We start from the raw sequence: 57,245 nt of genomic DNA on the forward strand, positions 1-57,245 counted from the left end.
GGCCGGACTTCCGGGAAGGCGGCGACCGTGAACCGTTCCAGCACGTCCCGTACGGCCGTGGCGGTGGTGATCACCGCCGCTCTCCTCTCCACCGGCGGGTGCGGACTGGGCGGCGCCGATCCCGGCGGGGGCGGACAGGCCGCCAGAACGGGCCGGGTCGCCGGGGAGATCACCTTCCGCACCCTCCAGCTGAAGCCCACGTTCACCGCCTACGTGCAGGGCGTGATCGACGCCTTCGAGGAGAAGTACCCCGAGGCGACGGTGAAGTGGGAGGACGTACCCGGCGACGGCTACAACGAGAAGCTCGTCGCCGACGCCCGCGCCGGGACCCTCCCGGACGTCGTCAACCTCTCCACCGACTCCTTCCAGCTCCTCGCCGGCCGGGGCGTGCTCGCCGACGTCGCCGCGCTGGACGGGGCCGCGGCGGCCGCGTACGTACCGGGTGCCTGGGAGCAGTTCAAGCTGCCCGGCCGGGGCGACAGCGTGTACGCGTACCCCTGGTACGTGACCCCGGAGATCCTCACGTACAACAGGGACCTCTTCGCGGAGGCCGGGCTCGACCCGGACCGTCCGCCCACCACCGTCGAGCAGTTCTTCGACTGCGCCGAGCAGATCGCCGCCCGGTCCGGCGGCCGGTACGCGGCCTTCATGGCCGACCCCAAGGGCCGCCTGCCCGGCGACTGGCAGAAGATGGGCGTCCCGATCCTCAACGGCGAACGGGACCGCTTCACCTTCGGCACGGACCGGGCGGTCGCCTGGGTGGAACGGATGAAGGACCTGTACGACAAGGGCGCCATGCCGAAGGAGTCCCTCCTCAAGGCGGACGACATCAACCAGCTGTACGGCAGCGGCAAGCTCGTCTTCGGCCCCGGATCACCCGGATTCGTCAAGGACGTCAAGCGCAACGCCCCGCAGGTCTACGCCAGGACGCAGGTCGCGGGCGCGGTCACCGGCACGCTCGGCCACATCGGCATCTACGCCCAGTCGCTCGGCATCAGGAAGGACACCGGACACCCCGACGCCGCGGCCGAGTTCGCGAAGTGGGTCACCAACGGCCCCAACCAGGTGGAGTTCTCCCGGAAGGCCACCATCTACCCGTCCCACGCCCAGGGGCTCGCCGACCCGTTCTTCTCGGACCGGGGAGACGGCAAGGACGCCGAGACCCTCGCCCGCGCGGTCGGCGCCGAGCAGCTCAGGACGGCCGCACTGGACGCCAACACCCCCGTGGAGTGGACCAGCCAGGTCGGGGACGCCGTCGTACGGGAGGTGCAGAAGGCCATCACGGGCGAGCAGGACGCCCGTACGGCGGTGCGGAAGGCACAGGACGCGGCGAACCGGCTCCTCGCCGACGCGGCCCGCGGGTGACGGGCCGCACCGCGGGCCGGCGGGCCGCGGAGGCCGAGTCGGGGCTGGTCCACCGCAGGTGGTGGACGCCCTACCTGTTCCTCGCCCCCGGCCTGGCGATGGTGGCGGTGTTCGGCCTCTGGCCGTTCGTCAACACCGTCGTCCTGTCCTTCACCGACGCCCGCATCCTGCGCGGCGGCTCCTTCGTCGGGCTCGACAACTACCGCCGGGCCTTCGCCGACCCCGACTTCTGGGTGGCGGCGGGCAACAGCGTGCTGTACCTCGTGGTCGTCGTCCCGTGCCTGGTCCTGCTGCCGCTGGCCCTGGCCGTCCTCGTCCGGCCCGGCCTGCCGGGCATCGGCTTCTTCCGGTCCGCCTTCTACACCCCCGTGATCGCGTCGGCCGTGGTCGTCGGGCTGATCTGGCAGTGGGTGCTGCGCAGCGACGGCCTCGTCAACACCGTCTTCCTGAAGCTGCGCCTCGTCTCCGAGCCGGTCCCGTTCCTGACGGACAGCACCATGCTCCTGGTGTCCGCCATGATCGTGACCGTGTGGAAGGGCCTCGGCTACTACATGGTCTTCTACCTGGCGGCCCTCGGGAACGTGCCCGCCTCCCTCCACGAGGCGGCCGCGCTCGACGGGGCGGGCGCCGTCCGGCGCTTCTTCAGCATCACCGTCCCCCAGGTCAAGCCGATGATGCTGCTCGTCGGAACGCTCTCCGCGATCTCCGCGCTGCGCGTGTTCACCGAGATCTACGTCCTCGGAGGGGAGAGCGGCGGGCCCGGCGGCGGCGCGCGCACCCTGCCCTTCCTGATCCGGCAGGTCGGGCTCGGCTTCGCCGGGGAGACCGGCTACGCCTCCGCCCTCTCCCTCCTGCTGTTCCTGCTGACGCTGGTCTTCAGCCTGCTGGGCCGCCGGCTGACCAGGGGGGACGAGACGTGAGCGCGCCGCGACGCCGTCTGCTCGGCCCCGCCGCCCGCTACGCCGCCCTCGTGCTGATGCTCGTCGTGATGCTGGGGCCCCTCGTGTGGCAGTTCCTCACCTCGGTCCGCGGCCGCACCGAGAACGTGTACGACGGCGTGCTGCCCGCCCGGCCCACCTTCGACAACTACCTGCGGGTCGCCGAGTCCTTCCCGCTGCTGCAGTACGTCGGCAACACCCTCGTGGTCGCCGTCCTCGCGGTGGTCTCGAACCTGCTCTGCGCGGCGATGGGCGGCTACGCCCTGTCCAGGGCCGGCTGGAAGGGCCGCGAGGCCGTGTTCACCGTCCTCGTGGCGACCCTGATGTTCCCCTTCGAGTCGGTGATGATCTCGATGTTCCTCACCGTACGCGAACTGGGCCTGGTGGACACCCTGGTCGGGGTCTGGCTGCCCGGCGCCGTCTCCGTGCTCAACGTCATGATCATGCGGGCCGCGTTCCTCGCCGTCCCCCGGGAGATCGAGGAGGCCGCCGTCCTGGACGGAGCGGGGGAGTGGACCCGCTTCACCCGGGTGTTCCTGCCGTCGGTCAAGGGCGCGCTGGCCGTCGTGTGCATCACCAGCTTCATGGGCGCCTGGGACGACTTCCTCTGGCCCCTGCTCGTGCTGACCGACAGCGACCACTACACGCTCCAGCTCGGCCTGAAGACCCTCGCCGGCACCACCACGGTCAACGACCAGCGGATCGTCGCCGCCGGGGCGATGGCCGCGCTGCTGCCGATGGTGCTCCTCTTCTTCGCCCTCCAGCGTTACTTCTTCAAGGGCGTCGGCGAGGGCGCCGTCAAGCTCTGAACCGGCCCGCAGCCCGCCCGCACGCCGTACCGACCCACCGACCGACCACCCTCCCGGGAGCCGCCGTCATGCACGACGACCGCAGCATCACCGAACACCGCCTCCGCCGGGTCCTGCACGAACGCATCGCCCCGGCCGTGCACTCCCAACCCGTCCCGCTGACCGTCGAACGCTGGGACGCCCCCGGCGAGCCCGTGCCCGTCGCCGAGGGCCTGGCCGCGCCCTACGGTCCCTGCGCGGTCGGCGACGCGTGGGGTCCGGCCTGGGGCACCACCTGGTTCAAGGTCACCGGCACCGTGCCCGCCGCATGGGCCGGACGGACGGTGGAGGCCGTCCTGGACCTCGGCTTCGACCGGATGATGCCCGGGTTCCAGTGCGAGGGCCTGGTCCACCGGGCCGACGGCGGCGAGGTCAAGGCGCTCAACCCGTACAGCGACTGGGTCCGCGTCGCCGACCGCGCGACCGGCGGCGAACGCATCGAGTGGTACGTGGAGGCCGCGTCGAACCCGGTCCTCGTCGACCACCGCCCCAGCTTCGAGGGCGACCGGCTGACCAGCGGGGACCTGCCCCTCTACCGGCTCGCCCGGATGGACCTCACCGTCTTCGAGCCGGAGGTCTGGGAGCTGGCCCGGGACCTGGAGGTGCTCCACGACCTCATGACGCAGCTCGACACCGCCGACGCGCGCCGGCACGAGATCCTGCACGCCCTCGGCTCGGCCCTCGACGCGGTCGACCTCGGCGACGTCCCCGGCTCCGCCGCGGCGGCCCGGGCCTGCCTCACCCGGGTGCTCGAGGCCCCCGCCAACGCCTCCGCCCACCGGATCAGCGCCGTCGGCCACGCCCACATCGACTCCGCCTGGCTGTGGCCCCTGCGGGAGACGGTCCGCAAGGTCGCGCGCACCACGTCCAACGTGCTCGACCTGATGGACGAACACCCCGAGTTCGTCTTCGCCATGTCCCAGGCCCAGCAGCTGGACTGGATCAAGGAGAACCGGCCCGAGCTCTTCGAACGGATCAAGAAGCGGGTCGCGGAGGGCCGGTTCGTGCCGGTCGGCGGCATGTGGGTCGAGTCCGACACCAACATGGTCGGCGGCGAGGCCATGGTCCGCCAGTTCCTCTACGGCAAGAAGTTCTTCCTCGACGAGTTCGGCGTCGAGACCCGCAACGTCTGGCTGCCCGACTCCTTCGGGTACACCGCCGCGCTGCCGCAGATCGTACGGCTGTCCGGCTCCCGGTGGTTCCTCACCCAGAAGATCTGCTGGTCGCAGGTGAACGCCTTCCCCCACCACACCTTCTGGTGGGAGGGCATCGACGGCACCCGGGTCTTCACGCACTTCCCGCCGGTCGACACCTACAACTCCGACCTCGGCGGCGCCCAGCTGGCCCACGCGGCCCGCAACTACCGCGAGAAGGGCCGGGGTTCCCGCTCGCTGGTGCCCTTCGGCTGGGGCGACGGCGGCGGCGGGCCCACCCGCGAACACCTTGCCCGGGCCCGGCGCCAGCGCGACCTCGAGGGCTCCCCGAGGGTCGAGATCGAGCGGCCGGACGCCTTCTTCGAGAAGGCCCACGCCGAGTACGCGGACGCGCCCGTCTGGGCCGGCGAGCTCTACCTCGAGCTCCACCGCGGCACCTACACCTCGCAGGCCCGGACCAAGCAGGGCAACCGGCGCAGCGAGTCCCTGCTGCGGGAGGCCGAGCTGTGGGCGGCGACCGCCGCCGTACGGGTGAGCGGGTACGCGTACCCGTACGCGGACCTGGAGCGGATCTGGAAGACGGTGCTGCTCCACCAGTTCCACGACATCCTGCCGGGCTCCTCCATCGCCTGGGTGCACCGCGAGGCGCGCGAGACCTACGGGCGGGTGCGCGAGGAGCTGGAGGGGATCACCCTCGGCGCCCAGCGGGCGCTGGCCGGGGAGGGTGCCGAGGAACTGGTCTTCAACTGCGCCCCGCACACCCGCCGCGGCGTCCCGGCCGGGGCGGCGGACCGCCCCGCCGAGCCCGCGGAACCGGTCACGCTGGAGGAACGGCACGGCGGCGGCCACGTCCTGGCCAACGGTCTGCTGCTCGTCGAGGTCGACGGCCGCGGCCTGCTGGTCTCCGTCCACGACCTGGAGGCCCGCCGGGAGACCCTCGCCCCCGGGACGGCGGCCAACCTGCTCCAGGTCCACCCCGACTTCCCGAACATGTGGGACGCCTGGGACGTCGACGCGTTCTACCGCAACAGCGTCACCGACCTCGTCGGTGCCGACGCCCTGGAGGTCACCGAGAGCGGCCCGCACGCGGCCACCGTACGCGTGACCCGCTCCTTCGGGGCCTCCCGCGTGGTCCAGAGCATCACCCTGCGCGCCGGGTCCCGGACCGTCGAGCTCGGCGCGGACGTGGACTGGCACGAGACCGAGAAGTTCCTCAAGGCGGCCTTCCCGCTGGACGTGAAGGCCGACCGGACCGCCTCCGAGACGCAGTTCGGCCACGTCCACCGGGCCACCCACACCAACACCTCGTGGGAGGCGGCCAAGTTCGAGATCTGCGCCCACCGCTGGATCCACGCGGAGGAGCCGGGCTGGGGGGTGGCCCTGCTCAACGACTCCACCTACGGCCACGACGTCACCCGCGACGTACGGCCCGACGGCGGCCAGACGACCACCGTACGGCTCTCCCTCCTGCGGGCTCCCCGCTACCCCGACCCGGAGACCGACCAGGGGACCCACCGCCTGCGCTACGCCCTCCTGCCGGGCGCGGGCATCGGGGACGCGGTCCGGGAGGGCCACGCCTTCAACCTGCCCGAGCGGGTGGTGACCGGCTCCGGCCCGGTCGCCCCGCTGCTCACGGTGGACGACGACGTGGTGGTGGTCGAGGCGGTCAAGCTCGCCGAGGACCGCAGCGGCGACGTGGTCGTCCGGCTCTACGAGTCGCGCGGCGGACGGGCGGCCGCGGTCCTCACCGCCGGTTTCCCGGTCGCGGAGGCGGTGGAGAGCGACCTGCTGGAACGTCCCCTCGCGGGCGCGGCCGTCGCTCCCGCGGCGGCGGACGGCACGGTCGCCCTGACCCTGCGGCCCTTCCAGATCGTCACGGTCCGGCTGCGCCGGGGGTGAGCCGCCGGCCCCGGGACGGGCGTGAACTGCGCCACACGGCCGTCCCGGAGCGCCGTGAACCCGGGGGTACGGGCGCCTCCCGGGTTATGCACTTAGTTGCAAAACCCGCCCCTCCTCGCTAGAACAGGTTCATCACCCCCGCGCGAGGAGGCGCCTCCCATGAGTTCCCAGAGCCGGTACCCGCACCTGCTGAGCCCCCTGGACCTCGGTTTCACCACCCTGCCGAACCGCGTGATCATGGGATCGATGCACACCGGCCTCGAAGAGCACGAGGGCGGCTTCGAGCGCCTCGCCGCCTTCTACGCCGAGCGCGCCCGCGGCGGCGCCGGCCTCATCGTCACCGGCGGCATAGCCCCCAACGACGCGGGCCGCCCCTTCGAGGGCGGCTCCCGCCTCACCACCGAGGAGGAGGCCGCCGAGCACCGTGTGATCACCGACGCCGTGCACGCCGAGGGCGGGAAGATCGCGATGCAGATCCTCCACTTCGGCCGCTACGCGTACCACAAGGACCTCGTCGCCCCCAGCGCGCTCCAGGCCCCCATCAGCCCCTTCGTCCCGAACGAGCTCACCGATGCCGAGGTCGAGCAGACGGTGGAGGACTTCGTCCGCGCCGCGCGCCTCGCCAAGCTCGCCGGCTACGACGGCGTCGAGATCATGGGCTCCGAGGGCTACCTGATCAACGAGTTCATCGCCGCCGCGACGAACAGGCGCACCGACCGCTGGGGCGGCTCCTACGAGAACCGCGTCCGCTTCCCGCTGGAGATCGTCCGCCGCACCCGCGAGGCCGTCGGCGAGGACTTCATCCTCGTCTACCGCCTCTCCATGCTCGACCTGATCCCCGGCGGCTCCACCCTCGACGAGGTGGTCCACCTGGCCAAGGAGATCGAGGCGGCCGGCGCCACCATCATCAACACCGGCATCGGCTGGCACGAGGCCCGCATCCCCACCATCGCCACCTCCGTGCCCCGCGGCGCCTACACCTGGGTCACCAAGCGGCTCATGGGCGCGGTCTCCGTCCCGCTCGTCACCAGCAACCGCATCAACACCCCCGAGAAGGCCGAGGAGATCCTCGCCGACGGCCGCGCCGACCTCGTCTCCCTCGCCCGGCCCTTCCTCGCCGACGCCGACTTCGTCGCCAAGGCCGAAGCCGGCCGCCCCGAGACCATCAACACCTGCATCGGCTGCAACCAGGCCTGCCTCGACCACACCTTCAGCGGCAAGATCACCACCTGCCTGGTCAACCCGCGCGCCTGCCACGAGACCGAGCTCGTGCTCTCGCCCACCAAGCTGAAGAAGCGCGTCGCGGTCGTCGGCGCCGGCCCGGCCGGCCTCGCCTGCGCGGTCTCCGCCGCCGAACGCGGCCACGCCGTCACCCTCTTCGAGGCCTCCGGCCACATCGGCGGCCAGCTCGACGTCGCCCGCCGCATCCCGGGCAAGGAGGAGTTCGAGGAGACCATCCGCTACTTCGGCACCCAGCTCACCGCGCACGACGTCGACGTCCGGCTGGACACCCGCGCCGACGTGGAGACCCTCCGGGACTACGACGAGGTCGTCGTCGCCACCGGTGTCACCCCCCGCACCCCCGACATCGAGGGCGTGGACCACCCGAGCGTCGTCAGCTACCTCGACGTCCTGCGCGACGGCGCCCCCGTCGGCGAGCGCGTCGCCGTGCTCGGCGCCGGCGGCATCGGCTTCGACGTCGCCGAATACCTCACCGACAGCGGCGAGGGCGCCGCCCAGGACCCGGAGGTCTACTTCCGCCACTGGGGCGTGGACACCGCCTACACCGGCCCCGGTGGGCTCACCGCCCCCGAGCGCCCCGCGCCGCCGCGCAGCGTCCACCTGCTCCAGCGCAAGACCACCAAGGTCGGCGCCGGCCTCGGCACCACCACCGGCTGGATCCACCGCGCCGAGCTCAAGCACCGCGGGGTCGTCTCCGTCGCCGGGGCCTCGTACGACTGCATCGACGACGAGGGCCTGCACATCACCGTCGGCGGCGAGCAGCGCCTCGTCCCGGCCGACACGGTCGTCCTGTGCACCGGTCAGGAGCCGCGCCGCGACCTGTACGAGGCCCTGCGCGCGGCGGGCGTCGAGGCCCACCTGATCGGCGGCGCCGACGTCGCGGCCGAGCTCGACGCCAAGCGGGCCATCCGCCAGGGCACGGAACTGGCGGCCCGCCTCTGACCGAAAGGGGATTGTGGCGGTCCGGCCGGGCCGCCACAATCGCCCGGTGACGTTCTCTCCCGCAGACGCAGACAAGATCCTCACCGACAACTTCGCCCCCTGGGTGCTCGCCCTCGGGCTGACCGTCCAGGAGACCGGCGAACGGCACGCCGTCCTGCGGCTGCCCTGGTCCGACGAGCTCGCGCGGGACGGCGGCGGCCTCTCCGGGCAGGCCATGATGGCCGCCGCCGACACCGCCACCGTCATCGCGATCTCCGCGGCGCGCGGGACGTACGGGCCGATGACCACGGTCCAGCAGTCGACCAGCTTCCAGCGGCCGGTGATCGGCGCCGACTTGCTCGTCCACGTCCGGGTCACCAAGCTCGGCAAGCGCATGGCCTTCGCCGACATCACGCTGACCCCCGAGGGCGCCGCCGAACCGGCCGCCACCGCCTCCACGGTCTACGCCCTGCTCGGCTGAGCGCGCCCGGCGCGGCCCGCCCCCGGCCGCCCGCCGGGCCGGGGCAGGACGGTCGGCGCGCGGGCCCGGCCCGGTTCTGGGATCATGGACCCCGGGGAGCCGCACCGAGGAGCCGCCATGTCCGGACAGTTCGAGGCGAGTGTCGAGATCGACCGGCCGGTCGAGCAGGTCTTCGCCTATCTCGCCGACGGGCGCAACGACCCCGAGTTCAGCCCGCGCGTCCAGCAGATCACCCGGACCCCCGAAGGGCCCACGGCCCTCGGCACGGTCTTCCGCAGCACGGTGAAGGACGCGGGGATGAAGACCGCACGCGAGTTCCGCGTCGTCGGCTTCGACCCGCCCCACCTGATGCGCTGGACGGAGCAGAGCCGCAACCTCGTCACGGCCGAGGGCGGCTACGACCTCGTCGCCCTGCCCGGCGGCCGCACCCGCGTCCGGATCTTCAACACCCTGAGCGGCCACGGGTTCGGCAAGCTCCTCGTCGGGCTCGCGGTGGCCGCCGCGCGCAAGGACGCCCCCGACTTCGGCCGCCGGATCAAGGCGGCCGCGGAGGCGTCCCTCACCTGAGGCCGGGGCCGGGGCGCGTCGGCGCGCTCCGCCCGCGGCGCGCGCCGACCGTCACCCGAGGTCCGGCCGGGCCGTCAGAAGCGTCCCGGAGCGGAGGGGAAGGGCAGCCGCCGCTCGGGCGCCGGGGTGCGCTTCCCGGCCGTGGCCGGCGGGTTCTGGCAGGTCACGTCCTGGGCCGGCAGCCTGCCCGAGACCAGGTAGGCGTCGACCGCCGCGTTTGCGCAGGAGGACGGGTCGAAGAGGTACACGCCGTGGCCCTCACCGCCCGCCGCCAGCACCATCCGCGAGCCCTTCAACGCGCGGTGCAGGCCCTGACCGCTGGTCAGCGGGGTCTGCGAGTCCCACTCGTTCTGCACCGTCAGGACCCCGGCGGCCTTGCGCATGGGCGTCGCCGCCTCGACCGGGCGGTCCCAGAAGGCGCACGGCTTGACGTTGGACGCGAAGTCCCCGTACAGCGGGTACCTCACCTTGTCCTTCGCCGCGTCCCGCTCGTACTGCTCGGTGTAGCGCGGCCAGGCGCCGGTGTCTCCGCAGACCACCGCCCAGAACACGGCGGTGCCGTTGTCGCCCGCGGGCTCGGCCGCGGCCGAGGAGCCGCCCCGGAGCAGCCGCACCAGCTCCGCCCGGTCCGTACCCGGCGTCGCCGGGGCGCCGTCGGCGGCCGCCTTGAGCGCCGCGACGAGGGGGGACGCCTGCGAGGGGTAGAAGAACACGCCGCGCGCGGCCCGGACCATGTCGCCGGTGACCTTCTGGCCCTCGAAGTCGATCGGCTCGCGGTCGGCGCGCGCCACCAGGCCCCAGAAGGTGTCGGACACGGCCTTCGGGGTCTCGCCCAGGCCGAACTCGCCCGACCGCTCGGCCGCCCACCGCGTCCACCGTGCGAAGGCGGGCTCCGCCTCCGTGGCCCACACCTGGATCATGCCGCGCCAGATCCGCTGCGGGTCGACACCGCTGTCGAGGACGAACCGGTCGGTGCGCTCGGGGTACATCTGCGAGTACACCGCGCCGAGGTAGGTGCCGTAGGAGTAGCCCAGGTACGAGAGCTTCTTCTCGCCGAGCACGGCGCGGACGGTGTCCATGTCGCGAGCCGTGTTGCGGGTGGTGATGTGGGGGAGCACCGCACCGGACTTCTCACGGCACTTGTCGGCGACGGTACGCGCCCATGTGACGTCGGAGCCGAAGGACTCCGGCCGGTAGGGACGGTCGAAGTCCTGCTCGGTGTCGGTCAGTCCGCAGGTGATCGGGCTGCTGGCGCCGACGCCGCGCGGGTCGAAGCCGATGAGGTCGTAGCGGTCCCGTACGTCCTTCGACATCGCGCCGTCCATCAGCAGCGGGAGGTCGAGCCCCGAACCGCCGGGGCCTCCGGGGTTCAGCAGCAGGACGCCGTGCCGCTTGGCGGGGTCGGTGCTCTTCATCCGGGATATCGCGAGGTCGAGAGTGGGGCCGTCGGGCTTGCGGTAGTCGAGCGGCACCTTCAGCGTCGCGCACTCGTACGAGGCGGGCTGGTCGGCACTGCAGCGGTGCCAGGCGGGCTTCTGGCGCAGGAAGTCGGGTCCGGGGGCGGCGGAGGCCTGCGTCGCCCCCAGCAGGGGCACGGTGGTGGCGAGGAGTCCGGCGGCGGCGAGCAGTGGCGCGAAGCGTTTCAGGCGCACAGGCGGTCCTTTCGGTGAAGTCTCCTGTCGCCCCACCCTGTTGCACGGTCCCGCCCGGCCGAATCATCCCGGAGGGCCGTACCCCGTGGTACTCGCGAATGAGCCGGTATCAGACACTGGCCGACACGCCGGAACCGCTGCGCCGCCCGAACTCACCCCGCGGGGGGAGGGGATGTGGGGGAGGGGTGCCCGGCGTGCTCTCCCGCACCGGAGTGCTCGCCCCCTCCGCCGTGCCCGGCGGGCGCGCCGTGCGTGTCCCCGACCTCCACCGTGCCGCCGATCCTGCCCCGCAACGCCTCCAGGGCCTCCTTCGACTGCGTGGTGACCACCCAGCGGTCCCCGACGAGGTAGACACCGCCGTAGGCCCGCGCCTCGTCCAGCCAGGAGCGCAGGCCGCCCGCCGCGGCGAAGGTGACCATGCGGTAGGCGGCCTGCCCGGCCTGGCAGCCTCCCTCGCGCAACTCCTCGGCCTCCACGTTCACCTGCGCGGTGCACCCGATGGCGGAGGCGATCGCCTCCAGGGAGGTGCCGGGCGCCGTCGCCGGCGGGGTCCCGGACCCCGCGGCCGACGGCGAGGCGGACGGCGCGGCGGACCCGGTCTCCGGCGCGGTGGTCGCCGCCGCCCCGGAACACCCGACGCACAGCAGTGCGGCGGCGCAGACCATGGCGGCGGCCCGGAACGACGGGCGGATCCGCCGGATGCGGCGGGCGGCGCTGGAGGGCATGGCAGGACCTCGCTGACTGTTCGGGAAAAGGATCGTGGCGCCCGGGAGGGGAGGGCCCGGGCGCCACGCGTTCTGGGGGAGGGGGCCGACGAGGGCGCGGGGGTCAGCCGGCGGCCTTCGCCTTCTTGCCCTTGTCGGTGACGGCGAACCAGAGTCCCTGCTTGTTGTGCCCGCTGATGTCTCCCGGCTCCTTGTCACCGGTGAAGGTGTACATGGGCCAGCAGTCGATGGTGAGCTGTTCCGTCCCGTCGGGCCGCTTGACCGTTCCCACCAATTCGGCGGGAATTCCCTTCACCAATTCCTTGTCGACGGGCTTGGCGGGCTTCCAGGTGTCGAGGCAGGCGCCCAGGCAGCCGATTTTCATCGGCCAGGCGCTGTCCTTGTCGAAGCGGTAGAGGGTCCGGCCCTCGGCGTCCGCGAGGATGGGGCCCAGCTCGGCATTCCGGTTCACGACGAGGACGTCGCCCTTGGCGGCGTCCCCGCCCCCTTCCGCGGGTGCCTCGGCGGGTGCTTCGGCAGGGGCCTCGGCCCCGTCCCCGCCGGCGGCGCCCGCCGCGGCCGGCTTTCCGGCGGGGCCCAGCGCGTGCCAGGTGCCGCCGACTCCCTCACCGAGAGTGTCGCCCGCCTTCGCGTCCTTGGCGTAGCGGTAGACCGGCCAGCCGGCGAGCGTCAACTGGCGCGTGCCGTCCGCGCGTTGTACCGATCCGAGCAGGGATTTGTCGATGCCGGCACCGGCCTGCGCGTCGTCCGCGGCCACCGGCGGCCAGGCCTTGGCGCAGTCTCCCTCGCACGCGGACTTGGGCGGCTTGGGGGTGTCCTTGTCGAACCGGTAGAGGGTGAAGCCCTCACTGTCGGTGACCGTCGAGCCGAGTACCGCGATGTCCTTCACCTGGAGCTGTCCGGCGGGTCCGGTCTTGGCGCCGGCCTCGCCGGCCGGAACGGCGCCCGAACCGGAACCGTTCCCGTAGAGGTCGTAACCGGACCCCACCTGTTTGGTGTCGCCCACCGGCTGTACCGAATCCCCCTTTCCCGCGGAATTGTCGCCTGAGCTGCATCCGGCGGTCAGCAGAAGTGCCGCAACGGCCGACCCGGCGAATATCCCACGATGCATCTTCTTCACGATCTCTCCTTGAGGTCGGGATTCGCGATTTCCTGCTCTGGGTAATTCATACGGGGTGCGTGGCGACCGGAGTCGACATCACTCGGAATTTGTCAGATCGCGCCAAGACTGAACCGGGCGGAGCTGGTTCAGTCCTGGATCCGCAGCGCGAGCGCGGGGCAGCGCCGCACCGCGCGCAGGGCCTTGGGCCGCAGCCGCTCGGGTACGGGCATGGAGGCCTGGGCCGGGAAGCCGTCCTCGTCGAGCCGCACCACGTCGGGGAGGATGTCCACGCACAGCCCGTGGCCCCGGCACAGCGTCCAGTCGACCACCAGCCGTTCGGGGTTCTCGTCCTCGGGCAGGGGCAGCGCCCCCCGGACCCGCCGGCCGCACCCGCTGCCCAGGGCGTGGTCGCGGAACTCGTCCGGGAACGAGGCCAGCGCGGAGGCCACGAAGCCCGCGGTGCCGTCCGGATGGCTGCACGCGCCGCGCCTGCGCACCGCCCGCATCCGGGCCTCGATCGCGTCCAGGGCGTTCCTGCCGCCGCCCCGGACCGCGTCCTCCAGTACGTCGGCCAGGGAGGGCAGGCCCCGTACGCAGGGCCCGCACTGTCCGGCGGACTCCTTCGCCATCCAGCGGGTCACCCGGGCCACCTCGCCCGCCGGGCAGGTGTCCTCGGGCAGGGGCAGGACCGCCCCCGCGCCCAGTACGGCGTCGAAGGAGGCGAGTGACCCGCGGGAGATGTCGGCGGCGAGGGCGGAGCCCGGACTGAGCCAGCGGCCGTGGTAGCCGCCGACCAGGACGCCCTGGCCCGGATCGGTGCCGCACAGCTCCAGGACGTACGGCAGCGGGGTGCCGGTCGGCACCTCGACCACCGTGGAGCCGGCCACCGTCAGCAGGGTCGTGCCCGGCTCGGTCGGCAGTCCGGTCGCGCGGTAGTCCAGGGCCCCGAGCCGTGCGGCGACGGCGAGTTGGGCGTAGGTCTCGGTGTTCGACAGCAGGGTGGGGACCCCGTTCAGCCCCCGGTCGCTGGTGCGCACCTTCTGGCCGGAGGGCAGTGTGGGCCCGCCGTTCAGCCCGTTGACCATCGAGGTGCCCTCGCCGGTCACGAAGCGCTCGGGAAGCCGCACCACCCGCGTCCGGCGGCCGGCCGGGCCGCGTTCCGCGATGGCTTCGCGCAGCGACTGCTCCACGTCCTCCCGGGTGACGCCCAGGACGACGTCGTCGGCGTTGAGCGCGGCCGCCGCCAGGAGGGCGCCGTCGAGCACCAGGTGCGGTGCGTGCAGCAGCAGTGCCTTGTCCTTCAGGCAGCTCGGCTCGCCCTCGCTGCCGTTGACGACGACGGCGGTCTGCCCGTCACGGTCCCGGGCCGAGCGCATGACGGCGCGGAGTTTGCGCGCGAAGGGGAAGCCCGCGCCGCCCCGGCCGCGCAGGTCGATGTTGTCGGCGAGGTCGACGAGTTCGTCCGGCCGGTAGCGCGGCATCTGGCCGTGGGTGGTCAGATGGGCGACACGGTCGAGCCGGCCGATCTGGTCGAGACCGGCCAGCAGCCTGGGGGTGCCCACGCAGCCGAGGCTGGGGCGCGGGCCGCTCATGTCCACCGCTCACGGGTGGCGAAGCGCTCGGTGTCCCCGCCTCCGGGTCCGCCCGAGTCCGCGTACGCCGCGGCCGGCCGGGGTGCGTACACGGCGGTGCGCGGCGGCTGTTCGGGCCGGGGCGGTGCGGCGGGGCGCGGCGGCTCCTGGGGCCGCGGCTCGCGGCGCGGCCGGGGGATGGGGGCCGTCACCGGCTCGGGTGTGGGGCCGCCCTGCCCGACGGGCCCGGACGACCCCTCGTCCAGCCGGGACTTCAGGCGGTAGGCCAGGATCGCGGCGACGCCCACCAGGGCGAGCGCGTACGAGGCCGTCACCCAGGTGTCCGCCGGGCGGCCGGCCTTCAGGCCGTGCACCAGGGAGGCCCCCCACGCCGGGTAGGCACCCATGTGCAGGGCCCGCCACAGCATGGAGCGCTTCTTGGTGGCGAACACGCTGCGGGCCGCCCCGGAGATGGCCACCGCGAGGAAGAGGTATCCGGCCAGGGTGCCGAATCCGATGAGTACGGGCCGGGCGGGGTCCGCGAAGGGGACCACGGCCGCGGAGGCGGTGGTCTGCTGTTCGGCGATCTTGACCCATATGTGCAGGGCGAGGAAGCCGAGCCCGGACACCGCGAGTCCGCGGTGCACGCCCTGGGCGAGCAGACGGTGACCCGATTTCAGGACCTGACGGTCGGTCGCCACCAGGCCCCACAGGACGGTGGCGGTGAGCGAGACGAGCGAGAGGACGCCCGCGCCGAAGTCGAGGAAGTCCCACAACTGGGTCAGCGCGCCGGCGCGGGCGGCCACCGTGATGGAAAGGACGGCCGCGCCGACGGCGCACAGGGCGCCGGGGCTCATGCGGCCGGTCGTGGGAAGGAGGGAGGGCCGCCGGACGGCCCTGCGTCCGGTGGCCGGGGCCGCTGCCGAGGCCGCGTGGCGGCTCTTCCGGCGGGCTCTGTGCGGGCGGGGCATGTGAGGCTGGGGCAGGGGCATCCAGTTCTCCTGTGCGCCTGGGCTCCGAGCACTCCACCTGGCGCTCGGCGCCCGGGGGTCGTGGTCGTCAGTACCCGGCAGCGCTGTGAAACTCGGCGCCGGCCGCGGGAACTTGGGGCCGGAGTGCAGCAGCATCGTGGAGCTGCACAGCACCTCCACGGGATTTATCGAAACGTGATAATTTCTCGCACCGCGTCTCCGACGCATCGAACAACACCGGAAGATTCCCCTCCAGCGGAGGTTGCGACAGGCCACCGCGCCGCCCGCCATCTACGCACCCCCGACCGTAAAAAGACGGTAAAACCGGGGATCCGTAGGTGACCGGACCTCACAAGAAGGGAGTGCGAGGGCCGCAACTCCCGCGTCGGACAACGCTGTTGACGCGGGGGGCAACCTCGGCGGGCTTGCCACACCCCTCTCGGGCAAGCCTCACCCCGGCACGAACGAGGAAAACGATGTGCGAACTTCTGAACCGCATCTGGTCCCGCCCACGCGGCGAGTGGACCCGCGTCCTGCGCAGGGAACTCCCCGCACTGGCCGCCGAGATAGTGGAGGAGCTTCTGCATGGAATTCCGGAATTTTCCGCCCTTATCGATGACAACGATGCCATTGATGAAGAAGTGCTCCGCCAGGCGGTGGAAGAGGCCCTCCTCACCACCCTCGGCTACCAGGAGCACTCCCGGGAACAAGGACCGGACCAGAACGAGGACCAGAACGAGGACCCGGCCGGGAGCCGGATCGAGACCCCGGCCGGCATCGGCCTCAAGGAGGCGGGCAGGGAGGAATGCGAGGTCATGCACGAAGGCAGGGAGGAAAGCATGCGCGAGGCGGTCCGGGAGGTCGCCCGTGACGGCACCCGCGACGGCGGCGTCCGGGAGGGCGCCCGCGGCTACGACCGTGCGCGCCACGAGTTGTTCAAGGCGCTCACCGACGACCGCATCGCCTCCGACAGCTCGCTCGTCGAGCTCGCCGAGGCGGCCGGCTGGCCCCTCCCGCTGGCCGTCCGGGCCATTGTTCCGGCCACGCCCGGCGAGGCCCAGCAGCTGACCGCGGTCCTGGACGACGCCCTCGTCGGCATGTTCGCCGGCCGGCCCTGCCTGCTGGTCCCCAGCCCGGAGCAGGAGGTCCGCGGCCCGCTGGAACACCTGCTGCGCGGCCGCATCGCGGCCGTCGGCCACGCCGTCCCGCTCCGCGACACCGCCTCCTCGCTGCGCTGGGCGCTGCGCCTGATCGCGCTCACCCCCGCGCGACCGGGCATGGAGCCCCGGGCCGTCTTCGTCGACGACCACCTCTCGACGCTGCTCCTCCTCCAGGACGAGCCCCTGGCCCACGCGCTGGCCGCCCGGTGGCTGCGCCCGCTCGCGGACCTGACCCCGCGCCAGAGCGAGCGACTGGAGGTGACCCTGCTCGCCTGGCTGGAGGGCGGCGGGGCGCCGGAGGCGGCGAAGGCCCTGAGCGTGCACCCGCAGACCGTGCGGTACCGCATGCGCCAGCTGGAGAAGCTGTTCGGAACCGGCCTGCGTGACCCCCGGACCCGGTTCGAGCTGGAGATGGCCCTGCGCAGCCGGCGGCTGATGGCCCAGGTGCGGCGCCAGCACTCACGCGTGAGCCGCAGGACGGCCCGGGTGATACAGGCGGACTTCACCCCCGTGGTCGTCGGCAGGATGGCCCGCGTCAACGGCCTCTGACCCGAGCCGCCCGACCGCAAGCCCGGCCCGGTCCCCTCACCACAGGGGGCCGGGCCGGGCTTCGTGCGCGCACCCCGTACCTGCGCGCCCCCGCCGCCGTGGCCGACCGCGCCCGAACACGGCCGGACACGACGACGCGGTGCCGGCCCGAAGTCGGCTTCGGTCCGGCACCTGTCCCGGGCGGGCGCGGCGTGGGGTGAGGGGCGCGCCCGCCCGGGAGTCCAGAGGAGTTCCCGCCACCGGTGTCAGCGGCAGTTGCGTCCTTCGTTGATGCAGTTGACGGCCTTGTTCATCAGGTTGTTCGACATCACGTTGATGAAGTCGTCGTGGTCGGTGATCGGCTTGTGCAGCTGCTCCGGGAAGGTGTCCACGGCGATCCGGGCCCCCGGCGCCACCCCGTACGTCAGGCGCATCACCAGCTGCGGAATGGCCTTGAAGCCGTTCTGGCAGCGGCCGTTCTTGTCGGGGAAGGCCACGTGCGTGCGGTGGTTGGCGCTGTCGATGTTCTTGCCGTCCCAGCAGCTCTGGAAGGTGAAGCTGCGCACGACGTCGCTGCCCTTGGGGCAGACGGGGTACTTGTCCTTCAGCTGGCGGTTCTCGAAGCCCGTGCAACTCCAGGAGGAGTTGGCGTTGGCCGTCCCGTTGGTGAAGGCCTTGGCGTCACCGGTGATGATGCGCAGGAAGCGGGGCATCGCGGTGACCTTGCCGACGGGGCTGCCCTTGAAGGTGATCGACACCTGCTTGGGCTTGAGGATGGTGCCGACGTTGGCGTCCAGGCCGCCGCCCGGCGCGTTGGCGTCGCGCTCCTGCCGGCCGTCGCGCAGGCGCAGCACCGGCCAGTAGTAGCTGGACTGGTCCCCGTTGGTGCACGTGGTGCCGGAGCGGGCGAGGCTGTCGTTGGTGGAGAAGGCGTCGGTCGAGTTGTTGCCCACGTAGTCGTGCATGTGGTGGGCGCCGTTGGAGACGCCGGGCGCGACGATCACGTTGTCCGGGTTGAAGTGGCCGTTGTCGTTGCGGCCGCAGCTGGAGGTGAACGAACCGGTGGAGGCGCCCCGTCCGGCCGAGGGCGTACGGACGTTGGGGCGGACCCTGGTGATGTCGGTGAAGTCGCTCTTCGCCGGGCCGGCCTTGCGGCCCGCGGCCGAGGCCGCCACTCCGGCGTTGCTCGCGGCCGCGCCCTCCTCGGCGTTCTCCTCGGGGGCGGGCGCCTTCTTCATCTCGCAGGCGCTCAGCTTGCCCAGTTCCGCCGGGCGCTGTCCGCCCCGGCCGATCGCGTCCTGCATGCCCGAGATGGTCCGGTCGCGCTGCTGCTTGAGCTCGCCGAGCAACTGGTTGCCCTGGGCCTGCCCGGCGGCGAGCCGCCGGTAGGCGTCGGCCACCTGGTCGTCCAGCTTGGCCAGGCCCGTGTCGACCTCGGCCTTGGCCTGGTCGGGCACGTCCTTGAGCTGTTCGCCCACGTCCGGGCAGTCGATGGTGGACGTGAGCCGTCCGGCACGGTCCTGTCCGGCCGAGGCGTTGCCCGCGACGACGGCGACACCGCCGCCGCCGAGGACGAGTGCGGAGACCAGCCCCAGCACCTTGGCCGTCAACCGGGGGCGCTTGTGGCCCTTCTGACTCATGAGATCACTTCACTTCTTCGGGGGGACGTTGTCGGAGAGCGCGTCGAAGTCGACCAGTCCGGTGTCCTCGAGGACCGTGATGTGGTCCAGGACGGTGGTGTTGGCGGACGTGGCGAGCGCCCGGACCATGGAGTTGCGGGTCTGAGCCCGGATCCCGGCCAGGAGTGCGAACACCTTTCCGTGCGCGCGGCGCAGCAGGTCGACGAAGATCCGTTCGTACTCGTCTCCGCGCGCGCGGCTCATCTGGCCGAGCCATTCCTGCTGCTGGGCCGAGGGCTGGTTGGGGAGATCGATGCCGAGGGCCTGGCCGACCTGGATGACCTGCCGGTCGAGTTCGGTGTGGCCGTCGACGAGGTGGTCTCCCGCCGTACGGATCGCGGGCTTGCTCCCGCGCTGCTGGGCCTGCCGGCCCGCGGGCAGCTCCCACAGGCCGGCCAGGCGGACCTTGCGGACGAAGTCGCGGTCCGCGGCCGTCAGCGGCCCGTAGGCGGTGCTGACCGTGCCGAGGCCGTCGTCGTCGGCCGCCGCCGGGGTGGCCGACGTCGCGGCCTGGGCCCGGTTGCCGAAGCTGTCCACCGGTACCAGCAGCGCGACCAGGGTGAGGGCGAGGGCGCTGATGACGACGCCACTCGCGACCGAGTATCTGGTGGCCACCGACCAGCTGCTGATGCTTCTCCGCCGCGTTGAAAGCAATGTGCCTCCTTGCTCCGTGGGGCCGGGAGGTGGCGGGGCAGGAGGGGCCGCACGCCGTGCGGTGCACACCCGCATTCCCGGGGGTGTCACGGGACGCTAGTGGCAGGCGTGACGGCGCTGGGGGAGCAAGTCACCATCGGACAAACATCAGGGGGACTCCTCGAAAGGCTGATATCTTGCCGCGCGCGCCCCCGTCTGCGGCCGGGTCCGCCGCGCGGCGGGCCCCCACGGCCGCGCCCCTGCCCGCCGGATGCGAACTGTCCGTACAACTCGCCCTGTGGGAGCAGGAGTTGGCGGTACGACGGAGAGGCCGGACAGGACGCCGTCAGCGCCCCGCCCGGCCCCTCGGGCCGTACCGCGCCGGTCAGGCGGTGGCCGCCGCCAGCACCGCTTCACGGGCCGCCCCGGGGGCGGAATCCGGCCGGTCCGCCGCGGCGTCCGGCTCGGCGGCGGGCTCCGGGGCGTCCGTCAGCAGCGCGATCAACGAGGTACGGGCGCGGGCCACCCGGGAGCGGACCGTACCGATCGGACAGCCGATCGCCTCGGCCGCCTCGGCGTAGGGCAGCCCCAGCAGCTGCGTGAGGACGAATGCTTCCCGCCGCTGTGCCGGGATCGCCGCCAGCAGCTCCGCCAGCGCGATGCCGTCCTCGAAGCCCGGCACCCCGTGGGGCTGGGCCTGTTCGGCCGCCGCCTGCCAGTCGCAGCGGTCCGAGAGTCTGGGGCGGGCCGCCGCGTGACGCAGGCTGTCCACGACGGTGCGCCGGGCGATGGACAGCAGCCAGGTGCGCGCGGAGGAACGGCCCTCGAAGCGGTGGAGCCCCGCGAGCGCCCGCAGGAAGACGTCCTGCGTGAGGTCGTCGGCGGCCTGTGCGTCGGCACTGAGGTAGGCGACGTAGCGCCAGACGTCACGGTGCAGCGCGCGCACGAACCGGTCGGTCTTCACCCGGTCGCCGTCCCGCGCGGCGAGCGCCAGCCGGGTCACCTGCGCATCGGAGTCGTGCGTGTGCCGGGCCGGCCTGGCGCCGGCGGGACGGGGCGGGGCGTGGAGTGCGTTCAGGGCAGGAGTCATCGCCAAAGGTCCTTATGTACAAGGGGTGTCCGGCGCCGCACGCGGAACGCGCGGACCGGTGAGGGGTACGGCCTGCCGCCGGGGCATGGCCGAGGCCCGAGGCACGGAGGTCGACCGCGACGACGCGGGTCGCTCGCGGGCACGGCTCGGGTGACCGGCTGTCAGAGGACAGCAGATCCCGCCGGAGGACCCCTGGAGGTGATGGCGTGGACGAGGAACAGCTGCCGCGGCGCGCGCTCCCGGCGCCGGCGGCGCACCCGGGGCCGCGGCGGGTGCCCCAGCACGGCCGGGCTGCGCAGCAGCAGGCCGAGCGGGGTCCACAACCGCGCGGCCACCGCCCGCACCAGGCGGAAGGCGGCGCGCTCGCCGTGCGCGAGCCACAGCCCGCACAGGACGGCCGCCAGCAGGTGGGCGGCCGTCATCCCGGCCGGGGACATCAGGGCGGGGGGCAGCAACGCCGTGGACATGTCGGCCATGTCGTGGCCGCCGTCCGCCAGCGCGGAGGCGGAGGCGTGCCCCGCGCCGCCGTGCGCACCGTGGTGGGCGTGCCCGGTGCCGGCCGGCGTACCGGCGCTTCCGGCGAGGAGGCGGGGCGCCGCGGACTGGGCCAGGGAGAAGCCGCTGTGGAGCAGGGTCTGGACGGCGACCGCCGCGGCGGTGACCGCCACGGTCCCGCGTTCGCGTCCGGCCAGGCACCAGGCCGCCGCCGTACTCCCGGCGAACCCCGCGGCCAAGGCCCACCAGGGCACCGCCGCACCGGACATGAGCACGTGTCCGACCGCCGCGAGCACCACACAGAGGGCTGCGAACGTCGCAGCCCTGAGCGCACGTAAACAGCGGACCGGCTTCATGGCGGGCTCATCCTCGCACCGGCCTCCCGAGCCGCACACCGGGGTACGCACTTCCGGACAAGTTCCCGCGACCCACCTTGTCACAGGGGGGTCGCTTACCTCATGTGGTGCACGGCACACAGGAGCGGAGGGAACCGGCCCGCCGCTCCACCCGACTGCCTACCCGGGCGGCCGGAGAGTCCAACATGCGGATGAGGGGGAGTTCGTGGCAGCGGAGGGAACGGCGGCGGTGTCGCCGGCGAAGGCGGACGAGGACCGGCCGGACCGCCGGCTGACGGTGCTCCTCACCTCCGCCATGGCCTTCTCGATGCTCCAGTTGTTCCTCCTTGGGGCACTGGGACCGCGCCTCGTCGGGGAACTCGGCATCTCACCGGCCGTGTTGGGGCTCACGACCACGATCGGCTTCGGGACGGCCGCCGCGCTGTCCCCGGCCGGCGGCCGGATCGTCGACCGGTTCGGCCCCCGGCGCTCGCTCGTCGCCCTGCTGCTGCTCTCGGCCGCCGCGCTGGCCCTGATCGGTGCCGCGCCCGGCGCCGGTCTGCTGCTGGCCGCCGTCGCCCTGGGCGGTGTGCCGCAGGCCCTCGCCAACCCGGCCACCAACAAGGCCGTGCTGCGGGCCGTGGCCCCGGCCCGCCGGGGCGCGGTCACCGGACTCAAGCAGTCCGGTGTGCAGCTCGGGGCCTTCGCCGCCGGTGCGCCGCTCTCGCTCCTCGCGGGCGGCATCGGCTGGCGCGGCGCCGTCTGGGTGGGCGCCGGCGCGGCCCTGGCCACCGGGGCGTGGGCATGGCGCGTCCTGCCCACCGACCCGCCGCCCGCGCCCGCGGGCCCCCGTACGTCGCGCGTCCCGCGGGGGATGGTGGCCTGGCTGGCGGTCTTCTCCCTGTTCCTCGGCGCCGGGATCGCCTCGGTCAACACCTACGTGGCCCTGTTCGGCGCACAGCGCCTGGGCATGGGGCCGGCCACGGCCGGGGCGCTGGTCGCCGTCCTGGGCGTGGCCGGGATCGCCGGCCGGATCGGGTGGTCGAAGGCGGCCCGCCCCGGGCGGGCGGAATGGCTGCCGGGCGTGCTGGCGTGCGGAGCCCTCGGCGCCGCCGCCCTGCTGGCGGCGGCCCTGCTGGTGGGCCCGCTGGTGTGGCTCGGTGCCGTGGCCGTCGGGGTGTTCGCCGTCTCCGGCAACGCCGTCTCGATGGTGCTGGTCCTGCAGCGGGCCGCCCCCGGCCGGGCCGGGCAGGACTCCGCCCTGGTGGCCGCCGGGTTCTTCGCGGGATTCGCGGTGGGCCCGCCGCTGTTCGGCCTGTTCGCGCAGAGCGGCCGGTACGGGCCGGGCTGGGCGCTGGTGGCGGCGGAGTTCGCGGTGGCGGCGGCCGTCGCGTTCGGCTGGGCGCTGCGGGACCGGCGCGGAGCGGCGGCGTGAGCGCGCCCCGCCCCGGCGGCCGGGCGGACGGAACGGGGACGCGGGCGGCGCCACGGGCCGGCGCCCCCGACTGGGTCGCCCCGGCGCTGGCGGCCGTCATGGAACGGGTGGCGGTGACCGCCGCGGAGGTGGGCCCCCGCTTCCCGCTCCACGCCGACCCGGCCGACGGGCGGTGGACGACGACCGCCCGCGGATCGTGGACCGGCGGCTTCTGGTCGGGGCTGCTGTGGCTGAGGGCCGCCCGCACCGGGGCCGGCGCCGACCTCGAGGCCGCCGCCGCGTGCACGGCCCGGCTGGAGCCGTGGCTGCACGCCGACACCGCCACCCGGGGCCTGATCTTCTGGTACGGGACCGCACCGGCCGGGGACGATCCCGCGGCCTCCGCACTGCGCGCGCGGGCGGCCCGGGCCTGCCTGGCGGACCACGACCCCGCACTCGGCCTGCTGCCCTGGGGCGGGGCGCTGGGCGGGCCGCGGCTGCTCGCCCGGGTCGACGCGGTCCCGGGCACGTTCCCCCTGCTGGCCTCCGCCGGGCCGGACGGCGCGCGGGCGGCCGCCGCGCACCTCGACCGCCACCTCGATCTCTGCCTGGACCGGTCGGCGGCCGCGGCCGCGGGGCGGCGCCCGTGGTTCCGTCCCGCACTGGCCCTCGACGCGGCCGGAGGATGGCGGCCCACCGCCGATCCGCCGCACGGCTGGAGCCGGGGCCGCGCCTGGCTGCTGCTGGCCGTCGCCGACGCGCTGCTGCGCGGGCACCCCGCGCCCGACGGGTCCGCCTCCCGGCGGGCCGAGGCCGCCGGACTCCTGCTGGAGCGCGGCTGCCCGCTCGGCGGCGGGGCCGTCCCGCCGGCCGACACCGGCCTGCCGGAGGGCCCCCTCGACACCTCGGCGGCGGCGATCACGGCGGTCGCCCTGCTGAAGCTGGCCCGGATCCCCGGACCGCGGGGCGCCGCGTACGCCCACCGGGCGGAAGCCGTGCTGCACGCCCTGGTGCGCGGCCACCTCACCGGCCGGGGGCCCGCCCGCCCGGCGGGCATGCTGCTCGACGGCTGCTACGACGCCGCCGGCGCGACGGCGGTCCGTCACGAGCTGGTCTGGGGGGACTTCTTCCTCGCCCTCGGGCTGGCCGCGCTGGACGGCTCCGTCGATCTCACCCGCGTCTAGCGGCCGGCCGGCACGCGGCCGTAGTCGCGCAGCACCCGCCGCGCCACGGAGGTGATGTGGAGCTCGTCCGGGCCGTCGAGGATGCGGGCGGCCCGGCCGGTGCGGAACAGCGCCGGGAGGGGGGTGTCCGGGCCGAGCCCGGCCGCGCCGTGGACCTGGATCGCGGAGTCCACGACCTGCTGGAGCATGCGGGCGGTGGCCACCTTGGCGAGGCCCACCTCGGTGCGGGCGTCCTCCCCGGAGTCGATCAGGGCCACCGCCTCCATGACCAGGGGCCGGGTGGTGCGCAGCGCGAGCAGCGCGTCGAAGACGTGCGCCTGGACCAGCTGCCGGTCGGCGAGCGGCCCGTCGGACCCGTCGTGGGTGGCGGCCCGTTCGCACATCAGGTCGAAGGCCCGCCGGGCCTGGCCGAGCCAGCGCAGACAGCGCAGCGTGCGGCCCAGCAGGAGACGCCGGCCCGCGATGTCCAGCGCGCGGCCCGGCTCGCCGAGGAGGTGGTCCGCCGGGACGCACACCCGGTCGAGCTCGATCTCGTACGGTCCGGCCCCGCCCAGGACGGGCAGTTCGCGCGCCACCCGGAAACCGGGCGAGCGGGTGGGCACGAGCAGCAGGGACAGGCCGTCGCGGTCGCCGACGGCCCCGCTGGTGCGGGCCAGGACCGTCACGAGGTCGGCGCCCGCCGCCCCCGAGGTGAACCACTTGCGGCCGGTGACCAGCCAGCTGCCGTCCGGACGCCGTTCGGCCCGGGTGGCCGTACGGAGCGGGGCGGTGCCGGGCACACCGGGTTCGGTCATGGCGTAGCAGGTCCGCATCTCCCCGGCGACCAGCGGCTTCAGGTAGGCCTCGCGGACCCCGGGGCTGCCGTGGCCGGCCAGCATCCGCACGTCGAGCAGCGGGGCCGAGCCCACCGCGGCGGGGCCGTGGTCGCTGGCCCCCTCCGCCTCGGCCAGCTCCGCGTACTCACGGAACGGCAGCCCGCCGCCGCCCAGTTCGGCGGGGAGCGGGAGCGCCCACAGGCCCTCCGCCCGGGCCTCCTCCCGCAGCGCGGCCATGAGGGCGGCGGCCGCGGGGCCGCCGGCGTCCAGCGCGGACTCCCGCGGGAAGACCCGTTCGCGGACGAACCGGCCGACCTTCTCTCCCAACGGATGCCGTCCGCCGACGTGTTCGGCGCAACCGGCGCCCTCCGTGCGGGGATCCTCCACTGCCTGCCTCCTCTTTCCCGGAAATTCCCCTCGATCTGCGGGAACTTCCGGCTCCTGCCGGAATTCGCGGGACCGTGCGGGAACTCGTACGAACGGCCGAGCGACTGTCTGTCCGTGGAACTGGTCGGGCGTGCACGCTCCCCGGTTCCCGCATCCCGCAAGACCCCGGCTGCGGCCACCGCCGCGCCAGGAGAGGAGAGGCATGGCGTCACCAGCACCCACGCAGACGGTCCGGCCGCTCGACACACTGCGCTTCGACACCTCGGGGCCCCCGCAGATCACGAGCGTCGTCACCGAACACCTGCGGCTGCTCGGCGCGGAGACGGACGGCCCCGGAAGGGCCGACGGCCCCGCCGCCGGGACCACGCTCGGCGGCGGCGGCTTCGAACCGGCGCGCGCGACCAGCACCTGGGCGGACCCCGCGAGCGGACTCGTGGACGAGGCGACGGTCCAGGCCGCCACCGGCATCATGGCCGTCCACGGCCGCCGCGACGGCGGCCCGCGCGGGCTCGCCGCCGACTACGCCGCCACGGCCACCGGCGTCCTCACCGTGCAGGCACTCCTCGCGACCCTGGTCGGCCGGGCCCGCGGCCGCACCGGGACCGGCACCGCCACCACGAGCGCGGACCGGGCCGGCCTGCTCGCCGTGTCGCAGTACCTCGCGGCCGAAGGTGCCGACGAAGGAGAGGCCGCCGAGATCGCGGCGGGAGGACCCCCGTTCACCTCCGCGGACGGGGTCCTCTTCGAACTGGAGACGCTCGACCCCGGTGCCTGGGCCGCCTTCTGGAAGGAGCTCCGGGCACCGGCCGAGGCCCTGCGGGCCGGATGGCGGCCCTTCCAGTTCCGTTACGCCACCGCCTGCGCCCCCTTCCCGGCCGCCCTCCACACCACCGCCCACACCCACGACTGGGAGCGGATCCGCCGCGCCGCGGCCGTCTCCGGGGCCGAGGTGTGCGCGTTGCGCCCGCTGGCGGAACGGGCCGCGGAACACGACGGGGCCGCGCCCTGGTCCCTGGAGACGGCGCCGGGCGGCGCACCCGCCTCCCGGGCCGGCCGCCCGCCGGGACCGGCCGGCGGCGGACCGCTCGCGGGACTGACCGTGCTGGAGGCCGGCCGCCGCATCCAGGCACCCCTCGCCGCCCACCTGCTCGGACTCCTCGGCGCCGAGATCGTCCGCATCGAGCCGCCGGGCGGGGACCCGCTGCGCGGCATGCCCCCCGCCTGCTCGGGCGTCTCCGCGCGCTGGCTGGCCCTCAACCGCGGCAAGAAGGCCGTAGAGATCGACATCAAGGCGGAGGGGGACCGGCGCCGACTGCGCGAGATGGCGGCCGGGGCGGACGTCTTCCTCCACAACTGGGCGCCGGGCCGGGCGGCCTCGCTCGGGCTCGACTCCGATGATCTCGCTGCGGTCAACCCCGCGCTGGTGTACGCCTACACCAGCGGCTGGGCCGGCCGGCTCGACGACGCCCCCATGGGCACCGACTTCATGGTCCAGGCCCGCACCGGGGTGGGGGAGGCCGTCCGTCCTGAGGGCGAGCCCCCGGCCCCCTCGCTGATGACCCTGCTCGACGTGCTGGGCGGACTGCTCGGCGCCGAAGCCGTCCTCGCCGGGCTCCTGCTGCGCGAGCGCACGGGCCGCGGCGTACGGGTGGACTCCTCGCTGCTCGGCGCGGCCGACACCCTCACCGCGCCCGCCCTGCGCAGGGCGGCCCGCGGGCAGAACCCCCGCCGGCCGGCGGGCTTCCGCCGTCCGCTGGCCACCACCGACGGCTGGATCGCCCCCGCCGACGCCGACGCCCGCGCCGCGGCCGCCCACGACCTGGCCGACCTGCCCACGGCCGAGGCCCTGGCCCGGCTGCGCGCACACGGCCTGACGGCCACCGCCGTCACCACGGACCTGTCCGGCCTGCACCACGACCCCCGGCTCACCGCCCCGATCGGCCGCGACGCGCACGGCGCCCCGGCGGTCCCCGACCCCTGGAGCTTCGCGTGACCATCGCCCTGCACGACCTGCTGCCCGCCGAACTCCGCCGCGCCTGGGTGGTCGACGGCACCTGTCCCGACCTCGACCTCTACAGCCTCTTCCGGGCCCGTCAGATCGCCGACCTGCACCGCACCGCCGTCGTCGACGCCAAGGGCTCGCTCTGCTACACCGCCCTCGACCGCAAGGTCCGATGTCTGGCCACGGGGCTGCGCGGCCTCGGGATCGGCCCCGGCGACGTGGTCGGCGTCCAGCTCCCCGACGGCCGCAACGCCGTCATCGCCGACCTGGCCCTGGCGGCCCTCGGAGCGGTCTCGCTGCCCTTCCCCGTGGGCCGTGGGGTCCTCGAAGCGGAGTGCCTGCTGCGCCGGGCGGAGGCCGTCGCCGTCATCGCCGCCACCGAGCACCGGGGCTTCCGGCACGCCGCGGACCTGCGGACACTCACCGGGGCCCTGCCCGGTCTGCGCCACGTCGTCGCGGCCGGACCCGGAACCCCGCCCGAAGGAACGATTCCGCTGGCGGAGCTGCTGCGTTCGGACCCCGCCGGGTTCGTCCCCGCCCGGCCCGACCCGGACAGCGCGGCCCGCATCCTCGTCTCCTCCGGTTCCGAGGCCGAGCCCAAGATGGTCGCGTACTCCCACAACGCCCTCGCCGGCGGCCGGGGCAACTTCCTGGCCTCCCTCATACCCGACGGGACGCCGCCGCGCTGCCTCTTCCTCGTCCCGCTCGCCTCGGCCTTCGGGTCGAACGGTACGGCCGTCACCCTCGCCCGGCACGGCGGCACCCTGGTCCTGCTCGACCACTTCGACGCCCGGGCGGCCCTGGACGCCGTGCGCGAGCACCGGCCGACCCACGTCCTGGGCGTGCCCACGATGGTGCGCATGATGCTCGAACGGCTCGACGTCGGGGCCGCACCCCTGCCGGCCCCCACCGCCCTGGTCCTCGGCGGGGCACCGCTGGACGAGACCACCGCCGCGGCGGCGGCCGAGGCCTTCGGCTGCCCCGTCGTCAACCTCTACGGATCCGCGGACGGCGTCAACTGCCATACGGGACTCGGCAGTACGGTGCCGCCCACCCACGGCTCCGCCGTGGTGGCCGGCCGGCCCGACCCCCGGGTCGCCGAGATCCGCATCGCCGACCCCGACACCCACGAACCGCTCCCCGACGGCGCCGTCGGGGAGATCATCTCGCGCGGCCCGATGACCCCCCTGTGCTACGTCGGCGCGCCCGAGCTCGACGCCCGCTACCGCACCCGCGACGGCTGGGTGCGCACCGGTGACCTCGGCTACCTCGACTCCGACCGCGTGCTGCACGTCGTCGGCCGGCTGAAGGACATCGTCATCCGCGGCGGTGCCAACATCAGCCCCGCCGAGGTCGAACGCGAACTCACCGCGCACCCCCTCGTCCGTGACGTGGCCTGCGTCGGGGTCCCCGATCCGCTGATGGGGGAGCGGCTCGCCGCGTGCGTGGTCGCCCGAGGGGCACAGGCCCCCACCCTCGCCTCGCTCGGCGAGCACCTGACCGGACGCGGGCTGGAGCGCCGCAAGCACCCCGAGCGGCTCCTCGTCGTGACCGAACTCCCGCTGACGGCGGCCGGCAAACCCGACCGCGCGGCCCTGCGCAGGCGCCTGACGGAGAGCGTCCCCGTGCCGCGGTGACCCGCGGGAGCACACGGTGAAGGGGGCCGCCGGCACACCGGCGGCCCCCTTTCGCGGCGGCCCGGACGGTCCGGCCGCACCTCCGGAAACGCGCCGCGCCCCCGGCCCGCGGGGGTACCGGGGGCGCGGCGCACCCGTCAGGAGCCGGACATGGCCTTCTTCAGCTCCGCCGCGGCGTTGCGGTAGACCGGCAACAGGTCCAGGTCCTCTCCCGGATAGTTGACGATCTTCACCTGCCTGGCACCGGAGTCGGGCAGCACCGGCCCCGTCGACATGTGGGCGTTGTCCAGCACCAGCGCCGGCTTCTTCGCGGCCAGTTCGGCGAGCTGCGCCGGGGTCACCGCCTCCGGGCCGTACGTGCCCACGGTCGTGGCGCCCGCGAGCTTCGCCGACCACGCCGTGAACACCTGCGTCACCACCGCCGGGCTGCGCCCGCCGGGCCAGCCCGCCTCCAGCTCCTTGTTCAGCTTCGCGTACTCGGCGTCGAAGCCCGTCTTCCACTGCGCGGCGGCGTCGGCCGTGCCGAACAGGCCCGCCAGGCGGCCGACTTCGGCGGACACCTTGGCCGGGTCGTTGTCGAGCTCCACCTCGACCAGCCTGGCCTTCGACCCCGCCGCCTCCTTGATCTTCGCCGCGTACGGCTCGAAGGGCGCGTACAGCACGAAGTCGGCCCGGGCCACGGCCGCGAGGTCCGAGGGCTTCGGGTCGTAGTCGGGGGCGTGGTGGACGGACTGGGGCACGATCACCTTGATGTCCTCGGCGCCCGCGGCCTTCGCGAAGGCACCCTCCCAGGTGGTGGTGACCACCACGGACGGCTTGCCCTCCGGCGGCTTCGCCCCGTCCTTGGGGGCGGGATCGTCGGCCGCCCCGCAGCCGGTGGCCAGCAGGAGGGCCGCACTCAGTGCGAGGAGGGAAGTGATACGGACGCGGGTGCGCGCCATGAGCTGATTCTCCGTTCGGGTATGAAGTGCACCGCGAGGACCACTGCCCCCGCGGTCAGGACGAGGACCGGGCCGGGCGGCCAGTCCAGCCACAGGGCCAGGAGGAACCCGGTCAGGTTCACCACGAGGCCGATGCCGACCGCCCAGAGGGTGATCGACCGCAGCGAGCTGCCGAGGCGGCGCGCGGCGAGTGCCGGAAGCAGGGTCAGGGCGTCGACGAGCAGGGCGCCGGTGAGTTTGATCGCCCCGGCGACCGCCACGGCGACGAGCACCAGCAGCGCCGCCGTCAGCGCCCGTACCGGCACGCCGGAGCACTGGGCCAGTTCGCGGTCGTGGAGCAGCAGGCCGATGTCACGGCGCCGCCACCAGAACAGGCCGGGCACGACGGCGGCCAGGATCCCCAGGACGACCAGGTCGGCCGTCCCGACGGACAGGATCGAACCCCACAACAGGGCAAAGGCACCTGACGCGTTGACCCCCGACACGGCCAGCAGCAGCAGGGCCGCCGCGATCGCCAGGCTCATCAGCAGGCCCATCGCCCCCGACAGCCCGTCCGGGGTCCGGGCGAGCGGGGCCACGCCCGCACCCGCCAGCGCGCACGCGACCAGCGCGCACAGCATCGGGTCGAGCCCGGTCAGCAGGCCCACGGCGATGCCCAGCAGGGCCACGTGCATCATCGCGAACCGGACCGGCATGATGTCGAGCCCGACGATGACGACCCCGATGACCGGCAGCCCGATCGCCGCCAACAACAGGGCCACCCCGGCGCGTTGCACGGGGAGCAGCTGCAGCAGGGTGCCGAGGTCCGCGGTGGCGAGGGTCACCGCACCTCCCGCAGCCGGCCCGCGGCCATCTCCAGAACCCGGTCGCAGCGGTCCGCGAGCGCCCGGTCGTGCGTCACCACGATCAGGGTCACCGGCAGCGCGGTCAGCACGTCGGCCGCCTCCGCCTGCCCGTCGAAGTCCAGGGCGGCCGTGGGCTCGTCCGCCAGGAGCAGCTCCGCGCCCGCCGCCACACAGCCGATCGCCCGCGCCAGGTACATCCGCTGCAACTGGCCGCCGGAGAGGGTGTGCAGGGGACGGCCCGTCAGCGCGCCCACACCGAGCCGCTCCGCGGCCTGCGCCGCCTCGGCCGGTGCGTGGCTGGCGGCGAGCAACTCGCTGCCGAGCAGGGGGAACCGGCCCGCGGCCGGCTTCTGGGGGATCCAGGCGCACGCCCGGCGCCGCCACGCCCACTCCGCGGGGGAGCGGCCCCCCCGGCCGCCGACCAGGATGGAGCCCGTCGTCTGCCGGTGCAGGCCGAGGACGGCGCGCAGCAGCGTGCTCTTGCCCGAACCGTTCGTCCCCGTCAGCGCGACGCGTTCACCGGCGGCGATCTCCAGATCGACGTCGGCGACGGCCTCCGTGCGGCCGTGCCGGCAGCCGACACCCCGCATGCGCACATCCAGCCCGCCCATCACACGCCCCTCGGTCGTCCTCGTCCGGCACGCGGGGGCGAGGTTCCGCCCCCACGCGCCAGTAGTCGCACGCGCGGCCCGCCGGGTTCCCGGCCCCGGCGGACCGGTTCGGCAAAGATCCTCCCGGCCGGTGCCGCCCCCGGTCCCGGAGCCGCCGCGCGGAGCCTCCCGGCGCGGGAAAACCGTTCGCCCGGGCCGCCGGGCCGCGCACACAATGGCGGCGATGACCGACACCGCCGAGCGCCTGCTCGCCGCCCTGGACCCGCTCCCGCACGCCGCCCGCCTCCGGCTCGCCGCCGTCACCGCACGCCGCCTCGCCGACCGGGACGAACTGGCCCCGCTCCTCGCCGAGCTGGACCTCGGCGGCCCCCACGAGCGGCGCCTCGCCGCCCTCGCCGCACTGACCGGCGGCGCCGTCCCCCATCTGGCCGCCCGCCTCGCCGACCCCGACCCGGTCGTACGCCGCTACGCGCTGCGCGGCGCCCACCGGCTGCCCGTGCCCGACGCGGCCGTCGAGGCCGCCTACGAGGACGCGCCCCCCGTGGTGCGCGCGGGGCTGGCGCGGCTGCTGCGCGACGGGGGACGGACCGCACTCGCCGAACGGCTCCTCCCGCGCCTGCGCCGCGAGTACGGCGACCGCGACGCGGCCGCGGTCCTGGCCGGCTGCTCCACCGCCTTCGTGCGCCGGCACCTGCCGCACCTGGCCGACGCCGTCCCCTTCGAGGGCTGGAGCCGGCTGGCCGCCCGTCACCCCCTCCCCGTGGTCGAGCACGCCGAGCGCGAGCTGGCCGGCCTGCCCGCGACATGGCGCCAGGGCTGGTGGGACCGGCACGGCCGGGCGCTCGGCGCCGCCCTGCCCGCCGCCCCCGCACGCCTGCTCGCGCTGATCGAGGACCACGGACCGGGCACGCTCCCGGGTCCCGTCATGGACCGCCTGGACCTCCTCGTCGCGGTGGACGCGGAGCGGGTCGCCCGCCGGCTCGCCGACGGGGATCACGGTGACGCGCGCCGGGAACGCACCCCGCCCGGCCGGGCCCTGCGCCTCCTGGCGCGCGCCGCCCCGCCCTCGCTGCCGCGCCTGGCGGCTCGGTGGCTGCACCGGGAGGCCTTCACGACCCTGCTCGCCGCCACCCCGCCCGCCCGCCGCCTCGCCCTCGCGCAGGAGGCCACGGCGCTCTTCCGGTACGGCACGATCCCGCTCCCCGACACCGTCCTGAACCTCCTGCCCGCCGCACAGCGACTCGCCGAGGCCGAGGACCGCCTCACGCAGTGCACCGCCGCGGGCGGGACCCGCTGGGACCGGCTCGACGTACTGGCCCTCCTGCCGCCGGACCGGGCCCGCCCCGAGCTGCTGGCGGCGCTCCCGGGCAGCGACGCCGAGGACCGTGCCCGCCTGTGGTACCTCCTCGTGCTGAACGCGGGCCGGACGGGGGACCCCGCCGAGGTGGCCGCGGTCCTCGGCCTCGCCGCGGACCGGCTGCGCAACGACCGCGACGCGGTGCGCAGGGAGTTCGTCGAATCCGTCGCGGCCCTCCCCGCGGGCCTGGCGGCGGCCGCCCTCGCCCCGGGGGCTCCCGGAGCGGACGGCCCCGCCCCCGGCGGGGCGGCCGGAGCGCTGGAGCGGCTGTGCGAGAGCGGGCTGAGCGCCGCCGACTCCACGCAGTGGACCCGTTCCTCGATCCGCGACCTGGCCCTGGAACTGCTCGGCCGGCCCGGCCCCGCGGCACCGGACCCGGACCCGGCGGGTGGCGTCCCCGACGCCCTGCGCCTGGCCGCCCGCGTCCTGGAGGCGCTCGCCGAGCACACCGGCCGGCCCGACCTCGGCGACCCCGGGAGCCTGGCCGGCCCCGCCCGCGAGGGCCACGGCGACGCCGTCCTCGACGCCCTGCGCCCCTGGCTGGACCGGGCCGAAGACCGGGGCGACCACGGCCCGTTGATCGCGACGGCCGTCGCCCTCGGCCCGCCCGGCCACCGTGTGCCCGCCCTCCAGGACCGCCTCGCGCGCGCCCTGCGGTCCTGCCCGGACGCCGACTTCCCGCGGCTCGCCGGCCCCTGGCTCGGCGACCGGGCCACCCGCGGCGAGCGCGCGGCCCGACTGCTGGACGCCGATCCGTCGGCCGCCGTCGTCGCCCCCGTGCTCGCGGTGCTCACCGCGGACCGCACGGACCTGCTCGACCTCGCCCTCGGCGAAGCCGCGCCGCCCGGACGGTTCCCCGCGCCCGCGACCGAGCGGGCGCTGCCCGACCTGCGCGACGCCGACCGCTGGCTGCCCCGTCAGCAGCGGGCCGCCGTACGCCTGGTCGCGGCGGCCGTCGCCGACGGCCGCCGGCCGCCGGCCGAACGGGCCGCACTGCTGCGCACCGTCGCCCTGGTGCCCGTGCACGGGCCCGCCCTCGCCGCCCGGTACCTGCCGTCGGGGCGGCCCGCCGGCGACGGGGCGGCGGAACCCGTGCTCGTCCGCGCCGCGCTGGAGGCCTCCGGCCGTGCCGAGGACTCGGGCGACGCCCTCGCCACCCTCCTCGCCCACGCCGGTGCCGACGGCGCCGCGACCGCCTGGGCCGCCGCCGTGCGGGTGGCGCACCGCACCCCGCCCGGCCGGCTCGCCCCGGTACTGGAGGAGCTCCTCGCGCGCGAGGACGGGGTGAAGGTCACCGTCCGCAAGACGGCGGCCCGCCTGGCGGCCTCGCACCTCCCGCCGGACCGCGCGCTGCCGCTGCTGATCCGGACCGCGCGCGACCCGCGCGCCCACGTCGACGTACGGGCGGCCGTGACGGCCCTGCTGCCGTCCTTCGCGGACGAGCGGGCCTGGCAGCTGCTGGAGGAGACCGTCGCCGACGGCCCGGCCGCGTCCCGGTTGGCGATGGCGCAGTGCTCGCCCCCGGAGCTGCCGCTCGCCCACCGCGCGCGCTTCGGCGCACTGGTCGCCCGGCTGGCCGCCTCCGAGGACGAGGAGGTCGCCGCGAGGGCGCTGTGGCTCCTCGACGGCTGGGCGGCCTACGCCCCCGAGGTCCTCGGTGTGGTGCACGACGGCTGCACGGACCTGTCGGCCCCCGACGACCGGGCGCGCAGTGCCTTCCAGCGGCTCTGCGAGATCCTCCGCTCGGGACTGCCGCACCCGCTCGGCGGGGCCGGGCCGGGCGGCCTCCTGCACGGTGTCGTGTCCCGTCTGACGGAGGCGGTCGCCGCCGGCGAGCCGCAGGGACGCGACCCGCACGAGGGCGGTGACCTCCCCGCCCGCAGGCGGCTGGAGCAGCTCGCCGGAAGCCTGTACGCGACCCCCGATCTGTACGCGCCGCTCGCCGAACAGCTGGCCGACACACCCGACCTGGCCCCGCTGCGGGGCGGACTGCTCGTCAGGGCCGTGGACCTCACCGCGCCCGCGGCCCGGCAGGCGGCGGCCCTGCGCGCCCTGACGGACGCGGCCGCGGGACGGCCCGTCCTCGCCGGACAGCTGGCCCGCGCCCTGGAGGAGCACCACCGCTACGGGGAGGTCCTGGACGACCCCGGCCCCTCGCTCGACGCGCTCGCCACCCTCGGTGACGGCCTGGCCGAGGGGCTGTTCGCGGTCGCGCTCGCCGCGGCCCTGGGACAGCGTCAGAAATGGCCGGAGCCCTGCCGGACGGCCGTCCTGGACCTGCGGCACCACCCCGAGCCGGAGGTGCGCGACGCCGCCCGCGCCGTCCGGGTCGGCCGTCCGTGACCGGAGGATGCGTCAGGCGGGCAGGTCCTGCAGGTTCAGCTGCCAGGAGACCCCGAACCGGTCGTTCACCCAGCCGAACCGGGCGCTGAAACCGTACGAGCCCAGCGGCATCAGCTCCTGCCCGTCCGTCGAGAGCGCCCCGTGGAGCCGGTCGAGCTCGGCCTCGGAACCGCACTCGACGAAGAGGGAGACGGCGGGGGTGAAGCCGAACGCGTGCGTGACGTGGCTGTCGATGCACAGGAACCGCTGTCCGGCGAGGGAGAACGTCGCGCGCACCACGGTGCCCTCCGGGCCGGGCCCCTCGGGGCCGTAGCGGGTGATGTCGAGGACCTCGGAGTCCTCGAAGAGGGAGGTGTAGAAGGTCAGTGCCTCCTCCGCCCTGCCCTCGAACATCAGGAACGGGGTGACCTTCTGCGGTGCCGCTTCCATCGAGCCTGCCTTCGGAGGACGGGGGGACCTGCCCCGCCGAGGCTATCCCGGGGGTGTGACGGCAGGGGCGAGCCGGGCGGGTGGTTCCGGGTGGCGGATGCGAGGGGGTCCCGGCGGCGCCGGGAAACGACCCCTGGGGTCGATCCGGTGCTGTTCCCATTCCCGCAGGTCCGCGACGCTGAGGGTCGCCGGACGGTCCATGTCTCCGTGCAGCATGCATTCGGCCATGGCGGACCGATGCCCACCCCGGTCCGCCGGGGGAACGTACCTGCCGCCCCTGTCTCACGATGTGGGTGGCATTTCCGTGAGTTCTACCCTTCTTCGGCTTGCATCTTCTGCCGCACGACGTCCAGGGTCACCGGCAGCGAGGTGAAACGGACCCCGGTCGCGTCCCGCAGGGCGTTGGCGAAGGCCGGGCGCACCGGGTCGGCGCCGAGCGGGCCGATCGCGTCGGAGGTCTCCATGAAGTGCACCTCGGCACTGCATCGGGTTCATGACCTTCCCGGCGTCCGCCGCGTGCACGCTGCGCAGGATCCTCATCTCCCCGGTGTGCGGATCGACGGCGAGGCGGAACCACCTGCACGTGAACAGCGTCCACTACCGGATCGGGCGCGTGGAGCTCCTCACCGGCCGAGACCTGTCCCGCCTCGACCGCACACTGGACCTGTACGCGGCCCTGCGCTGCGGGTGACCGCTCCGACGCCACCCGGATTCGTCTCCGTCCTCGACGAGTTCACCCTCGCCGTCCCCGACGCCACCGGCAACAAGCGCCTGGACAGCGCGCACACCATCGTGGAGACCGGCCGGCCCGGCCTGACGCTGGAGCGGATCCGCGAGGACGAGCAGGAATCACTGCGGTACCGGTACGAGTGAGGCGCGCCGCGGGGGCCGGTGGCCGACGGCCCCGGGCCGGTCGCCCGCTACGGCCGCGGGGCGGGGGCCATGTCGTAGGTGACCCACATGGTCCGGGCGGCCACCTGGTCGTACTTCGCCCGGGCCCGGTGGTTGTCGTCGGCTGTGATCCACCGGACCACGCTCCAGCCCCGTTCCGCCGCGAGGCCGGCCAGGGCGCCGAGCAGCAGGTCGGCCGCTCCGGAGCCGCGGTGTTCCGGAGCCACGAACAGGTCGTCGAGGAAGCAGCCCACCGTCGCCGACAGGGGCCGGGCGAACGGACGGTAGTGCGCCAGGCCCAGCAGCCGTCCCGCGGGGTCCTCGGCGACGAGGGCGCCGACCTCGTGGCCGGGGTCGTTCACCCACGACCACACGGTGGCGGCGGCCTCCTCCGTCTGCTCGACCCGGTAGAAGTCGGCGTAGCCGCGGTAGAGGGCGCGCCACTGCGCGAAGTCCCCGGACCGTACGGCGCGCACGGTGATGTCGGACATGGGCTGGACTCCCGGGATCGAGGGCGGGGAGGAGCCGACCTGCCGTGCTCCTCGCGGTGCGGTGAATCGATCATGCGGGAGTCCGGCCGGGGCCGGCAGCCGCCGGGGTGTCCAAGAGCGGGCGGCCGGGACGCCACACCGGACGGTGGCGCATGCGTCCCCTCGGCCCCCTCCGGCCCTCTCGGCCCCCTTCGGCCCCTCCGAGCCCCCTCAGTGATCCGATCCGCGGCGTCGCCGGCGTCCTGGCCGCCGAAGTCGCCGTAGGTGTTCAGCCTGCCGGGCGTCCCCGTCGAAGCTGATGTACGGATTGAGGCGAGAGGGCATGACATCGTCCCTTCGTGGCGGTCCATCGGTTCCGTCAGGTGAGATGACGCCTTGCCCGTGGCTGCGGGGAACGACGCGCCGGGCGACCGTGGCGGAGCCGGGAAGCCGCCGTCACCAAGCTGTGAAGCTCCGGCGGGACGCTGGTGCTCAGCGTTTCCGCCGCCTTCCGGCCCCGCACGGGTCGCGCGTCCCCAGGGGGAACACCATGAGCACCGTCCGCAGATCCGCCGCAGCCCTCGTCCTCGCCGCCGCCTCGGCGCTCGCCCTGACGGCCTGCGGGCCCTCCGGCGACGACGCGGCAGGTTCCCCCGGGGCGCCGACCGGCGCCGCCCCGGCCGCGTCGGCGACGCCGGCCGGAACGCCGGCACCCGCGGCCTCCCCGACCCCTTCGAAGGCGGCGAAGACCACGAAGCCGGCCGGGTCCTCCACCGCGAGCACCCCGCCCGGACCCGACCACGACGTGTTCCCGTGCAGCACCGCCGACGTCACGTTCACCGCGAGCCTGGCCGAACCCACCACCAGCAGCTACCTGTTGAAGGTCACCAACAAGAGCGGCAAGACGTGCCGGGTCCTCGGGCACCCGGTCGTGACCTTCGGCAGCCTCGACGGACAGGCCGCGGAGCGGGGCGCGGCCCCCGGCATCGAGGACGCCGTCCGGCTCGAACCGGGCCGGACGGCCTACGCCGGGCTCATGGGCGGGCTGGACGACGGCAGCGGCAAGACCGTGAACTCCATCGCCCTGACCATGAACACCGAGTCCGACCTGGTGCAGACTCCGCTCACGGCGTCCACCCCCGGGTTCCGCGTGGTCCCCGACAAGAACTTCGTGAGCCCCTGGACGGACAACGCCGAGGACGCGCTCAGCCTCCCGTAGCCGGCGCCCTCCCGGGGCCCGCGCGAAGCAGTGCCGTGCCCCCGCCCGTGCCCCCGTCCGTGCGGCCGTCCCCGTCCGGACGGGTGACCCGCGGCCCGCTGCGGCGGGTCGCGGCGCGGGGCGGCGCGGGGCCGTCAGGATGACCACCGGAAAGCGGGGCCGTCCTTGACGCAGAAGGAGCACTTCATGCTGGAACGACAGCGTCGGAAGAACACCACCAACGTCACTTTCGTGCTGCCCGAGGGCGACCCGCCCGGCCCCGTCAGCGTCGTGGGCACCTTCAACGGCTGGCAGCCGGGCACCCACGTGCTCGAACCCCGGCCCGACGGCATGCGGGCGGTGACGGTGTCCCTGCCCGCCAAGGTCACCCACTCCTTCCGCTACCTCGCGGCCGGGGACTACTGGTTCGACGAGGAGAGCGCCGACGGCCACGACGGCGCCAACAGCCGACTGCACACCTGAGGTCCGACCCCCCGGACGCCCCGCTGCGCCCCTGCGCCGCCGCGGGGCGTCCGTGCGTCCCGGCCGTCAAGCGAACGCCCTCGGGTCACCCGATCGGGCGGACTGTTTCCGGCCAGCCGCGTGTGCGGGCCGGCCGCCCGTCGCGGGGGTGCTACACAGCGGCATCCACCCCCACCGGAACCGAGGAGCGGCGGATGAAGCAGGACCCGCAACCCCACCGCCCCGCCCCCGTCCGGGGCGCCGTCCGGGCCGCGTACGCCCCGGCGCACCACGACGGCCGACCCGTCCGCGGAACCGGCGGCGCCGGCGCCGACGGCGCCGAGGCCCGGGCCGAATCCGCCCGCGCGACCGGCATCCTCATGGCCCTGGTGCCCTGCACCGCCGAGACCGCCCGGCGCCTCCTGGGCAACGCGGCACTGGCGGCCGGTGTCACCCACCGGCTCATGGCCCGGACGGTCCTCGCCACCCGCACCCGGCCCGACGACGTCGACCCGGACCGCGGGCGGGCCCTGCGGGCGGAGATCGAGCACGCCCGGTCCGCGCCGCCCGCCCCCACTTCCGTCGGCGACGGCCCGCAGCCCGCGCCCGACGTGCTGCGCCGGCAGCTGAACCTGCTGCGGTCCGCCCGGCGCCGCACCCTCGCCGCGCCCGACGACCCGACGCTGCGCGCCGCCCTGGAGGACGCCGCGTACACGCTGTGCGTGCTGACGGGGCAGCGCAGCGCCCACTGCGCCCTGGTCGCCGCGGAGGAGGCCGTGGCCGCCCACCGGCTGCCGCCGGCCGGGAGCCGCGGCCTGCCGCTCGGCCCGGCCCTCTGATCCGGAGGGCGGGGGACGGCACGGTTCCTACGGACCCGTGCCGTCCCCCGTCGCCGGCGCCCCCCGGCCGGGGCCGCCGCCCAGCGCGGCGACCGCCGCCACCATCCGGTCCCAGAAGGCGTCGGCCCGCAGGGCGACGGCGACCCGCGCGTTCGGCGGCCGGCCCAGCGTGCCGTGCAGGTCCACCACGGTCGCGCCCCGCGTGTGGCGGCCGTGCAGCTCCACCGCCACGTGCGCGTCGACGCAGGTGACCAGGCCCGGGTCCAGGACCCGCGCGACGGCGACGGGGTCGTGCACCGGGGGAGCGGGGAAGCCCCACAGCCGGCGGTAGGTGCCGGCGAAGAAGCCCAGCAGCTCGGCGCAGATCCGGCCCGGCTCGGTGCCCAGGGCCTCGAAGCGGGCGACGACCTCCGGGGTGGCGAGGGCCTGGTGGGTGACGTTCAGCCCGCACATGGTCACCGGTACGCCGCTGCGGAACACGATGTCGGCGGCCTCCGGGTCCGTGTGGATGTTGAACTCCGCGGCCGGGGTGGTGTTCCCGCGCTCCGTGGAGCCGCCCATCAGGACGATCTCCCCGATCCGGCCCGCCAGCTCCGGGTGGCGGGTGAGCAGCAGGGCGATGTTGGTCAGCGGGGCCGTCGGGACCAGGGTCACCGGCTCCGGGTGCCCGGCCAGGATCCGGGCCAGCAGGTCCACGGCGTGCTCGGGCCGGGCCGCCACCGACGGCTCGGGGAACCGGGGGCCGTCCAGCCCGGACACCCCGTGCACGTCCTCGGCCACCCGCAGCGGTTCCACCAGCGGGCCGGCGCACCCCGCGGCCACCGGGACCCCCGTGAGGCCGGCGACGGTGCACACCCGCAGGGCGTTCAGGGTGGTCTTGTCCAGGGTCTGGTTGCCCGCCACCGTGGTGACGGCCAGCAGGTCGACCGCCGGATCCCCGGCCGCGAGGAGGATCGCGAGGGCGTCGTCGTGCCCCGGGTCGCAGTCGATGACGATCGGAACGGGAACGCTCAAGGACGGACACCTCTCCCTCGGTCCACCGCCACTGCGACGGACGCCACCGGGTCCAGTCTGCGCACCGCGCGGGCCGCACACCCTTCCGCCGCGGCCGGATTCCGCCGTCTCACCGGTGCCGTCGGCACCCCTGTCCGGCAGTGTCAGGAATGGCCCGGTTCCTCCCGTTGTGTTAGGAGTGGGGTCGGGTGGGGCACGCGCCCTGCGGACGGACCGGATGCCGGGCCGGCGATCGGAGGCGGCGCAATGACCACGACCAGCCGTGAGGTGTTCGGCGCGCCCTGCTGGGTCAATCTCGCCACCCCCGACCTCGCCGAGGCCCAGGAGTTCTACGCCGCCGTGCTGGGCTGGACCTTCCGCACCACCCGGATCGGCGAGAACTTCCGCGTCGCGCTGCTGGCGGGCCGGCCCGTCGCCTCGGTCGGGGCGCTCACCCCGCAGCTCGGGGTGCCGACCGCCTGGACCCCGTATTTCGCGGTCGACGACGCCGAGGTGACCGCGGCCCGCATCCGCGAGCGCGGCGCGACCATGGCGGTCGGGCCGCTGGCCCTCCCCACCGGGCGCGCCTCGCTGGCCGCCGACCCCTACGGGGCCGTGTTCGGCTTCTGGGAGGGCGAGGTCGTCCAGGCCTGGAACGCCGGCCGGGAGGACACGGCCGCATGGGTGGAGCTCAGCACCCGCGACGCGTTCGCCGCGGCCGTCTTCTACGGAGAGGTCCTGGACTGGGCCTGCGGCCGCCCGGGCTGCTGCGACGTGGCCTACGAGCACGACCACGTGGTCGTGCGCCGCGGCAACCAGACGGTGGCCCGCATCGACGCCGGCGCCGTGGAGGACGCCCCCGACCCGCAGGTGCGGCCCCGGTGGCACGTCCACTTCGCCGTGGCCGACCTCGACGGGGCGGTCGGGGAGGCGGTCCGGCGCGGCGGCGCCGCCGTGACGCCCGTCCGCACCACCCCGACCCACCGCCGGGTCACCCTCCGTGACCGGGCGGGGGCCCTCTTCACCGTCAGCGAGGACACCGCCGGACGCCGCTGAGGGCCCTCGCGGTCAGCGCGCCGCCGTCAGCTCCCACATGCGGTGGTCCCAGCCGATGTCGCGCCGGGACACGGCCCGCAGCCCCGCGAGGGCCGCCAGCCGTTCGACGTCCTGCTCCGTGCGCACCCCGGAACCGAAGGCCGCCTTGAGCCGCAGGTGGTGCAGGGCCGCCTCGGTGTCCTCCTCGATGCCGTCGGCGCCCTCGACCTGCTCGACCAGCAGCAGCGCGCCGTCCTCGGCCACGGCCGCGGCGTTCTCGCGCAGCGCGAGCACCGCGTCCTCGTCCGGGAGCTGCTCCAGCAGGCGGCACAGCAGGACCGTACGGTCGCCCGCCGGGACCGCGCCGCCGGTCGGCAGCAGCCGTACCCGGTCGCGCACCGCCGTCTCCAGCACCCGGTCGGCGACGGTGCGCAGGGCGGACGGCAGTCCGGCCACCGCGACCGACAGGCCGGGGAAGGCCGCCGCGAGGCTGCCGGCGACCGCGCCCGCGCCCGGACCGGTCAGCGTGACCGACCCGGCCGACGCCCAGTCGTGTCCGGTGCGCACGCCCGGCGCGATCCACAGCGCCTCGTCCTCCACGGCCTCCCGCGCGGACGCGCCGAGCCGCTCGTCCGCGGCCATGGCGACGGCCAGCGGCGCGCCGGAGGCCGTCCGGTAGCCCGCCCGGCCGGTGCGCAGCGTCTCGTGGAGCCCGGACAGCGACAGGTCCAGGGCGGCGTGCGCGCCGCGCAGGTCGTACTCCTCCAGGGAGTGGTCGTCCTCGACGAGTTCCTCGCCCACCGGGGTCAGCCGGTACCCGTCGGGACCGGCCGAGAACACCTCCAGCTCGACGAGGTAGGCGAGCAGGGTGGCCAGGGTCCGCCGGTCGGTGCCGGACCGGTCGGCCAGTTCCCGCGCGGTCCGTACGCCCTGCCAGACCAGGTCGACCAGGCCGACGGTGACGGCCGCGCGGATGGCCAGGCCCGGGGCCAGGTCGGTGAGTTCGTGCAGCCGGTCGTGCGGGTCGGTCTCCTCCGGCTCCGGCTCGGCGGTCTGCGCGGCGAGGACGTCGGCCTGCGCGGCCGAGGCGGCCGGAGCGGCGGCCGGCGGCGCGGTGCGCCGCCAGTAGCCGGTGATGTGGGTCTGCTCGCGGGGCACCTTCCGGTCCACGGCCAGGTGCCGGCGGATGCCCTTGAGGGTGACGCTCTCGCCGGCCGCCCACGCGAACACCGTGCCCGGCAGCCACTCCATTGCGCGGACGGCGGACTCCAGCAGGTCGGTGGTGCCGGCCGGGGCGCCGTCGCGCACCAGCCAGGTGATCTCGGCGTCCGCCCGGGTCGGCAGCTCCTGGCGGTGGCTGTCCTCGCCGACCTCGACGAACACCCGGGCCCGGGTGCCCTCCGGCATCTCGGCGAGCCACCGTCCGATGGCGGGCAGCGCGGTCTCGTCGCCGATGACCAGCAGCCAGTCCGCGCCCTCCGGGTGACGGTGCGACATCTTCGGGCCGGCGATCCAGGTGACGTCACCCGGCTTCGCGCCCTGCGCCCACGAGGACGCCACCCCGCCGGCGTGGTTGACGAAGTCGAAGTCGATCTCCCCGGCGCCGGGGTCGTGGCGCACCGGGGTGTAGTCCTTGGTGAGCGGCCGCGCGTCCGCGGGCCAGTCGAGGCTGGAGACCTTCTGGCCGGGCAGGACCGGCGCGTCGGCGCCCTCCTCGGCGAAGAAGAACTTGACGTGGTCGTCGAAGCCCTCGCTGCTCAGCCCGGGCAGGTCGAGCCCGTCCTTGTGGAAGGCCCCGAGCTGCGGTCCGCCCAGGGTGACCCGCCGCATGCCCGGGGTCACGTCGGTGACGCGCAGCACCGTCAGCTCCCGCAGCACGATGGGAAAGGTGACGACGGAACGGGGATTGCGGCTGGACATGGAGAGGCTCCTCGGATCGTACGGGGATGGGGCGCGCCGCCGGGCGCGCGAAGGGTGCGGCGTACACGGGCGCCGCCCGGCCCGCCCCGTGCGGGGGGCGGGCCGGGCGGCAGCGGGGCGCGTCAGCTGCCGGCGACGGCCTTCGCCAGCAGCGGGGTCAGCTGCGCGGTCGCCCAGGGCGCGTTCAGCGCGTCCGGGTAGGCGATGGCGGAGGCCAGGTTGTTGTCCGAGGGCACCACCGCGAAGTGCTTGCCCTTGACCGCGTTCAGCGACTGGAACAGCTTGTTGCCCTCCAGCTCGGTCGGGCTGATCACGCCGCGGTCGCCGAACGGGTAGGTGACGAGGAGGACGTCGGCGTCGAGCTGGTCCAGGTTCTCCATGCTCACGCCGTTCTTGTCGGGCGCGTAGTTCTTCGCCTTGTCGGTCTTGACGAAGCCGAGCTTCTCGAAGATGCCCGGGTCCTGGGCCTCGTAGGACATGAAGCTGATCTGCTCCGGGTGGACCACCGCGTAGGTGTACTTCTTGCCCTTGAACTCGGGGTGCGCGGCGGCCGCGTCGGCGGTGGCCTTGTCGTTGGCCGCGATCACCTCTTCGGCCTTGGCCTCCAGGCCGAGGGCCTGGGCGGCCCGGCGCAGGCGCTCCTGCCAGGTGAGCGTGTCGGCCTGCGGCTTGTCGGTGTAGGTGACGACCGGGGCGATCGGCGCGAGCTTCTCGTAGTCCTTGTCCATCTCCCAGGTGTTCATGCCCAGGATGATGTCGGGGGCTTCGGCGGCGATCGCCTCGTAGGCGGTGCCGTCGGTGTCGTCGTAGGTTTTGAGCTTGCCGGCCTTGAGGCCGTCGATGGCCTGCTGCTTGAACTGCGGCACGGGGGAGCCGTCCTCGACGTCCGGGGTGATCACCGGGACGACGCCGAGGGCGAGCGCGATGGAGGTGTCGCCGTCGGAGACGGTGGCGACCTTGACGGGCTTCTTCTTGACCTCGGTGGTGCCCCAGGCGTTCTTCTGGCTGACGGCCTTGAAGGCGCCGGCCTCGGCCGAGGCGGCGGCGGGCTTGTCCGAGCCCTTGTCCTCCGAGCCCCCGCCGCAGGCGGCGAGCAGGGTCAGCGACAGCGCGGCGGCCGTGGCGGTGGCGGTCCGCCGCAGGCGACGGGCGGTGGAGGTGCGGGTTCCGGCGTACGTGGACAAGGGTGGTTCTCCTGTGCGGGATCAGCGGTGCCGGCGGCCGAGGGGGAAGATCTGCGGCCGGTCGGAACGGGGGTGGGGGACGACGATGCAGTCCAGGCCGAAGACTTCGGCGACGGTCTGCTCGGTGAGGACCTCGTGCGGGCTGCCCTGCGCGGCGATCCGGCCGTCGCGCAGGGCGACGATGGTCGAGGCGTACAGGGCGGCCTGGTTGAGATCGTGGGAGACCAGGACGATGGTCCGGCCGGTCTGCTCGTTCAGTTCGGCGAGCAGGTCCATGACCTCGATCTGGTGCGCGATGTCGAGGTAGGTCGTGGGTTCGTCGAGCAGCAGGGTGGGCGTCTCCTGGGCCAGGGCCAGGGCGATCCACACCCGTTGGCGCTGGCCGCCGGAGAGCTGGTCCACGGGACGGCCGATGAGTTCTGCGGTACCGGTGGCCTCCAGTGCCTCGGCGACGATCAGGTCTTCGGCCGGGCTGCTGCGCTGCCCGAACCGCTGGTGCGGGTGGCGGCCGCGCCGCACCAGGTCCCCGACGGTGATGCCCTCGGGGGCGATCGGGGTCTGCGGCAGGATGCCGAGCCGGCGGGCGACCTCGCGGGTGGGGAGGGCGTGGATGTCGTGGCCGTCCAGCAGCACCGAGCCGGAGGCCACCGGCAGCAGCCGGGCCATCGACTTCAGCAGGGTGGACTTGCCGCAGGCGTTGGGGCCCACCAGGGCGGTGATCCGGCCCGGTTCGATCTCCAGCGACAGCGTGTCCACGACGGTCCTCCCGTCGTAGCCCGCGGTGAGCGCGCGGGCCGCGAGGGCCGGCGGGGCGGACGGGTCCGTGACGGGGCGGTCCGTGACGGGGTGGCTCATGAGGGGGCTCCTTGCCCGCGGCGCAGGATCAGCAGGACGAAGTAGGGGGCGCCGATCAGCGCCGTGACGGCCCCGGTGGGCACGGGGGAGATCAGGGGGCCGTGCTGGGCCGCGACGTCGGCGCCCAGGACGATGGCCGCACCGACCGCGGGGGCCAGGACGAGGGCCCGGTCGGTACCGACCAGCCGGGCCGCGATCGGACCGCTGACCAGGGACACGAACCCGATGGGGCCGACGACGCCGGTCGCCAGCGCTGCCGCGGCGGCGCCGAGCAGCAGGGCCGCCGTACGGGCCGCGCCGACCCGGGAGCCCAGTCCTGCGGCCAGGTCGTCGCCGAGGGACAGCGCGGACAGCGCCCGGTGCACGGGCACGGTGCAGAGCGCGCACACGGCCAGGGAGACCGCGAGCGTGGTCACGCCGTCCCAGGTGGCGCCGCTGACGCTGCCGATCAGCCAGCGCATCACCTGGCTCAGGCCCTGCTTGCCGGCACTCGTGAACAGGTAGTTGGTGTAGGCGGTGCAGACCGCCGCCAGGCCGATGCCGATGATCACCAGGCGGTAGGTGTCCACCTTGCCGCCGGACCGGCTGAGCGCCAGCACCGCGCCGACCAGGGCGAACGCCCCGCCGACGGCGGCCGCTTCGACCCCGAGGGGGACGGCCGGCACCAGGAGCAGCATCGTGACCGCTCCGGCTCCGGCACCGGCGGAGACGCCGACGATGTCCGGGGTTGCCAGCGGGTTGCGGACCAGCCGCTGGTAGAGGGCGCCGGCCAGCCCGAACAGGGCGCCGCCCAGCAGGGCAGCCAGGGCCCGGGGCAGCCGGATCCGGTGGATCACGTAGTCGGCGATCCCGGTACGCATCCCGAAGGCGGCCGGCAGGACGTCGCCGACGCCGAAGGTGCGCAGGCCGCCGAGGAGCAGCGACGCGGCCAACAGGCCCACCAGCAGCAGGAGCAGCACCGCCCAGACCAGGGTGAGGCGCCGGTTCGCCGCGCGCCGCGCCGCACCCAGCAGTGCGGCGGTGGCGGCCGCGCCGCCCTCCCGCGCCGCGGGACGGGTGTCCGCGGCGACGGCTCGGGGGGACCGGCCGGCCGGCGCGTCCTTCGCGGTGCGCGCTGCGGGTGCGGTGCCGGGCGTGTCCGCGCACGGGGTGCCGGGCGCGTCCGTGCACGGGGTGCGCGGCGGTGCGGAGTCCGCGGTGGTCACGGGGGTGTCGGGCATGTTCCTCACATCCGCACCAGGTCGCGGCGCCGGGCCAGCCACACGAAGAAGGGCGTGCCGACGATGCCGGTCATCACCGAGACCTGTACCTCGCCGTGGTCCAGGACCAGGCGGCCGAGCGTGTCGGCGCCGACGAGGAGGATCGCCCCGCAGGCCATGGACAGCGGCAGCGACCAGCGGTGGTCGGAGCCGACGAGCATGCGCGCCACGTGCGCGGCGACCAGGCCGACGAACGCCACCGGGCCGACGGCCGCCGTGGCGGCCGCGCACAGCAGCACCGCGACGGCGGCGCCGAGCAGTTGGGCCCGTTCGACCCGGACGCCCAGCCCGCGCGCCGTGTCCGCGCCGAGGGCGAGCACGTTCAGGGTGCGCCCCAGGGGCAGGGCGAGCAGCAGTCCGGCCAGCACGAAGGGGGTGATCTCGTCCAGCACCGAGGAGCGGCCGGCGAGCTGTCCCACCGACCAGAACCGCAGGGAGGAGAAGACCACTTCGTCGCGCACGACCAGCAGGGTCACCACGGAGGCGAGGAGCGCGGCCACAGCGACGCCGGCCAGGACGAGGCCGAGCGTGCTGCTGCCGGCCCGGGTGCGGGTGCCGATCAGACAGACGGCGGCGGCGGTGAGGGCGGCGCCGGCCAGCGCCAGCCAGAAGAAGCCGTTCGCGTCGTTCACGTCCAGGACGAGGATGCCGAGCACCACGAAGAGGGCGGCCCCCTGCTGCACCCCGAGGATCCCGGGGTCGGACAGCGGATTGACCGTCAGGGCCTGCATGACCAGGCCGGATGCGCCGAGGGCGGCCCCGACGAGCAGGCCCAGCAGGGTGCGGGGGATCCGTTCGGTCCAGAGCACGTCGTGGTCGTAGCCGGTGCCGAACGGGTCGAACAGGATCCGTACGACGGACGTCGCCGGGATGTCGCGGGCGCCGAGGCCGATGCCGGCGATCACCACCACCGACAGGATCAGGCAGGCGAGCAGCGCGACCGGCGCACCGCGGGCCGCGCGGGTGCGCGCCACGGGCGGGGCCGACGCCGCCACCGGCGGGGCGGATCGATTCATGGGGGTTCGGAGGCTCCTCACCAGGTTCCACTGGACGGAACTTAGGTTAGCCTTACCGCAGTGGCGTGCGGTCCAATGCCGGAGGCAGAACGATCGCAGTGAGGGGTCAGATTCGGGCCCTGCCACGAACGGGAGGGATTACATGAGCACGATGACCCCGCACACGACCATGGACCCCGCACGGCGCTCGACCACGCCGCGCCCGGTCCCGAGGACCCGCGCCACCACCACCCGCCGGCCGGAACGCGTTCCGCCGCCCGGGCCGCCGGTGCTCGCCGACGACGACTACATCACCGTCGCCGGACACCCGCCGCATGTCCACGACTTCCACCAGTTCCTGTACGTGCCGCTCGGCCGGATCACGGTGTCCGCCCTCGGCCAGGACCACGAACTGACCGCGGCGGTCGCCCTGTGGCTGCCCGCGGGCATCGTGCACAGCGCCCGGTTCGGTCCGGACGCGATCGTGGTGTCGGAGTCCTTCGACGCCGAGCTCTTCGACCTGCCCTACGCCGAACCCACCCCGGTCAACGTCACGGACGCCCAACGCGCCCTGCTGCTCGGCCGGATGCGCAGCAGCACGGCCGGACCGGACTGCCCGAAGGCCTTCGCGGCGCTGTCCGCCGCGCACCCCGACAGCCTGCCCCTGCCGCAGCCGGTCAGCGCCGCCGCCCTGGCGGTGGCCCAGGGGCTGGCCCGCGACCCGAGCGACGGCCGCACGGCCACCCAGTGGGCGGCCGAGCTCTACACCAGCTCCACCAGCCTGCGCCGGGCGTTCCGCGCGGAGACCGGCATGGCCTTCTCCGAGTGGCGCACCCGGCTGCGGCTGAACCACGCCCTGTACCTGCTGGGGCAGGGGCAGTTGGTGGGCCTGGTGGCCGCCCAGGTCGGCTTCGTCAGCACCAACGGATTCATCCTCGCCTTCCGCCGGTACTTCGGCCGGACCCCCGGCTCCTACGCCCAGCAGCGGGCGCAGGAGCCGGGCTGACCGGGTCTCACGCGCCGGCGGTCACCGCCGGGGCGGTGGCGTCGCCACCGCCCCGGCTCCCCGCCCGGGCCCCGAAGAGCCGGTCCGCCGCGAAGGCACCGGGGCCGGTGAACACCAGCAGCAGGAAGGCCCAGCAGAACATCGCCGAGGACTCGCCGTTGTTCTGCAGCGGCCACAGGGCGTCGCCCTGGTGGTGGACGAAGTAGGCGTAGGCCATCGACCCGGAGGCCAGGAAGGCCGCGCTGCGGGTGCCGGCGCCCAGCAGCACCAGGCCGCCGCACACCAGCTGGATCACGGCCGCGTACCAGCCGGGCCAGGCCCCGGCCGGCACGGTGCCGCCGCCGTGGGCGCCGCCCAGGACGCCGAACAGCGAGGCGGCGCCGTGGCAGGCGAACAGCAGACCGGTGACGATCCGGAACAGGCCCAGGACGTAGGGCTGGGCGGTGGACAGACGCTCGGACATGGGGAACTCCTCAAGGGGGACGTGGAGCTTGCGGTCGGACTGAGCGGTGCGGCGCGGGGGGTGGAGAAGCGAGGGGTGGGGAAGGGGCCCGGAGGCCGGGGTCACCAGGCGGCGGCGACCCGGTCCGCGGTGGTGACGTGGGCGCAGCGGCCGGCAGCGTACTCGAGGGCCATCCGGTGCTCGCGCTCGGAGAAGTCCGCGACGGCGTCGGCCACCACGAAGGCCTGGATGTCGCGCATCCACGCGTCGGCGGCCGTCAGCAGCACCCCGATGTGCGCGTACACGCCGGTGATCACCAGCTGGTCGCGGCCGAGGGCCGCCATCCGCTCGGCCAGGTCGGTCCGGACGAACGCGCTGTACTTCCACTTGGTGAGCACGCTGTCCGCGGACGCCGGGGCCACGGCGTCCGGGATGGCCTCCGCGAACGGGTCGGCCGGCAGGCCCGGCCCCCAGAAGTCCTGCTGGAGGCCGCGCTCCTCGGCGCTCTGACCGCCGCGCTGGGCGGTCCACAGCACCGGTACGCCCGCCCGGTCGGCCTCGGCGCGCAGCCGGGCGACGGACCGGAGCAGGGCGTCGACCGTCGCCGACCCCTCGCCGTAGGCCGACAGGAAGTGGTTCTGCAGGTCGTGCACGAGCAGGACGGAGCGGGCCGGGTCCGGCTTCCAGCCGACCCGGTTGGCGGGCAGGCCGTCCTGTGACGGCAGGGGGTAGGCGTCGATGCGGGGCAGGCTCATCGTGGTGTTCCGTTCGGTTCTGGTGCGGGGGCCGCCGGAGGGGAGTCCGGCGGCCGGTCAGGAGAGGGGCGCGGGGTGCGGCGCCCCGTCGCCGCCGGGGGCGGACGCGGCGGCGGCGCGCAGGTCCTTCTTGGAGACCTTGCCGACTCCCGTGGTGGGGAAGGCGGTGACGAACTCCACCCGGTCCGGCACCTTGTAGCCGGCCAGGCCGCGCCCGCGCAGGAAGGACTTCACGGCGGCCGGGCGCAGGGGCTCGGCGTCGGGCCGCAGGATCACGTAGGCGCAGGTCCGCTCACCGAGGTACGGGTCTGGTTCGGCGACCACGTTCGCGTCGTGGACCGACGGGTGGGCCAGGATGTGGTTCTCCACCTCCTCGGCGGCGATCTTCTCGCCGCCCCGGTTGATCTGGTCCTTGGCCCGCCCCTCCACCACGAGGTGGCCGGTGGGCAGGGCCCGGACGATGTCCCCGGTGCGGTAGAACCCGTCGGCGGTGAACGAGCGCACGTTGTGCTCGGGGGCCCGCCAGTAGCCCCGGATGGTGTACGGGCCGCGGGTCAGCAGGTGTCCGGTGGTGCCCGCGGGCACCTCGCGGTCCTCGTCGTCCACGATCAGGATCTCGTCGTCCGGGGAGATCGGCCGGCCCTGGGTGGAGTGGACCAGCTCGTCGGGGTCGTCCAGCCGGGTGTAGTTGACCAGGCCCTCGGCCATCCCGAAGACCTGCTGGAGCCGGCACCCGAGGGCGGGACCGGTGCGACGGGCCGCCTCCTCGGCGAACTTGGCGCCGCCGACCAGCAGCACGTCGAGGCTGCTCAGGTCGTGCTCCGTGGTGGCCGCGGCCTCCGTCCACAGCAGGGCCAGCGGCGGCACCACTCCCGTGATCGTCACGCCCTCCCGCTCGATCAGCGGGAACGCCGTCTCCGGGGCGGGCTGCGGGCACATGACCACGCGCCCGCCGGCGTAGAACGCCCCCAGCGAACCGGGCGAGGACAGCGGGAAGTTGTGCGCCGCGGGCAGCGCCACCAGATAGACGGAGTCCTCGGTCACCCCGCAGATCGGGTTGGAGGCGCGCACCGAGTACAGGTAGTCGTCGTGGCTGCGGGGGATCAGCTTGGGCACGCCGGTGCTGCCGCCCGACAGCTGAAGGAAGGCGAGGTCGCCCGGCGCCGGTCCGGTCCGGGCGGCGTCCTCGGCCCCCGGCTCCACGGGCACGTCCGCCAGGGCGGTGAACGGGCCCGGGTCCGCGTCGGCGATGAACACGTGCCGCAGTCCCGGCACTTCGGCGCGGACGGCCGCGGCCAGCTCGCGGTGGTCGAATCCGGCCAGCCGGCCCGGACCCACGTAGGCCACGGCCTGGGTGAAGGAGCAGAAGTAGCCGATCTCCGCCTGCCGGTGGGCGGGCAGCGCGAACACCGGCAGCGCCCCGATCCGGAACAGGGCGAAGACCACCTCGAAGAACTCGGCCGTGTTCGGCAGCTGCACCACCACCTTGTCGCCGGGCGCGATGCCCCGGGCGGCGAAGCCGGCGGCCATCCGGTCGGCGCGCGCGTCCAGCTCGGCGTAGGTCCAGACCCGGCGGGCGCCGTCGGGCCCGCCGGCCGGGTCCACCACGGCCACCCGCTCCGGGTGGGCGGCGGCCCGCTCGCGCAGCATGCCGCCGAGGGTCTCGCCGCGCCAGTGGCCGGCGGCGCGGTAGCGCTCGGCGAACTCGGCGGGCCACAGGGGCGCGTCGTCCTCGGGCGCGGTCTGGCAGGACACGTCGTTCACGGTCGCGTCGTTCGAGGTCACGTCGTTCACGGTCACAGCGATGCCCCCACGGCGCGCAGGAAGGTACGGAACTTCGCGGCGGTCTCGGCGGTCTCCGCCGCCGGGTCCGAGGCGGCCACCACACCGGCGCCCGCGTACAGCCTCAGCCGGTCCCCGGAGGCCTCCGCGCAGCGCAGGGTGACCACCCACTCGCCGTCGCCGGAGTCGTCCTGCCAGCCCACCACACCGGTGAAGAACCCCCGGTCGAACGGCTCCAGTTCGGCGATGGCCCGGCGGGCCACGTCGGTCGGCGTCCCGCAGACGGCGGGCGTCGGGTGCAGGGAGCGCGCCACGTCCAGCGCGGTGGTGTCCGGATCGGCGAGCCGGCCGGTGACCGTGGTGGACAGGTGCCACATCGCGGCGGTCCGCACCAACGTCGGCCGCTCCGGCACCTCCAGGTCCGTGCAGTACGGGGCCATGGCCGCGCGCACCCCGTCGACGACCACGGCGTGCTCGTGCAGGTCCTTGGCGGACTCCAGCAGCGCGGCGGCCCGGCGCACGTCCTCGGCCAGGTCGGTGCTGCGCGGCACCGACCCCGCGAGCGGGTTGGCCACCAGGGCCCCGCCGCGGCGGGAGACCAGCAGTTCGGGGCTGGCCCCGAGCAGGGTGCGGTCCGGGCCGGTGGGCAGCGCGAAGGTGTAGCCGGAGGGGTCGCGCCGGGCGAGCCGGCCCAGCAGGGCGGCCAGGTCGGGCGTGCGGCCGCGGGCGGACAGCTCCAGGGTGCGGGCGAGGACCACCTTGTCGAACTCGCCGTCGTTCATGCGGGACACGGCCGTGGCGACGGCCTTGCCGTACACCTCCGCGGAGGGCTCCTCGGACACCGTCCACTCCAGCGGCTCGGGCTCGCCGGGTGGGAGCGCCACCAGCGGGTCGGCGCCGAGCGGGGGCCCGCTGCGCACGGTGCGCGGGACCACCAGGGCGGCCGGCCCGTCGGCGTCGAAGGGGATCGCGCCGATCACCAGGGGCCGTTCCACCCCCGCGCCACGGGCCGCGGCGAGCGCGGAGCGGACCCGCTCCGGCAGCGTTGCGCCGTCGGGCACCTCGGCGTGCACGCCCTCGGCGAGCAGCGTACGGGTGGGGGTGGCCAGGAAGCGCGCCCCCGGCCGGTATCCGTCGAGCAGGCCGGTCGCCGCGCCGACCGCGGGGTGCGCCGACGCGTCCGGGCGGGCGGCGTCGGGGCGTGACGACGGGGCGGGAGCGGCGGGCGGCTCCACGGGCGTGGGGGGTGCGGCGGGGCGGACCGTCGGCACGGGGACTCCTCGGGGTGTCGTGGCGTAGTGGCGCGCACGGGTCTGGGCGGGGCGGTGGCCTGCGCGCGGGGCGGAGGCGGTCGTACGGGTGGTGCGCGGTCAGGGGCCGGCCGGCGGCGGCTCCCGGTCCGCGCAGGGGTGCCGGGCGGGTCCGGTCAGCGCAGCGAGGCGCCGCCGTCGACGTACAGCTGCTGCATGGTGATGTGGCGGGCCTCGTCGGAGGCGAGGAAGGCGACGGCCTCGGCGACGTCCGCCGGGTCGGCGATCCTGCCGAGCGGGATGGCGTTGCGGTAGCCGGAGGGGTCGCCCTCCAGCACCCGGTGCGGGACGTCGTCGCCGTCCCACAGGGACCGCTGCATCGGGGTGTCGGTGGAGCCGGGGGCGACCACGTTGCAGCGGACCCCGCTGCGCGCGTACTCCAGCCCCAGGCACTTGGTGAACATGGTGGCCGCCGCCTTGGAGGCGGCGTACCCGGCCATGCCGACGCGCGGAACGGCCGCCGCGTCGGAGGCGACGGTGACGATGCTGCCCCGGCCGCGTCCGGCCATCGCCGGGGCGATCTCGCGCGCGGTGTGGAAGACGCCGGTGGCGTTCACCGCGAACAGCCGCGCCCAGGCGTCGTCGTCCATGCCGGTGGCCGGGCCGGTGTGCAGCACCCCGGCGACGTTCACCAGGATGTCCACGGGGCCGAGGGCGGCGACCGCCCCGGCGACCGCGGCGCGGACCGCGCCGGGATCGGACACGTCCAGGGCGAGGGGCAGGAACCGGCCGGGCTTCGGGGCGCCCTCCGGACGCTCGCGCCCGGTCAGGCGCTCGGCGAGTCCGGTGACGGAGCCGCCGTGGATGTCGGTGGCGGCGACCGAGGCGCCCTGGGCGTGCAGGGTGCGGGCGACCGCCTCCCCGATGCCGCTGCCGGCGCCGGTCACGAACGCGACCCGGCCCGCGAACCGCGGGTGCCCGGGGGCTGCGGGATCAGGCATCTGGTCCTCCAAGTCGGGTGAGCAGGGGGTGGTACGGGGTCCCGGGCCGGGCCGCCCCTTCCGTGGGGCGGCCCGGCGGCTCCGGGACCGGTGGGTCGGACGGGCGTCAGCCGGACACCGGCGCCGACGGCAGCGCAGCGAGGGCGCGCGCCAGCTCCGGGCCGATCTCCGCCAGTGCGGCCGGGGACATCAGCTCGTCGTGACCGAGGTCGAGGACGTGCTCCACGAGTCGGCCGTCCAGGTACCGCGGCCACACCAGGGCCGGTTCCTGGTCCGCCGGGGTGGTCCGGGAGGCGGTGAAGAACAGCACGTCACCGCGGTAGTGCCGGGTGCTGCTGCGGGAGAGCAGGCGCACGCAGTCGACGTTGACCGACACGATCGCGTCGAGCAGGCGCTCGTCGAACCCGGCGAGCAGGCCGCGGCTGTCGCGGATCGCCGCGATCCGCTCCTCCCGGCCCGAGGGGCCGCCGTCCTCGGGGGCCTCCAGACCGGCCACCGACAGCAGGAAGCCGGACTCCTCCCGCTCCAGCCGCTCGCGCCACTCCGGGGACTCGGCATAGGACCAGTCCTCGGTCTCCGTCGGGTAGGCGTCGAGCAGGCCGAGGAAGGCGACCTCCTCGCCGCGTTCCTGGAGCAGGGCCGCCAGGGTGTGGGCGACGGTCCCGCCGAAGGAGTAGCCGAGGAAGTGGTACGGGCCCGCCGGCTGCACCGTACGGATCTCCGCGAGGTACAGCTCGGCCAGCTCCGCGACGTCCGCGACCTCGGGCAGCTCCCCGGCCAGGCCGGGCGACTGGAGCCCGTACACCGGCCGGTCGGCGTCCAGGTGACGCAGCAGACCGGTGTACTGCCAGGCGAAGCCCGACGCCGGGTGGAAGCAGAACAGCGGTGCGGCCGTGCCCTGTTCGCGCAGCGGCATCAGGACCCGCAGCGCGTCGTCGCGGGCGTCGCCGGCGATCCGCGCGGCGATGTCCGCGACGGTCGGCGCCGACATGACCGTCCCCACCTGCACCGGGACGCCCAGCTCGGCGCGGATCCGGCCGACCAGCCGCATCGCGAGCAGCGAATGCCCGCCCAGCGCGAAGAAGTTGTCCTCCACGCCGACCCGTTCCAGGCCCAGCACCTCGGCGAACAGCGCGGCGAGCGCCTCCTCGCGGGCGTCTTTCGGCGGCCGCCCGGAGACCTCGCCGAGGTCCGGCGCGGGCAGCGCCGCCCGGTCGGTCTTGCCGTTCACGGTCAGCGGCAGCGCGGCCAGTTCCACGAACGCGGCGGGCACCATGTACTCCGGCAGCACGGCCGCCAGCCGGGTCCGCAGCGCGGCCGGCGCGGCGTCCGGGCCGGTGGCCCCGGCGGCCGGCACGGTGTACGCGACGAGCCGCTTCACCCCGGTCGCGCCGGTGTGGACCGTCACCGCGGCGGCGGCCACCTCCGGGAACCCGGCGAGCACGGACTCGATCTCGCCCAGCTCGATCCGGAAGCCGCGGATCTTCACCTGGTCGTCGGCGCGGCCCAGGTAGTCCAGCCCGCCGTCGGCCCGCCAGCGCACCAGGTCGCCGGTGCGGTACATGGGCGTGCCCGGCTCGCCGAACGGGTCGGCGACGAACCGCTCCGCCGTCAGGGACGGCCGGCCCAGGTAGCCGCGGGCCAGACCCGCGCCCGCCAGGTACAGCTCGCCCGGCACCCCCTGCGCGGCCGGCCGCAGGGACCGGTCGAGCACGTAGGCACGGGTGTTGTAGATCGGCCGGCCGACGCAGGAGCCGGAGCTGTCGCCGACGTCCGCGCCGAGCGCGTTGATCGTGTACTCGGTGGGCCCGTACAGGTTGTAGGCCATCGTGCCCTCGGTCTGCGAGAGCAGCGTCCACAGGGAGTCCGGGACGGCCTCCCCGCCGAGCAGGACCAGCGCGGGCCGGTGCCGTCCGGCGTCCAGCAGCCCGGCGTCCACCAGCTGCTGGCCGTACGACGGCGTCACGTTGACCACGTCGATGCCGACCCGGTCGTAGTGCGCGGTGAGCGCCGCCGGGTCCAGCCGCAGCTCCTCGCCGATGACGTGCACCTCGTGCCCGTCGACCAGCCAGAAGAACTCCTCCCACGACATGTCGAAGGCGAAGGACACCGTGTGCGCCACCTTCATCCGGCGCCCGCCCGCCAGTTCCACCGCGGGCGCGAAGATCCGCTCCCGGTGGTTGAACAGCATGTTCGTCAGGCCCGAGTAGGGCACGACCACGCCCTTGGGACGGCCCGTGGAACCGGAGGTGTAGATCACGTACGCCGGGTGCCGGCCGTCGCGGCGGCCCGTCAGCTCCGCCTCCGCGAGACCCGCGTCGGACAGCCCGGCCAGCTCGGCCGTGACGGCCTCCGCGTCCAGCTCCAGCAGCGGCACCCCGGCCACCACCGGCACCCGTGCCGCCACCGCGTCCACGGTCACCAGGCACAGCGGGCCCGCGTCCTCGACCATCGCCGCCAGCCGGTCCACCGGGTGGTCCAGGTCCAGGGGCAGGTACGCCGCCCCGGTCTTGAGCACGGCGAACAGCGCGACCACGAAGTCCGCGGACCGCGGCAGCCCCAGGGCCACCACCCGCTCCGGACCCGCCCCGCGGGCCCGCAGCGCCCGCGCCAGCCGGTTGGCCCGCGCGTCCAGCTCGGCGTAGGTCAGCCGCTCGTCCTCGAAGACCAGCGCCGTGTCGCCCGGCGTCCGGGCCGCCTGCCGCGCGAAGAGGTCCGCGACCGACACGTCCGGGATCTCGTGGCCGGTGTCGTCGCCCAGCTCCAGCAGGCCGGCCCGCTCGGGCTCGGGCAGCGTGTGCAGCCGGCCCACCGGGACCGAACCGTCCGCGGCGATCGCCCGCACCAGCTGCGCCAGGCGCCCGGCCAGCCGCTGCGCCGTACCGGCGTCGTACAGGTCGGGCCGGTGGGCGAGGGTCAGTTCCAGGGCCCGGCCCGGGGTGACCGCCAGGGTCAGCGGGTAGTGCGTGCCGTCCACGCTGTGCGTCCAGCCGATGTGGTGCTCGGCCACCGCGTCCTCGCGGGCGGAGTCGTCCAGCGGGGTGTTCCGGAAGACGTACAGCGTGTCGAAGAGCTGCCCGATCCCGGTCTCGCGCTGGATCCGGCCCAGGCCCGTGTAGTGGTGCGGCAGCAGGTCGGCGTGCTCGGCCTGCACCCGCACCAGCAGGTCGCGCACCGGCTCGGCAGGGCGCAGCGCCACCCGGAACGGCAGCGTGTTCATGAACATGCCGATCATGCGGTCCACGCCCGGCAGTCCCGCGGGCCGGCCCGAGACGGTCGCGCCGAAGACCACGTCGTCGCGGCCGGTCATCCCGGCCAGCGCCATCGCCCAGGCCGTGGACAGCACCGTGTTCAGGGTGATCCCGGCCCCCCGCGCGAACGCGCGCAGCCGGTCGCTGGACTCCTCGTCCAGGGACAGGTCGACCACCTCGGCGGTCACCGGCGGACGCGCCGGATCGGCCTCGGCGACCAGCGTGCCCTGGTCCAGGCCCGCAAGGTGGCCGCGCCAGGTGCGCACCGCCTCCTCGGTGTCCACGGCGGCGAGCCACCGCAGGTAGTCCCGGTACGGGGTGACCGGCGGCAGCACC

46 protein-coding genes and 2 pseudogenes (1 of these 48 only partly in view) are annotated in these 57,245 nt (G+C 74.9%); 20 read left to right on the top strand and 28 right to left on the bottom strand.

Annotated elements, in window-relative coordinates; translation table 11 throughout:
* The first annotated feature begins 27 nt into the window (after positions 1-27).
* The 7 genes from ACPU2J_RS28845 (at position 28) to ACPU2J_RS28875 (ending at position 9,415) form a co-directional block, all read left to right on the top strand.
* Entirely contained in the window at positions 28-1,365 is a 1,338-nt protein-coding gene (locus tag ACPU2J_RS28845; RefSeq protein ID WP_365131977.1) for an ABC transporter substrate-binding protein, read from the top strand.
* 44 nt (positions 1,366-1,409) lie between these two features.
* Positions 1,410-2,285, top strand: coding sequence for a carbohydrate ABC transporter permease (locus ACPU2J_RS28850; protein ID WP_420082318.1), 876 nt, complete (start codon positions 1,410-1,412; stop codon positions 2,283-2,285).
* Positions 2,282-3,112, top strand: a complete 831-nt coding sequence (locus ACPU2J_RS28855; protein ID WP_361595305.1) for a carbohydrate ABC transporter permease — start codon at positions 2,282-2,284, stop codon at positions 3,110-3,112. The genes ACPU2J_RS28850 and ACPU2J_RS28855 overlap by 4 nt, the downstream gene beginning before the upstream one ends.
* Before the next feature lie 68 nt (positions 3,113-3,180).
* Positions 3,181-6,204 (top strand): alpha-mannosidase, encoded by a 3,024-nt coding sequence (locus tag ACPU2J_RS28860; RefSeq protein WP_423834319.1) that lies wholly within the window; start codon positions 3,181-3,183, stop codon positions 6,202-6,204.
* A 159-nt stretch (positions 6,205-6,363) separates the two neighbouring features.
* Positions 6,364-8,388 carry an FAD-dependent oxidoreductase gene (locus tag ACPU2J_RS28865; protein WP_420078955.1) on the top strand — a complete coding sequence of 675 codons (2,025 nt, stop codon included), beginning with the start codon at positions 6,364-6,366 and terminating at the stop codon, positions 8,386-8,388.
* Positions 8,389-8,434: 46 nt separating this feature from the next.
* Positions 8,435-8,848, top strand: a complete 414-nt coding sequence (locus ACPU2J_RS28870) for a PaaI family thioesterase (RefSeq protein ID WP_423834320.1) — start codon at positions 8,435-8,437, stop codon at positions 8,846-8,848.
* Positions 8,849-8,965: 117 nt separating this feature from the next.
* The gene (locus tag ACPU2J_RS28875; RefSeq protein ID WP_361595313.1) at positions 8,966-9,415 is read left to right on the top strand and encodes an SRPBCC family protein; all 450 of its coding nucleotides are present in this window, start codon (positions 8,966-8,968) and stop codon (positions 9,413-9,415) included.
* Between the two features lie 74 nt (positions 9,416-9,489).
* Here ACPU2J_RS28875 and ACPU2J_RS28880 read toward each other — a convergent pair whose 3' ends face one another.
* The 5 genes from ACPU2J_RS28880 to ACPU2J_RS28900 all read right to left on the bottom strand — a co-directional run bounded on the left by ACPU2J_RS28880 (position 9,490) and on the right by ACPU2J_RS28900 (position 15,322).
* A complete protein-coding gene (locus tag ACPU2J_RS28880) occupies positions 9,490-11,067 on the bottom strand; it encodes an alpha/beta hydrolase (protein WP_423834321.1) in 1,578 nt (525 codons plus the stop codon).
* Between the two features lie 152 nt (positions 11,068-11,219).
* On the bottom strand, positions 11,220-11,792 hold the full coding sequence (locus ACPU2J_RS28885; RefSeq protein WP_420078953.1) for a hypothetical protein: 573 nt from the start codon (positions 11,790-11,792) through the stop codon (positions 11,220-11,222).
* 103 nt (positions 11,793-11,895) lie between these two features.
* A complete protein-coding gene (locus ACPU2J_RS28890; RefSeq protein ID WP_399309945.1) occupies positions 11,896-12,903 on the bottom strand; it encodes an SCO0930 family lipoprotein in 1,008 nt (335 codons plus the stop codon).
* Between the two features lie 137 nt (positions 12,904-13,040).
* The gene (locus tag ACPU2J_RS28895; protein WP_365070929.1) at positions 13,041-14,456 is read right to left on the bottom strand and encodes an NADH-ubiquinone oxidoreductase-F iron-sulfur binding region domain-containing protein; all 1,416 of its coding nucleotides are present in this window, start codon (positions 14,454-14,456) and stop codon (positions 13,041-13,043) included.
* A gap of 26 nt (positions 14,457-14,482) precedes the next feature.
* Positions 14,483-15,322, bottom strand: a complete 840-nt coding sequence (locus tag ACPU2J_RS28900; RefSeq protein ID WP_423834322.1) for a hypothetical protein — start codon at positions 15,320-15,322, stop codon at positions 14,483-14,485.
* A gap of 590 nt (positions 15,323-15,912) precedes the next feature.
* On the opposite strand from ACPU2J_RS28900, the gene ACPU2J_RS28905 reads away from it, so the two are divergent.
* Positions 15,913-17,145: a PucR family transcriptional regulator gene (locus tag ACPU2J_RS28905; protein WP_423834323.1), complete on the top strand. Its 1,233-nt coding sequence runs from the start codon at positions 15,913-15,915 to the stop codon at positions 17,143-17,145.
* A 245-nt stretch (positions 17,146-17,390) separates the two neighbouring features.
* Here ACPU2J_RS28905 and ACPU2J_RS28910 read toward each other — a convergent pair whose 3' ends face one another.
* The 4 genes from ACPU2J_RS28910 to ACPU2J_RS28925 all read right to left on the bottom strand — a co-directional run bounded on the left by ACPU2J_RS28910 (position 17,391) and on the right by ACPU2J_RS28925 (position 21,290).
* Positions 17,391-18,764: a DUF1996 domain-containing protein gene (locus ACPU2J_RS28910; RefSeq protein WP_420078949.1), complete on the bottom strand. Its 1,374-nt coding sequence runs from the start codon at positions 18,762-18,764 to the stop codon at positions 17,391-17,393.
* 9 nt (positions 18,765-18,773) lie between these two features.
* Positions 18,774-19,418 (bottom strand): DUF4142 domain-containing protein, encoded by a 645-nt coding sequence (locus ACPU2J_RS28915; RefSeq protein WP_361595327.1) that lies wholly within the window; start codon positions 19,416-19,418, stop codon positions 18,774-18,776.
* A 403-nt stretch (positions 19,419-19,821) separates the two neighbouring features.
* Positions 19,822-20,526, bottom strand: coding sequence for a sigma-70 family RNA polymerase sigma factor (locus tag ACPU2J_RS28920; protein ID WP_423834324.1), 705 nt, complete (start codon positions 20,524-20,526; stop codon positions 19,822-19,824).
* Positions 20,527-20,687: 161 nt separating this feature from the next.
* A complete protein-coding gene (locus tag ACPU2J_RS28925; RefSeq protein WP_423834325.1) occupies positions 20,688-21,290 on the bottom strand; it encodes a hypothetical protein in 603 nt (200 codons plus the stop codon).
* Positions 21,291-21,582: 292 nt separating this feature from the next.
* Between ACPU2J_RS28925 and ACPU2J_RS28930 the strand changes: the two genes are divergently transcribed.
* Positions 21,583-22,791 carry an MFS transporter gene (locus tag ACPU2J_RS28930; RefSeq protein WP_423834326.1) on the top strand — a complete coding sequence of 403 codons (1,209 nt, stop codon included), beginning with the start codon at positions 21,583-21,585 and terminating at the stop codon, positions 22,789-22,791.
* Entirely contained in the window at positions 22,788-23,954 is a 1,167-nt protein-coding gene (locus ACPU2J_RS28935) for a sugar ABC transporter permease (RefSeq protein ID WP_423834327.1), read from the top strand. The genes ACPU2J_RS28930 and ACPU2J_RS28935 overlap by 4 nt, the downstream gene beginning before the upstream one ends.
* Here the strand turns inward: ACPU2J_RS28935 and ACPU2J_RS28940 are convergent.
* Complete coding sequence (locus ACPU2J_RS28940) at positions 23,951-25,096, bottom strand: acyl-CoA dehydrogenase family protein (RefSeq protein WP_423835017.1); 1,146 nt, start codon at positions 25,094-25,096, stop codon at positions 23,951-23,953. The two genes, ACPU2J_RS28935 and ACPU2J_RS28940, sit on opposite strands and share 4 nt — an antisense overlap.
* Before the next feature lie 262 nt (positions 25,097-25,358).
* On the opposite strand from ACPU2J_RS28940, the gene ACPU2J_RS28945 reads away from it, so the two are divergent.
* Entirely contained in the window at positions 25,359-27,149 is a 1,791-nt protein-coding gene (locus ACPU2J_RS28945; RefSeq protein ID WP_423834328.1) for a CoA transferase, read from the top strand.
* Positions 27,146-28,795, top strand: a complete 1,650-nt coding sequence (locus tag ACPU2J_RS28950; RefSeq protein ID WP_420078943.1) for a class I adenylate-forming enzyme family protein — start codon at positions 27,146-27,148, stop codon at positions 28,793-28,795. The genes ACPU2J_RS28945 and ACPU2J_RS28950 overlap by 4 nt, the downstream gene beginning before the upstream one ends.
* A gap of 137 nt (positions 28,796-28,932) precedes the next feature.
* Here the strand turns inward: ACPU2J_RS28950 and ACPU2J_RS28955 are convergent, their stop codons facing one another.
* The 3 genes from ACPU2J_RS28955 to ACPU2J_RS28965 are packed head-to-tail and all read right to left on the bottom strand — an operon-like array spanning position 28,933 to position 31,192.
* On the bottom strand, positions 28,933-29,736 hold the full coding sequence (locus tag ACPU2J_RS28955) for an ABC transporter substrate-binding protein (RefSeq protein ID WP_423834329.1): 804 nt from the start codon (positions 29,734-29,736) through the stop codon (positions 28,933-28,935).
* Positions 29,694-30,560 (bottom strand): metal ABC transporter permease, encoded by an 867-nt coding sequence (locus ACPU2J_RS28960; protein WP_423834330.1) that lies wholly within the window; start codon positions 30,558-30,560, stop codon positions 29,694-29,696. The genes ACPU2J_RS28955 and ACPU2J_RS28960 overlap by 43 nt, the downstream gene beginning before the upstream one ends.
* Positions 30,557-31,192: an ATP-binding cassette domain-containing protein gene (locus tag ACPU2J_RS28965; protein WP_420078940.1), complete on the bottom strand. Its 636-nt coding sequence runs from the start codon at positions 31,190-31,192 to the stop codon at positions 30,557-30,559. Before ACPU2J_RS28965 ends, ACPU2J_RS28960 begins: the two co-directional genes overlap by 4 nt.
* Positions 31,193-31,415: 223 nt before the next feature.
* On the opposite strand from ACPU2J_RS28965, the gene ACPU2J_RS28970 reads away from it, so the two are divergent.
* A complete protein-coding gene (locus tag ACPU2J_RS28970) occupies positions 31,416-34,892 on the top strand; it encodes a hypothetical protein (protein ID WP_423834331.1) in 3,477 nt (1,158 codons plus the stop codon).
* Between the two features lie 12 nt (positions 34,893-34,904).
* Here ACPU2J_RS28970 and ACPU2J_RS28975 read toward each other — a convergent pair whose 3' ends face one another.
* A complete protein-coding gene (locus tag ACPU2J_RS28975; RefSeq protein WP_420078938.1) occupies positions 34,905-35,321 on the bottom strand; it encodes a VOC family protein in 417 nt (138 codons plus the stop codon).
* A gap of 311 nt (positions 35,322-35,632) precedes the next feature.
* Positions 35,633-35,909 (bottom strand): annotated as a pseudogene (locus ACPU2J_RS28980) (molybdopterin cofactor-binding domain-containing protein); the annotation flags it as partial.
* On the opposite strand from ACPU2J_RS28980, the gene ACPU2J_RS28985 reads away from it, so the two are divergent.
* Positions 35,815-36,012 (top strand): helix-turn-helix domain-containing protein, encoded by a 198-nt coding sequence (locus ACPU2J_RS28985; RefSeq protein WP_423834332.1) that lies wholly within the window; start codon positions 35,815-35,817, stop codon positions 36,010-36,012. The pseudogene ACPU2J_RS28980 and the gene ACPU2J_RS28985 overlap by 95 nt on opposite strands.
* A gap of 11 nt (positions 36,013-36,023) precedes the next feature.
* Positions 36,024-36,137, top strand: a pseudogene (locus ACPU2J_RS28990) (MSMEG_1061 family FMN-dependent PPOX-type flavoprotein); the annotation flags it as partial.
* Between the two features lie 104 nt (positions 36,138-36,241).
* On the opposite strand, the gene ACPU2J_RS28995 reads toward ACPU2J_RS28990, so the two are convergent.
* The gene (locus tag ACPU2J_RS28995) at positions 36,242-36,703 is read right to left on the bottom strand and encodes a GNAT family N-acetyltransferase (protein WP_361595365.1); all 462 of its coding nucleotides are present in this window, start codon (positions 36,701-36,703) and stop codon (positions 36,242-36,244) included.
* 529 nt (positions 36,704-37,232) lie between these two features.
* Here ACPU2J_RS28995 and ACPU2J_RS29000 point away from each other — a divergent pair.
* The 3 genes from ACPU2J_RS29000 to ACPU2J_RS29010 all read left to right on the top strand — a co-directional run bounded on the left by ACPU2J_RS29000 (position 37,233) and on the right by ACPU2J_RS29010 (position 39,181).
* Positions 37,233-37,901: a DUF4232 domain-containing protein gene (locus ACPU2J_RS29000; protein ID WP_423834333.1), complete on the top strand. Its 669-nt coding sequence runs from the start codon at positions 37,233-37,235 to the stop codon at positions 37,899-37,901.
* Between the two features lie 186 nt (positions 37,902-38,087).
* Positions 38,088-38,363 (top strand): hypothetical protein, encoded by a 276-nt coding sequence (locus ACPU2J_RS29005; protein WP_361595371.1) that lies wholly within the window; start codon positions 38,088-38,090, stop codon positions 38,361-38,363.
* Positions 38,364-38,557: 194 nt separating this feature from the next.
* Complete coding sequence (locus ACPU2J_RS29010) at positions 38,558-39,181, top strand: DUF5133 domain-containing protein (RefSeq protein WP_423834334.1); 624 nt, start codon at positions 38,558-38,560, stop codon at positions 39,179-39,181.
* Positions 39,182-39,208: 27 nt separating this feature from the next.
* Here the strand turns inward: ACPU2J_RS29010 and ACPU2J_RS29015 are convergent, their stop codons facing one another.
* The gene (locus ACPU2J_RS29015; RefSeq protein WP_423834335.1) at positions 39,209-40,195 is read right to left on the bottom strand and encodes a nucleoside hydrolase; all 987 of its coding nucleotides are present in this window, start codon (positions 40,193-40,195) and stop codon (positions 39,209-39,211) included.
* Positions 40,196-40,441: 246 nt separating this feature from the next.
* On the opposite strand from ACPU2J_RS29015, the gene ACPU2J_RS29020 reads away from it, so the two are divergent.
* Positions 40,442-41,230, top strand: coding sequence for a VOC family protein (locus tag ACPU2J_RS29020; protein WP_420078934.1), 789 nt, complete (start codon positions 40,442-40,444; stop codon positions 41,228-41,230).
* Positions 41,231-41,242: 12 nt separating this feature from the next.
* On the opposite strand, the gene ACPU2J_RS29025 is transcribed toward ACPU2J_RS29020, so the two are convergent.
* The 5 genes from ACPU2J_RS29025 to ACPU2J_RS29045 all read right to left on the bottom strand — a co-directional run bounded on the left by ACPU2J_RS29025 (position 41,243) and on the right by ACPU2J_RS29045 (position 47,443).
* Entirely contained in the window at positions 41,243-43,129 is a 1,887-nt protein-coding gene (locus ACPU2J_RS29025) for an SIP domain-containing protein (protein ID WP_423834336.1), read from the bottom strand.
* Positions 43,130-43,251: 122 nt separating this feature from the next.
* A complete protein-coding gene (locus ACPU2J_RS29030; protein ID WP_420078932.1) occupies positions 43,252-44,313 on the bottom strand; it encodes an ABC transporter substrate-binding protein in 1,062 nt (353 codons plus the stop codon).
* Between the two features lie 21 nt (positions 44,314-44,334).
* Positions 44,335-45,168, bottom strand: coding sequence for an ABC transporter ATP-binding protein (locus ACPU2J_RS29035; protein ID WP_361595383.1), 834 nt, complete (start codon positions 45,166-45,168; stop codon positions 44,335-44,337).
* The gene (locus ACPU2J_RS29040; RefSeq protein ID WP_420078931.1) at positions 45,165-46,388 is read right to left on the bottom strand and encodes a FecCD family ABC transporter permease; all 1,224 of its coding nucleotides are present in this window, start codon (positions 46,386-46,388) and stop codon (positions 45,165-45,167) included. The genes ACPU2J_RS29035 and ACPU2J_RS29040 overlap by 4 nt, the downstream gene beginning before the upstream one ends.
* A 5-nt stretch (positions 46,389-46,393) precedes the next feature.
* Positions 46,394-47,443 (bottom strand): FecCD family ABC transporter permease, encoded by a 1,050-nt coding sequence (locus tag ACPU2J_RS29045; protein WP_420078930.1) that lies wholly within the window; start codon positions 47,441-47,443, stop codon positions 46,394-46,396.
* A gap of 142 nt (positions 47,444-47,585) precedes the next feature.
* On the opposite strand from ACPU2J_RS29045, the gene ACPU2J_RS29050 reads away from it, so the two are divergent.
* Entirely contained in the window at positions 47,586-48,428 is an 843-nt protein-coding gene (locus ACPU2J_RS29050; RefSeq protein WP_399816667.1) for a helix-turn-helix transcriptional regulator, read from the top strand.
* Between the two features lie 7 nt (positions 48,429-48,435).
* On the opposite strand, the gene ACPU2J_RS29055 is transcribed toward ACPU2J_RS29050, so the two are convergent.
* The 6 genes from ACPU2J_RS29055 to ACPU2J_RS29080 form a co-directional block, all read right to left on the bottom strand.
* Positions 48,436-48,891 (bottom strand): DoxX family protein, encoded by a 456-nt coding sequence (locus ACPU2J_RS29055; RefSeq protein ID WP_420078929.1) that lies wholly within the window; start codon positions 48,889-48,891, stop codon positions 48,436-48,438.
* Positions 48,892-48,992: 101 nt separating this feature from the next.
* Positions 48,993-49,625, bottom strand: a complete 633-nt coding sequence (locus ACPU2J_RS29060) for an isochorismatase family protein (RefSeq protein WP_399816663.1) — start codon at positions 49,623-49,625, stop codon at positions 48,993-48,995.
* Between the two features lie 57 nt (positions 49,626-49,682).
* A complete protein-coding gene (locus ACPU2J_RS29065) occupies positions 49,683-51,410 on the bottom strand; it encodes a (2,3-dihydroxybenzoyl)adenylate synthase (RefSeq protein ID WP_420078928.1) in 1,728 nt (575 codons plus the stop codon).
* 11 nt (positions 51,411-51,421) lie between these two features.
* Positions 51,422-52,642: an isochorismate synthase gene (locus ACPU2J_RS29070; protein WP_420082316.1), complete on the bottom strand. Its 1,221-nt coding sequence runs from the start codon at positions 52,640-52,642 to the stop codon at positions 51,422-51,424.
* Positions 52,643-52,833: 191 nt separating this feature from the next.
* The gene (locus tag ACPU2J_RS29075) at positions 52,834-53,658 is read right to left on the bottom strand and encodes a 2,3-dihydro-2,3-dihydroxybenzoate dehydrogenase (protein WP_399816660.1); all 825 of its coding nucleotides are present in this window, start codon (positions 53,656-53,658) and stop codon (positions 52,834-52,836) included.
* Positions 53,659-53,764: 106 nt separating this feature from the next.
* A protein-coding gene (locus tag ACPU2J_RS29080; protein WP_423835018.1) for an amino acid adenylation domain-containing protein crosses the window boundary here: on the bottom strand, positions 53,765-57,245 show its final stretch. It continues 3,695 nt past the right edge of the window; 3,481 of the gene's 7,176 nt are visible here — the last part of the coding sequence; its start codon lies beyond the right edge, outside the window — the gene reads right to left on this strand; it ends in the stop codon at positions 53,765-53,767.

Source organism: Streptomyces manipurensis (assembly GCF_049570255.1).
GTDB classification, from domain to species: Bacteria; Actinomycetota; Actinomycetes; order Streptomycetales; family Streptomycetaceae; genus Streptomyces; species Streptomyces manipurensis.

What these genes read in the sequence shown, in the direction of transcription:
- ACPU2J_RS29075 (WP_399816660.1), bottom strand. Translation starts at nt 53,658, where the DNA reads ATGCCTGATCCCGCAGCCCCCGGGCACCCGCGGTTCGCGGGCCGGGTC.
- ACPU2J_RS28885 (WP_420078953.1), bottom strand. Translation starts at nt 11,792, where the DNA reads ATGCCCTCCAGCGCCGCCCGCCGCATCCGGCGGATCCGCCCGTCGTTC.
- ACPU2J_RS28995 (WP_361595365.1), bottom strand. Translation starts at nt 36,703, where the DNA reads ATGTCCGACATCACCGTGCGCGCCGTACGGTCCGGGGACTTCGCGCAG.
- ACPU2J_RS28860 (WP_423834319.1), top strand. Translation starts at nt 3,181, where the DNA reads ATGCACGACGACCGCAGCATCACCGAACACCGCCTCCGCCGGGTCCTG.
- ACPU2J_RS29040 (WP_420078931.1), bottom strand. Translation starts at nt 46,388, where the DNA reads ATGCCCGACACCCCCGTGACCACCGCGGACTCCGCACCGCCGCGCACC.
- ACPU2J_RS28975 (WP_420078938.1), bottom strand. Translation starts at nt 35,321, where the DNA reads ATGGAAGCGGCACCGCAGAAGGTCACCCCGTTCCTGATGTTCGAGGGC.
- ACPU2J_RS29045 (WP_420078930.1), bottom strand. Translation starts at nt 47,443, where the DNA reads ATGAATCGATCCGCCCCGCCGGTGGCGGCGTCGGCCCCGCCCGTGGCG.
- ACPU2J_RS28925 (WP_423834325.1), bottom strand. Translation starts at nt 21,290, where the DNA reads ATGTCCGGTGCGGCGGTGCCCTGGTGGGCCTTGGCCGCGGGGTTCGCC.
- ACPU2J_RS28900 (WP_423834322.1), bottom strand. Translation starts at nt 15,322, where the DNA reads ATGAGCCCCGGCGCCCTGTGCGCCGTCGGCGCGGCCGTCCTTTCCATC.
- ACPU2J_RS28890 (WP_399309945.1), bottom strand. Translation starts at nt 12,903, where the DNA reads ATGCATCGTGGGATATTCGCCGGGTCGGCCGTTGCGGCACTTCTGCTG.
- ACPU2J_RS29010 (WP_423834334.1), top strand. Translation starts at nt 38,558, where the DNA reads ATGAAGCAGGACCCGCAACCCCACCGCCCCGCCCCCGTCCGGGGCGCC.
- ACPU2J_RS28920 (WP_423834324.1), bottom strand. Translation starts at nt 20,526, where the DNA reads ATGACTCCTGCCCTGAACGCACTCCACGCCCCGCCCCGTCCCGCCGGC.
- ACPU2J_RS29035 (WP_361595383.1), bottom strand. Translation starts at nt 45,168, where the DNA reads ATGAGCCACCCCGTCACGGACCGCCCCGTCACGGACCCGTCCGCCCCG.
- ACPU2J_RS28910 (WP_420078949.1), bottom strand. Translation starts at nt 18,764, where the DNA reads ATGAGTCAGAAGGGCCACAAGCGCCCCCGGTTGACGGCCAAGGTGCTG.
- ACPU2J_RS28905 (WP_423834323.1), top strand. Translation starts at nt 15,913, where the DNA reads ATGTGCGAACTTCTGAACCGCATCTGGTCCCGCCCACGCGGCGAGTGG.
- ACPU2J_RS28865 (WP_420078955.1), top strand. Translation starts at nt 6,364, where the DNA reads ATGAGTTCCCAGAGCCGGTACCCGCACCTGCTGAGCCCCCTGGACCTC.
- ACPU2J_RS29000 (WP_423834333.1), top strand. Translation starts at nt 37,233, where the DNA reads ATGAGCACCGTCCGCAGATCCGCCGCAGCCCTCGTCCTCGCCGCCGCC.
- ACPU2J_RS29060 (WP_399816663.1), bottom strand. Translation starts at nt 49,625, where the DNA reads ATGAGCCTGCCCCGCATCGACGCCTACCCCCTGCCGTCACAGGACGGC.
- ACPU2J_RS29005 (WP_361595371.1), top strand. Translation starts at nt 38,088, where the DNA reads ATGCTGGAACGACAGCGTCGGAAGAACACCACCAACGTCACTTTCGTG.
- ACPU2J_RS28945 (WP_423834328.1), top strand. Translation starts at nt 25,359, where the DNA reads ATGGCGTCACCAGCACCCACGCAGACGGTCCGGCCGCTCGACACACTG.
- ACPU2J_RS28970 (WP_423834331.1), top strand. Translation starts at nt 31,416, where the DNA reads ATGACCGACACCGCCGAGCGCCTGCTCGCCGCCCTGGACCCGCTCCCG.
- ACPU2J_RS28965 (WP_420078940.1), bottom strand. Translation starts at nt 31,192, where the DNA reads ATGGGCGGGCTGGATGTGCGCATGCGGGGTGTCGGCTGCCGGCACGGC.
- ACPU2J_RS29050 (WP_399816667.1), top strand. Translation starts at nt 47,586, where the DNA reads ATGAGCACGATGACCCCGCACACGACCATGGACCCCGCACGGCGCTCG.
- ACPU2J_RS29055 (WP_420078929.1), bottom strand. Translation starts at nt 48,891, where the DNA reads ATGTCCGAGCGTCTGTCCACCGCCCAGCCCTACGTCCTGGGCCTGTTC.
- ACPU2J_RS29020 (WP_420078934.1), top strand. Translation starts at nt 40,442, where the DNA reads ATGACCACGACCAGCCGTGAGGTGTTCGGCGCGCCCTGCTGGGTCAAT.
- ACPU2J_RS29025 (WP_423834336.1), bottom strand. Translation starts at nt 43,129, where the DNA reads ATGTCCAGCCGCAATCCCCGTTCCGTCGTCACCTTTCCCATCGTGCTG.
- ACPU2J_RS28955 (WP_423834329.1), bottom strand. Translation starts at nt 29,736, where the DNA reads ATGGCGCGCACCCGCGTCCGTATCACTTCCCTCCTCGCACTGAGTGCG.
- ACPU2J_RS28875 (WP_361595313.1), top strand. Translation starts at nt 8,966, where the DNA reads ATGTCCGGACAGTTCGAGGCGAGTGTCGAGATCGACCGGCCGGTCGAG.
- ACPU2J_RS28985 (WP_423834332.1), top strand. Translation starts at nt 35,815, where the DNA reads ATGACCTTCCCGGCGTCCGCCGCGTGCACGCTGCGCAGGATCCTCATC.